The organism is Massilia sp. IC2-477 (genome assembly GCF_020707265.1).
Lineage (GTDB): Bacteria > Pseudomonadota > Gammaproteobacteria > Burkholderiales > Burkholderiaceae_D > Telluria.
The window spans coordinates 1-56,480 of record NZ_JAJFEQ010000013.1 but is presented as its reverse complement, the minus strand read 5'-3'; the positions used below and the strand labels follow the sequence as shown (position 1 = coordinate 56,480).

52 protein-coding genes and 5 tRNA genes (1 of these 57 running past the window's edge) are annotated in these 56,480 nt (G+C 65.5%); 27 read left to right on the top strand and 30 right to left on the bottom strand.

Features of this window, described 5'->3' with window-relative positions:
- Positions 1–917, top strand: the 3' end of a protein-coding gene (locus tag LK542_RS21795) for a S8 family peptidase (RefSeq protein WP_227813559.1). 973 nt of this gene lie to the left of the window's left edge; only the last 917 of its 1,890 coding nucleotides appear in the window; its start codon lies beyond the left edge, outside the window; its stop codon occupies positions 915–917.
- A gap of 251 nt (positions 918–1,168) precedes the next feature.
- Here the strand turns inward: LK542_RS21795 and LK542_RS21790 are convergent.
- From LK542_RS21790 to LK542_RS21755, 8 genes are all read right to left on the bottom strand, one after another.
- Positions 1,169–1,244 (bottom strand) — tRNA-Glu (locus tag LK542_RS21790).
- A gap of 72 nt (positions 1,245–1,316) precedes the next feature.
- Positions 1,317–1,392: transfer RNA gene (locus LK542_RS21785), tRNA-Glu, on the bottom strand.
- A 32-nt stretch (positions 1,393–1,424) separates the two neighbouring features.
- Positions 1,425–1,500 (bottom strand) — tRNA-Ala (locus tag LK542_RS21780).
- Between the two features lie 94 nt (positions 1,501–1,594).
- A tRNA-Glu gene (locus tag LK542_RS21775) sits at positions 1,595–1,670 on the bottom strand.
- Positions 1,671–1,715: 45 nt separating this feature from the next.
- A tRNA-Ala gene (locus LK542_RS21770) sits at positions 1,716–1,791 on the bottom strand.
- Positions 1,792–1,916: 125 nt separating this feature from the next.
- Positions 1,917–3,308, bottom strand: coding sequence for a glutamate--tRNA ligase (gene gltX / locus LK542_RS21765; RefSeq protein WP_227813558.1), 1,392 nt, complete (start codon positions 3,306–3,308; stop codon positions 1,917–1,919).
- 90 nt (positions 3,309–3,398) lie between these two features.
- Positions 3,399–4,754, bottom strand: a complete 1,356-nt coding sequence (locus tag LK542_RS21760; RefSeq protein WP_227813557.1) for an aminotransferase class I/II-fold pyridoxal phosphate-dependent enzyme — start codon at positions 4,752–4,754, stop codon at positions 3,399–3,401.
- Positions 4,755–4,790: 36 nt separating this feature from the next.
- Positions 4,791–7,328: a diguanylate cyclase gene (locus LK542_RS21755; protein WP_227813556.1), complete on the bottom strand. Its 2,538-nt coding sequence runs from the start codon at positions 7,326–7,328 to the stop codon at positions 4,791–4,793.
- Positions 7,329–7,505: 177 nt separating this feature from the next.
- Here LK542_RS21755 and LK542_RS21750 point away from each other — a divergent pair, with 177 nt between their 5' ends.
- Positions 7,506–8,675, top strand: a complete 1,170-nt coding sequence (locus LK542_RS21750; protein ID WP_227813555.1) for an EAL domain-containing protein — start codon at positions 7,506–7,508, stop codon at positions 8,673–8,675.
- 1 nt (position 8,676) lies between these two features.
- Here the strand turns inward: LK542_RS21750 and LK542_RS21745 are convergent, their stop codons facing one another.
- On the bottom strand, positions 8,677–9,453 hold the full coding sequence (locus LK542_RS21745; protein ID WP_227813554.1) for a hypothetical protein: 777 nt from the start codon (positions 9,451–9,453) through the stop codon (positions 8,677–8,679).
- A gap of 33 nt (positions 9,454–9,486) precedes the next feature.
- The gene (apbC, locus tag LK542_RS21740) at positions 9,487–10,575 is read right to left on the bottom strand and encodes an iron-sulfur cluster carrier protein ApbC (protein WP_227813553.1); all 1,089 of its coding nucleotides are present in this window, start codon (positions 10,573–10,575) and stop codon (positions 9,487–9,489) included.
- Between the two features lie 148 nt (positions 10,576–10,723).
- On the opposite strand from apbC, the gene metG reads away from it, so the two are divergent.
- The 6 genes from metG to LK542_RS21710 all read left to right on the top strand — a co-directional run bounded on the left by metG (position 10,724) and on the right by LK542_RS21710 (position 17,334).
- Complete coding sequence (gene metG, locus LK542_RS21735; protein ID WP_229521349.1) at positions 10,724–12,883, top strand: methionine--tRNA ligase; 2,160 nt, start codon at positions 10,724–10,726, stop codon at positions 12,881–12,883.
- Positions 12,884–13,050: 167 nt separating this feature from the next.
- Complete coding sequence (locus LK542_RS21730; RefSeq protein ID WP_227813552.1) at positions 13,051–14,367, top strand: hypothetical protein; 1,317 nt, start codon at positions 13,051–13,053, stop codon at positions 14,365–14,367.
- A gap of 66 nt (positions 14,368–14,433) precedes the next feature.
- A complete protein-coding gene (locus LK542_RS21725) occupies positions 14,434–14,643 on the top strand; it encodes a DUF3460 family protein (RefSeq protein ID WP_227802140.1) in 210 nt (69 codons plus the stop codon).
- A 19-nt stretch (positions 14,644–14,662) separates the two neighbouring features.
- Positions 14,663–15,574, top strand: a complete 912-nt coding sequence (locus tag LK542_RS21720; protein WP_227813551.1) for a ScpA family protein — start codon at positions 14,663–14,665, stop codon at positions 15,572–15,574.
- A 32-nt stretch (positions 15,575–15,606) separates the two neighbouring features.
- Positions 15,607–16,446, top strand: coding sequence for a pantoate--beta-alanine ligase (gene panC, locus LK542_RS21715; protein ID WP_227813550.1), 840 nt, complete (start codon positions 15,607–15,609; stop codon positions 16,444–16,446).
- 114 nt (positions 16,447–16,560) lie between these two features.
- Positions 16,561–17,334: a PilZ domain-containing protein gene (locus tag LK542_RS21710; RefSeq protein ID WP_227802137.1), complete on the top strand. Its 774-nt coding sequence runs from the start codon at positions 16,561–16,563 to the stop codon at positions 17,332–17,334.
- 170 nt (positions 17,335–17,504) lie between these two features.
- Here LK542_RS21710 and LK542_RS21705 read toward each other — a convergent pair whose 3' ends face one another.
- From LK542_RS21705 to flhD, 15 genes are all read right to left on the bottom strand, one after another.
- Positions 17,505–18,710 (bottom strand): EAL and HDOD domain-containing protein, encoded by a 1,206-nt coding sequence (locus LK542_RS21705; protein WP_227813549.1) that lies wholly within the window; start codon positions 18,708–18,710, stop codon positions 17,505–17,507.
- A gap of 45 nt (positions 18,711–18,755) precedes the next feature.
- On the bottom strand, positions 18,756–19,394 hold the full coding sequence (gene cheZ / locus LK542_RS21700; protein WP_227802135.1) for a protein phosphatase CheZ: 639 nt from the start codon (positions 19,392–19,394) through the stop codon (positions 18,756–18,758).
- 1 nt (position 19,395) lies between these two features.
- Positions 19,396–19,788, bottom strand: coding sequence for a chemotaxis response regulator CheY (gene cheY / locus LK542_RS21695; protein WP_159697806.1), 393 nt, complete (start codon positions 19,786–19,788; stop codon positions 19,396–19,398).
- 119 nt (positions 19,789–19,907) lie between these two features.
- On the bottom strand, positions 19,908–20,969 hold the full coding sequence (locus LK542_RS21690) for a chemotaxis response regulator protein-glutamate methylesterase (protein WP_227802134.1): 1,062 nt from the start codon (positions 20,967–20,969) through the stop codon (positions 19,908–19,910).
- Positions 20,970–21,019: 50 nt separating this feature from the next.
- Positions 21,020–21,613 (bottom strand): chemoreceptor glutamine deamidase CheD, encoded by a 594-nt coding sequence (cheD, locus tag LK542_RS21685; RefSeq protein ID WP_227813548.1) that lies wholly within the window; start codon positions 21,611–21,613, stop codon positions 21,020–21,022.
- Positions 21,614–21,620: 7 nt separating this feature from the next.
- Positions 21,621–22,478: a CheR family methyltransferase gene (locus tag LK542_RS21680; protein ID WP_227802132.1), complete on the bottom strand. Its 858-nt coding sequence runs from the start codon at positions 22,476–22,478 to the stop codon at positions 21,621–21,623.
- 85 nt (positions 22,479–22,563) lie between these two features.
- Positions 22,564–23,064 carry a chemotaxis protein CheW gene (locus LK542_RS21675; RefSeq protein ID WP_227802131.1) on the bottom strand — a complete coding sequence of 167 codons (501 nt, stop codon included), beginning with the start codon at positions 23,062–23,064 and terminating at the stop codon, positions 22,564–22,566.
- Positions 23,065–23,088: 24 nt separating this feature from the next.
- Positions 23,089–25,248, bottom strand: a complete 2,160-nt coding sequence (cheA, locus tag LK542_RS21670) for a chemotaxis protein CheA (RefSeq protein ID WP_227813547.1) — start codon at positions 25,246–25,248, stop codon at positions 23,089–23,091.
- A 49-nt stretch (positions 25,249–25,297) separates the two neighbouring features.
- The gene (locus LK542_RS21665; protein ID WP_227802129.1) at positions 25,298–25,663 is read right to left on the bottom strand and encodes a response regulator; all 366 of its coding nucleotides are present in this window, start codon (positions 25,661–25,663) and stop codon (positions 25,298–25,300) included.
- Between the two features lie 75 nt (positions 25,664–25,738).
- Positions 25,739–26,287, bottom strand: coding sequence for a chemotaxis protein (locus LK542_RS21660; RefSeq protein WP_227802128.1), 549 nt, complete (start codon positions 26,285–26,287; stop codon positions 25,739–25,741).
- 19 nt (positions 26,288–26,306) lie between these two features.
- Entirely contained in the window at positions 26,307–27,269 is a 963-nt protein-coding gene (motB, locus tag LK542_RS21655) for a flagellar motor protein MotB (protein WP_227813546.1), read from the bottom strand.
- A gap of 46 nt (positions 27,270–27,315) precedes the next feature.
- Entirely contained in the window at positions 27,316–28,170 is an 855-nt protein-coding gene (motA, locus tag LK542_RS21650; RefSeq protein ID WP_227802126.1) for a flagellar motor stator protein MotA, read from the bottom strand.
- Positions 28,171–28,309: 139 nt separating this feature from the next.
- The gene (locus tag LK542_RS21645) at positions 28,310–29,047 is read right to left on the bottom strand and encodes a methyltransferase domain-containing protein (RefSeq protein WP_227813545.1); all 738 of its coding nucleotides are present in this window, start codon (positions 29,045–29,047) and stop codon (positions 28,310–28,312) included.
- A complete protein-coding gene (flhC, locus tag LK542_RS21640) occupies positions 29,044–29,592 on the bottom strand; it encodes a flagellar transcriptional regulator FlhC (protein ID WP_227802124.1) in 549 nt (182 codons plus the stop codon). The genes LK542_RS21645 and flhC overlap by 4 nt, the downstream gene beginning before the upstream one ends.
- Before the next feature lie 64 nt (positions 29,593–29,656).
- Positions 29,657–29,974 carry a flagellar transcriptional regulator FlhD gene (gene flhD / locus LK542_RS21635; RefSeq protein WP_027863769.1) on the bottom strand — a complete coding sequence of 106 codons (318 nt, stop codon included), beginning with the start codon at positions 29,972–29,974 and terminating at the stop codon, positions 29,657–29,659.
- A gap of 636 nt (positions 29,975–30,610) precedes the next feature.
- Between flhD and kynU the strand changes: the two genes are divergently transcribed.
- Genes kynU through LK542_RS21605 form a run of 6 tightly spaced genes read left to right on the top strand, consistent with a single transcriptional unit; the run spans position 30,611 to position 35,426 of the window.
- Complete coding sequence (gene kynU / locus LK542_RS21630) at positions 30,611–31,867, top strand: kynureninase (protein WP_227813544.1); 1,257 nt, start codon at positions 30,611–30,613, stop codon at positions 31,865–31,867.
- Positions 31,868–31,876: 9 nt separating this feature from the next.
- Entirely contained in the window at positions 31,877–32,719 is an 843-nt protein-coding gene (gene kynA, locus LK542_RS21625) for a tryptophan 2,3-dioxygenase (RefSeq protein WP_227813543.1), read from the top strand.
- A gap of 54 nt (positions 32,720–32,773) precedes the next feature.
- Positions 32,774–33,886: an acyltransferase gene (locus tag LK542_RS21620; protein WP_227813542.1), complete on the top strand. Its 1,113-nt coding sequence runs from the start codon at positions 32,774–32,776 to the stop codon at positions 33,884–33,886.
- A gap of 57 nt (positions 33,887–33,943) precedes the next feature.
- Positions 33,944–34,495 carry an alpha/beta hydrolase gene (locus LK542_RS21615; RefSeq protein WP_227813541.1) on the top strand — a complete coding sequence of 184 codons (552 nt, stop codon included), beginning with the start codon at positions 33,944–33,946 and terminating at the stop codon, positions 34,493–34,495.
- Positions 34,492–35,031, top strand: coding sequence for a GNAT family N-acetyltransferase (locus LK542_RS21610; RefSeq protein ID WP_227813540.1), 540 nt, complete (start codon positions 34,492–34,494; stop codon positions 35,029–35,031). Before LK542_RS21615 ends, LK542_RS21610 begins: the two co-directional genes overlap by 4 nt.
- A complete protein-coding gene (locus tag LK542_RS21605) occupies positions 35,028–35,426 on the top strand; it encodes a GFA family protein (RefSeq protein WP_227813539.1) in 399 nt (132 codons plus the stop codon). Before LK542_RS21610 ends, LK542_RS21605 begins: the two co-directional genes overlap by 4 nt.
- A 99-nt stretch (positions 35,427–35,525) precedes the next feature.
- On the opposite strand, the gene htpG is transcribed toward LK542_RS21605, so the two are convergent.
- Positions 35,526–37,445 (bottom strand): molecular chaperone HtpG, encoded by a 1,920-nt coding sequence (htpG, locus tag LK542_RS21600; protein WP_227813538.1) that lies wholly within the window; start codon positions 37,443–37,445, stop codon positions 35,526–35,528.
- A gap of 105 nt (positions 37,446–37,550) precedes the next feature.
- Entirely contained in the window at positions 37,551–38,390 is an 840-nt protein-coding gene (locus LK542_RS21595) for a DUF1080 domain-containing protein (RefSeq protein WP_227813537.1), read from the bottom strand.
- Between the two features lie 262 nt (positions 38,391–38,652).
- On the opposite strand from LK542_RS21595, the gene LK542_RS21590 reads away from it, so the two are divergent.
- From LK542_RS21590 to LK542_RS21550, 9 genes are read left to right on the top strand one after another with little or no spacing between them, the layout of a single operon-like run.
- Positions 38,653–39,555 (top strand): AraC family transcriptional regulator, encoded by a 903-nt coding sequence (locus LK542_RS21590; RefSeq protein WP_227802115.1) that lies wholly within the window; start codon positions 38,653–38,655, stop codon positions 39,553–39,555.
- Between the two features lie 40 nt (positions 39,556–39,595).
- On the top strand, positions 39,596–40,195 hold the full coding sequence (locus LK542_RS21585) for a gluconate 2-dehydrogenase subunit 3 family protein (protein WP_227813536.1): 600 nt from the start codon (positions 39,596–39,598) through the stop codon (positions 40,193–40,195).
- A 30-nt stretch (positions 40,196–40,225) separates the two neighbouring features.
- On the top strand, positions 40,226–41,965 hold the full coding sequence (locus tag LK542_RS21580; protein WP_227813535.1) for a GMC oxidoreductase: 1,740 nt from the start codon (positions 40,226–40,228) through the stop codon (positions 41,963–41,965).
- A 20-nt stretch (positions 41,966–41,985) separates the two neighbouring features.
- On the top strand, positions 41,986–42,831 hold the full coding sequence (locus tag LK542_RS21575; RefSeq protein WP_227813534.1) for a sugar phosphate isomerase/epimerase: 846 nt from the start codon (positions 41,986–41,988) through the stop codon (positions 42,829–42,831).
- Positions 42,828–44,327, top strand: coding sequence for a sugar ABC transporter ATP-binding protein (locus tag LK542_RS21570; RefSeq protein WP_227813533.1), 1,500 nt, complete (start codon positions 42,828–42,830; stop codon positions 44,325–44,327). Before LK542_RS21575 ends, LK542_RS21570 begins: the two co-directional genes overlap by 4 nt.
- Entirely contained in the window at positions 44,296–45,303 is a 1,008-nt protein-coding gene (locus LK542_RS21565; RefSeq protein ID WP_227813532.1) for an ABC transporter permease, read from the top strand. The genes LK542_RS21570 and LK542_RS21565 overlap by 32 nt, the downstream gene beginning before the upstream one ends.
- Positions 45,304–45,332: 29 nt before the next feature.
- Complete coding sequence (locus tag LK542_RS21560; RefSeq protein WP_227813531.1) at positions 45,333–46,298, top strand: substrate-binding domain-containing protein; 966 nt, start codon at positions 45,333–45,335, stop codon at positions 46,296–46,298.
- A gap of 13 nt (positions 46,299–46,311) precedes the next feature.
- On the top strand, positions 46,312–47,367 hold the full coding sequence (locus tag LK542_RS21555; protein ID WP_227813530.1) for a sugar phosphate isomerase/epimerase: 1,056 nt from the start codon (positions 46,312–46,314) through the stop codon (positions 47,365–47,367).
- Positions 47,364–48,554, top strand: coding sequence for a Gfo/Idh/MocA family protein (locus LK542_RS21550; protein WP_227813529.1), 1,191 nt, complete (start codon positions 47,364–47,366; stop codon positions 48,552–48,554). The genes LK542_RS21555 and LK542_RS21550 overlap by 4 nt, the downstream gene beginning before the upstream one ends.
- A 10-nt stretch (positions 48,555–48,564) precedes the next feature.
- Here the strand turns inward: LK542_RS21550 and LK542_RS21545 are convergent, their stop codons facing one another.
- Positions 48,565–51,396, bottom strand: coding sequence for an MASE4 domain-containing protein (locus LK542_RS21545; RefSeq protein WP_227813528.1), 2,832 nt, complete (start codon positions 51,394–51,396; stop codon positions 48,565–48,567).
- Positions 51,397–51,552: 156 nt separating this feature from the next.
- Here LK542_RS21545 and LK542_RS21540 point away from each other — a divergent pair, with 156 nt between their 5' ends.
- Positions 51,553–52,041, top strand: coding sequence for a VOC family protein (locus tag LK542_RS21540; protein WP_227813527.1), 489 nt, complete (start codon positions 51,553–51,555; stop codon positions 52,039–52,041).
- 1 nt (position 52,042) lies between these two features.
- On the opposite strand, the gene LK542_RS21535 is transcribed toward LK542_RS21540, so the two are convergent.
- Positions 52,043–53,461: a PLP-dependent aminotransferase family protein gene (locus LK542_RS21535; RefSeq protein ID WP_227813526.1), complete on the bottom strand. Its 1,419-nt coding sequence runs from the start codon at positions 53,459–53,461 to the stop codon at positions 52,043–52,045.
- A gap of 113 nt (positions 53,462–53,574) precedes the next feature.
- Here LK542_RS21535 and LK542_RS21530 point away from each other — a divergent pair, with 113 nt between their 5' ends.
- From LK542_RS21530 to LK542_RS21520, 3 genes are all read left to right on the top strand, one after another.
- Positions 53,575–54,480, top strand: a complete 906-nt coding sequence (locus LK542_RS21530; RefSeq protein WP_227802104.1) for a DMT family transporter — start codon at positions 53,575–53,577, stop codon at positions 54,478–54,480.
- A gap of 65 nt (positions 54,481–54,545) precedes the next feature.
- Positions 54,546–55,007, top strand: a complete 462-nt coding sequence (locus LK542_RS21525; RefSeq protein WP_227813525.1) for a RidA family protein — start codon at positions 54,546–54,548, stop codon at positions 55,005–55,007.
- A 115-nt stretch (positions 55,008–55,122) separates the two neighbouring features.
- Positions 55,123–56,316: a PLP-dependent aminotransferase family protein gene (locus LK542_RS21520; RefSeq protein ID WP_227813524.1), complete on the top strand. Its 1,194-nt coding sequence runs from the start codon at positions 55,123–55,125 to the stop codon at positions 56,314–56,316.
- A gap of 71 nt (positions 56,317–56,387) precedes the next feature.
- On the opposite strand, the gene LK542_RS21515 is transcribed toward LK542_RS21520, so the two are convergent.
- The coding region (locus LK542_RS21515) for an IS3 family transposase (protein WP_227801150.1) at positions 56,388–56,480 on the bottom strand (93 nt) is incomplete at its 5' end.

Genomic DNA, 56,480 nt, shown 5'->3' with positions numbered 1-56,480 from the left:
CCGACACGCTCGGCCACGGTTCCCACTGCGCCGGCGTGATCGGCGCCGCCGATCCGGCCTGGGGTATACGCGGCTTCGCGCCGGAAGCGGAGATCCACGTCTGCAAGCTGTTCCCGGGCGGGCAGATCAGCCAGCTGATCGATGCGCTGGAATACTGCATCGACAACCAGATCGACGTCGTCAACCTGAGCCTGGGCGGCAGCGGCCCGTCCGAGGCCCTCGAGCGCCAGATCCAGCGCGCCAGGCAGGCCGGCGTCGCCTGCATCGCAGCTGCCGGCAATTCCGGCGGGCCGGTGCAGTATCCCGCAGCCTCGCCCCACGTACTGGCCGTCGCCGCCATCGGCAAGATCGACGAATTCCCGCCCGACAGCTATCACATCGAAACCGTCGGCCAGGACATCGATCCACAGGGCTTCTTCACGGCGCGCTTCAGTTGCGCCGGGCCGCAGGTGGACGTGTGCGCACCGGGTGTCGCCATCGTCTCGTCGGTGCCACCGAATAATTTTGCCGCCTGGGACGGCACCTCGATGGCGGCGCCCCACGTGACCGGCCTGGCGGCGCTGGTGCTGGCTCACCGGCCCGAGTTCCAGGGACTGTTGCGCGCACGGTCGGCGGAACGGGTCGAGCGCCTGTTCCAGGTGCTGCGGCTGAGCGCACGGCCGGTGACGCTGGGCGATCCGACACGCATCGGCTACGGCATGCCGGATGCGCTGGTGGCCCTCGGCCTGTCGATGATGCCCGGCCAGCAGGCGGGACAGTGGCAGATACCGGGGATGGGTGTCGCGATGGCGCCGGGAATGATGGCCGGTGACAATGGCGTACGCTACCCGGCCGGCTTTGCGGCACAGCAGGCGGTCGGCATGCCGGGCTTCCCGTTCGGACTCGGACCGGGCGGGCTGCACCCTTCCGGCTGGTAAGCGGGTAAGTCAGGAGGCGGGACGGATGGGCGCAGCGGCAGCTGCAAAGCGCATCCGTCCGCACTTGTCCGCCTCAACAGCGCAGGGTGCCGGAGGGCGGCAAGCGTGACATGGCGCCGTGCGCCTTGCTGTGTGATCGAGGGGAAATGCAGCGCCTGCGAGGCGTGAGGGAGGCGCATCGAAACCGACGCGCCAAAAGAAAAACCGGAGCACCTCTCCGCGCATGCGCGTTGGTCTACTCCGGTCTTGACTGGCGTCCCCACGGGGATTCGAACCCCGGTACTCACCGTGAAAGGGTGATGTCCTAGGCCTCTAGACGATGGGGACCTAAAACTGTCTGCTGCTTTACTACTATCCGCTGCACCGCACCGCGGCATCAACGTACTATTACCAAATTCTTGGCGTCCCCACGGGGATTCGAACCCCGGTACTCACCGTGAAAGGGTGATGTCCTAGGCCTCTAGACGATGGGGACCCTGGACTGTCAGAACTGTTGTTTTTCCTACGTGGTGGAGGTAAGCGGGATCGAACCGCTGACCTCTTGCATGCCATGCAAGCGCTCTCCCAGCTGAGCTATACCCCCTACGGGAAAACAACATTCTAACATACTGCTACAACTTCTTACTACCGCGTGCCGCTGGTTGCACGCCGCCGGAATTCAGTCTGGACCAAATCCCTGGCGTCCCCACGGGGATTCGAACCCCGGTACTCACCGTGAAAGGGTGATGTCCTAGGCCTCTAGACGATGGGGACCTTGGAACTACCGTACTGCCATGCTACTTACTGCACTTCAGAGTTTGGTGGAGGTAAGCGGGATCGAACCGCTGACCTCTTGCATGCCATGCAAGCGCTCTCCCAGCTGAGCTATACCCCCTCTTTTCACACTGTAGCTGCTGCTTCTTTGCTACCGTGTGCTGCTGAAGTGCGAGCATTATAGCGGAGCGCCTTGCATTTCGCAAATACCTGTTTTCAGAAAATGCGCGCTCCACGAATAAAGCATTAGAGGTACTTTGCCACGCGGGCCAAAACAACGTCGCGCCCGAACAATTCGAGCACCGCATCGATGGCCGGCGTCTGCAGCTGGCCGGTGACGATCAGGCGCAGCGGCATCGCGATCTGCGGCATCTTGAGGCCGTGTGCGGCGAGCACTTCCTTGAACATGGCGGCGATGGCAGCCTTGTTCCATTCCACGTCCTTGCAGCGCTCGGCGAAAGTCGCCAGGGCCGGGCGCACCGCATCCGTCAGGTGCTGGGCTAGCAGCGCCGCGTCCGGCTTCGGTTCGCGATAGAAAAGCATGGCGGTATCGGCCAGCTCGTTGATGGTGTTGGCGCGGTCCTTCACCAGCGCAATCACGGTCGGCAATGCCGGCGCACCCTCGAACTGCGCGCCTTCGCGCTCGAGCACCGGCTTGGCCAGGCCCGCCAGGCGCTCGTTGTCGGCCTGCTTGATATAGTGGTTGTTCAGCCAGGCCAGCTTTTCTGGATTGAACTGGGCCGCCGAGGCGGTCAGGTGTTCCAGGTTGAACCACTCGACGAACTGGTCCATCGAGAAGATCTCGTCGTCGCCGTGGCTCCAGCCCAGGCGCGCCAGGTAGTTCAGCATCGCTTCCGGCAGGTAGCCCTGCTCCGGGTACTGCATGACGCTGACCGCGCCGTGGCGCTTGGACAGCTTCTGGCCATCCGCGCCCAGGATCATCGGCAGGTGGCCGTACTGCGGCAGCTCGGCGCCGAGCGCGCGCAGGATGTTGATCTGGCGCGGCGTGTTGTTCACGTGGTCGTCGCCGCGCAGCACGTGGGTGATCTTCATGTCCCAGTCGTCGACCGACACGCAGAAGTTGTAGGTCGGGGTGCCATCCGGGCGCGCGATGATCAGGTCGTCGAGCTCTTTGTTGGCGATGGTGATCGGGCCCTTGACCACATCGTTCCAGGTGACCTCGCCATCAAGCGGGTTTTTGAAGCGAACCACCGGCTTGACGCCTTCGGGTACCGGCGGCAGGGTCTTGCCCGGTTCCGGGCGCCAGGTGCCGTCATAGCGCGGCTTTTCGCCAGCGGCGCGCATGCGTTCGCGCATCGCCTCGACTTCTTCCGGCGAGCAGTAGCACAGGTAAGCCGTGCCCTGCTCCAGCATCGAGGCCACCACCTCGCGGTAGCGGTCCATGCGCTGCATCTGGTAGAACGGGCCTTCGTCGTGCGACAGGCCAAGCCACTGCATGCCGTCCAGGATCGCCTGCACGGCTTCCGGCGTCGAGCGTTCGAGGTCGGTGTCTTCGATGCGCAGGATGAAGGTGCCGCCGAAGTGGCGTGCATAGGCCCAGGAATACAGCGCGGTGCGGGCGCCGCCCAGGTGGAGGTAGCCGGTCGGGCTCGGGGCGAAACGGGTGCGGACGGTCATGACTGAATGCAAAAAAGGGAAAGGCGTTATTCTACTCCCTCGCCATCGGCGCGCGCACCCCGCACCGCCCCACCCGCCGCCCTCTTGCGTTCAGGCCGCCGCGCCGCGACGCAGCAGCGGCCGCGGGGCGGCCAGCGCACGCCGCGCCGCCGTGCCCAGCAACGTTGCTGCGCGCCGGATCTGAGCCGGCGTATGGCGCGCCATCAGCTGCAGGCGCAGGCGCGCCGCGCCCAGCGGCACGCCGGGGAACTCCATCGGATTCACAAAAACCTGTTCGCGTGCCAGCAGCATGCCGGCGATGCGCGTGGCCGCTTCGGAACCGAGCAGCAGCGGGACGATCGGCGACGCCTCGCCGAGGCAGCGCAGGCCTTCCTCCTGCAGCAGCGCGCGCAGCTCGACCGCGTTACGCATCAGGTCCGCGCGCAGCTGTTCTCCTTCAGGGGCGGTCACGATTCTCAAGCATTCCAGCACCGTGGCCGCCTGCACCGGCGACAGCGCATTCGAGAACATGTGGGGACCTGCAAACAGCTGCAACTGGCGCCGCACGCTGCGCTCATTGCAGGCGACGAAACCGCCGTTCGAGGCAAAGGTCTTGGAAAAGGCGCCCATCACGATGTCGATCTTGCCCAGCATGCCCTGGGCCCCGATCACGCCGGCGCCGCCCGGACCCATGGCGCCCAGGTCGTGGGCCACGTCCACCAGCAGCGTGGCGCCGTACTCGCGGCACAGGTACTGCATCAAGGGCAGGTCGGGGCTGTCGGCATCCATGCTGAACAGGCCTTCGGTGACCACCAGGATCGCGCCGTTGGCGTCGACCGCACGGATCCCCGCCAGCAGCTCGCGCAGGTGGTCGCAGTCCAGGTGCCGGAACGCCGCCACGTTGCGCGTCGCCGCCGCCGCACCCTGGCGCAGCGAAGCATGGGCCAGGGTGTCGATCAGCACGTGGTCGGCGCTGTGCACCAGGCTTGTCACCGCCCCGAAGGCGGCGCCCCAGCCGGTCGGGAACAGCACCGCGTGCTGGCAACGCAGCAGCGTGGCCAGTTCCTGCTCCAGCGCGGCGGAATAGCGGCTGTTCCCGAGCAGGATGGCCGAGCCGGCGCTGTGCGGTCCGCATTCGGCCAGCACGCGCATGGCGGCGTCAAGCACCCGCGGGTGCGCGGCCAGCGACAGATAGTCCTGCGAAGCGAAGTTGATCCCCTGGGCCGCCGCCAGCCCGTCGCCCTCGACCGTGGCCAGCGGGCCGGGTGGACCCGACAGCAGGCGCGCATAGGGCCAGACCCCGTGGCGCATGCGCAGCGCGCACCAGTCCTCGAGCGGCGCGGCGCGGCGCAGCAGGTCGGGGCCGCGCGGCTGGCGGTACAGGGCGACGTTGCCGCCCAGGGCGCCCGAGGCGGCCAGCGCATCCAGGTCGTGGGCGGGGTCAAACGGAATCGGTTCGTTCAGCAAGGTAGGCCTCCGGCACAAGAATGGGTGATTCGGTGTTCACGCAGGGATGAGCGGCGCGGCCTCGACCTGGCCCGCGAGCATGGCGGCGACCTCGCCGGGCGGCAGCGGCCGGGCGAACAGGTAGCCCTGGGCCGCATCGCAGCCCATCGCGCACAGGTCGGCGAGCTGTTCGGGCGTCTCGACCGCTTCCGCGATCACGTCCATGCCCAGCCGGTGCGCCATCGCGACGATGGCTTCGGCGATCGCGAACGAGCGCCCGCACTTGCCGGCGGCGGCGCCGGCGCCGAGCCGGCGCACGAACAAGCCATCCATCTTGAGGATGTCCACCGGCAGCTCGGACAGGTAGTTCAGGCTGGAATAGCCGGTGCCGAAATCGTCGATCGACACCACCACGCCGGCCTGGCGCAGCCCGTTCATGACGGTGCAGTTGCCCGCCAGGTCTTCGATCAGCATGCCCTCGGTGATCTCGAGGTCGAGGCAGTGCGCCGGCATCCCGGTCTCGCCGAGGATGGCCAGCACCCGCGCCGGCAGGCCGGGCTCCTTCAGCTGGCGCGCCGACAGGTTCACCGCGGTCTTGATCTCCGGCAGGCCGGCCGCGCGCCAGGCGCGGTTCTGCAGGCAGGCGGTGCGCAGCGCCCAGTCGCCAATCGGCACGATCATGCCGGTCTCCTCGGCCAGAGGAATGAAGCGGCTGGGCGCGACCCGGCCGTACACCGGATGTTGCCAGCGCAGCAGCGCCTCGACGCCCACCACGCGGCGCGTCACCAGGTCGATCTGCGGCTGGTATTCGAGGAACAGCTGGCCCTGGACCAGGGCCTCGCGCAGGCCGTTCTTCAGCGCCAGCCGCTCGCTCTGCGGCTGCACGGTGTCGCCCGAGTACACCTGCACGCTGTTCTCGCCCCAGCGCTTGGCCCCGCGCATGGCAATGTCGGCGCGCTTGAGCAGCGCATCGAGGTCGCAGTCGGCCGCCGGGTACAGGGCCACGCCCACCGCCCCCGTTACGAAGCACTCGCGTCCCGCCACGTTCAGCGGCAGGCCGAAGCGGTCGAGGATCTTCTCGGCCACCACCTGGGCGTCGGATTCGAAACTCAGGTCTTCCAGCAGCGCGATGAATTCGTCGCCACCCCAGCGCGCCACGGTGTCGGAATCGCGCAGGCAGCGCCGGACCGCCGCCCCCGCCTGGTTCAGCAGGTCATCGCCCGCCTCGTAGCCCAGTTCGTCGTTGATCTCCTTGAAGCCGTTGATATTCAGGAGCAGCAGCGCCACCAGGCGGCGGTTGCGGTTGGCCCGGTCCATCGCATGGCGCAGGCGGTCGCGCAGCAGGTTGCGGTTGAGCAGCCCAGTGAGCTGGTCGCACTGGGCGCCGTCGATCAGGCGCGCGGCACTGGCAGCCGACCGCTGTCCGCTCCCCTGCCCCGCCGGCCTGGCCACCACCGGCAGGTGCTCATCGTCGTCATGGCAGTGCACTCGGTTGCGCCCCAGCGACTTGGCCACGTACAGCGCCTCGTCGGCGCGCCCGATGGCCTGGGCCACGGCTTCGCCCAGCCGGTATTCGGCCACGCCGACCGACACCGTGAGCGTGATTTCGCTGCCGTTGTCGTGGCAGCGCAGGCCGGCGATCACGCGCCGCACGCGCTCGGCCAGCACCACCGCGTCCGGCGCCGGCGTCTCGGGCAGCATCAACAGGAACTCCTCGCCGCCGTAGCGCCCGAAGGCATCGGTACCGCGCACCTGGCCCTGCACCGCGTCGGCGAAGCTGCGCAGCACCAGGTCGCCGGCGGCGTGGCCATAGTTGTCGTTGATGCGCTTGAAGAAGTCGATGTCGAACAGGCACAGGCAGAACGGCCGGCCGTTGCGGTCGCTGCGCTCCTTCTCGCGGTCGATCAGGCCAAGCAGGAAGCGGCGGTTATGGCTGCCCGTGAGCTCGTCGCGGATCGCCAGCTCGTTGATGGTGGACAGGGCGCGCTGCAGCTTGACGAAGCCTTCGGTCTTGGTCAGTTCGAACAGCAGCACGAACACCAGCACCACCACGTACAGGCCGAGGTTGCAGATCAGGTGCAGCAGCGGCATGTCGAGATTCGGCGCCGGCGGCACGGCGCGGCCAAAGGCCGGCAGACCCCAGATGGCGGCGGCCGCGGCGCAGCTCATCGCCAGCCAGGACACCCCGCTGGCCACCCCGCCCAGGAACATGGCGACCACCGGCGCCGTGATTAGCCAGCTGGCGGTGGGCGCGTGGATGCCGCCCAGGTGCCAGGTCAGCCAGGTGAAATTGAAAAACAGCGCGCACAGGAACAGTTCGCGCGCCAGCGCGATGCTGCCGCTCAGGCGCAGGACCAGGGGGGCCATCAACATCACCACGCAGCAGGCCAGGATCTCGACCGCCGCCAGCTCGAGGCCGAGCAGCCAGTAGGCCAATGCGTACAAGGGTCCCGCGGTGGCCGCCATCAGGGCCGCGTTGACCACGTTCTCGGCGCGGGCCAGCACGCTGGCGTCCTGCCGCAGCCTGACAGGGACGAACAGGTGGGCCGCGTCCAGGTAACGCCCGCCCCACCGCCGCTCTCTGATGTCGCTCATCCGGGATTCCCATGCGCCACAGTCCAACAATGAGTGTAAGTAGGATATTTCCCGGAGGCTTTATTCTCGGACAGAAAGTCGCTGGAAACATCCGGGATGGATAGACTGCGGCGCAGGTATTTACGGGCCGGACCATGCGCCATACAATGTTACTAAGACAACTCCGGGGCAGTCTCAATGCCAACCCAGCAGTCTCCAGCACCCCTGCATGACATCATCGAGTCCGCCGTGGACCTGGCCAGGATCTGCCTGCGGATGGACGTGGCCTTCATCTCCGAATTCAAGAACGGCCTGCGCATCTTCCGCCACATCGCCGCCGACGGCGAGCTGCCGGTCCAGCCCGGCCATGCCGATCCTCTATCAGAAAGCTATTGCCAGCACATCATCGACGGATCGATCCCCTCGATTGTCGACGACAGCCATATCTATCCCATCCTCAAGCGCCTGGATTGCACCGAGGCCATGCGCATCCGCGCCCACCTGGGCGTACCGATCCGGCTATCGGACGGCTCGGTGTTCGGGACCTTCTGCTGCTACAGCCGCAGGCCGAGCGCGAGCCTGCGCGAGGTCGACGTCGAGGGCATGGCGCGCTTCGCCCGTTTGATCGCGGACATGCTGGAGCAACGGGTCCTGAGCGAGCGGGCGCGCGAAGAGGCCAGCCTGCGGCTGTCGGAGGTCATCGCCCGCCGTGCCCTCGCCATCGCCTACCAGCCGATCGTCGCACTGGCCGACGGCGCCATTCTCGGTTACGAGGCGCTGTCGCGCTTTCCGGCTGCTGCGGACAAGGGGCCGGCGCAGTGGTTCGATGACGCCCACCGGGTCGACAAGGGCAGCGAGCTGGAACTGCTGGCGATCGAGCTTGCCCTGGGCAGCCTGGCGCAGCTGCCGCCGAGTGCCTACCTGTCGCTGAACGTATCGCCGCGGACCATCCTCGACGGTTCGCTGGCAATGCGCCTCGGCGCGGCGCCGCTGGACCGCCTGGTGCTGGAAGTGACGGAGCACGCGCCGGTGGAGGAGTATGCGGCGATCGCGGCCAGCCTGGATGGCCTGCGCCGGGGCGGCCTGCGCCTGGCCATCGACGACGCCGGATCGGGCTATGCGAGCTTTCGCCACATCCTGCAGCTGCGGCCCGACATCATCAAGCTCGACCAGAGCCTGATCCGCCAGGTCGACCTCGATCCGGGACGGCGCGCACTCGCTGCGGCGCTGACCATGTTTGCCCGCGATACCGGCTGCGATGTGGTCGCGGAAGGGGTGGAAACGGATGCAGAGCTCGGCGTGCTGCGCGGGCTCGGCATCAAGGCAGGACAGGGTTACCTGTTCGGACGGCCGGCGCTGCAGAACTGAATCAGCCGCTCGCCTCGTCCAATGCTGCCTGGCGCTTGGCGTGGATGCCGTAGATGGTGCCCGGGGCATCCAGTTCGCGTTCGGCCATCGCGCGCAGTTCGTCATTGGCAAGGCCATCCAGCAGCGCACGACGGAGGGCATGGGCTTCGGTCTCGCGCTGCAGCCCACACAGTACGGCGATGGCGATGCGGACATCCTTGGTCAGGTTCGACAGCTCGGCGGCCAGCCTTGGCGCCTGCCGGCCAGGCGGAAACAGCGGCATCGACTGGGCATTCACATTCACGTCGCGCAGCAGTGCGAGCGGGTCGCCGCGGTAGCGCTCCCCGAGCGCGAAATCGCCTGCCTCGACAATTGCTTCCAGCATCCGGTACGCGTCGCGGCGCGCCAGGGCCGGATCCTTGGCTTCGAGTTGCAGGAACACCGCCCGGGTAGCGCCAGGATCCCCGAGCGTGCGGTTCATCTCGACCATCAGCGCTACACGATCGGCGCGCTGGAAGTGCATGGGGTCGTGAGGAGCGCTACCCACATGGTATTCACCTGCCAGCAGGCGCCGCGCCTGTTCGTCACGCGCCCGGGCCAGGGCCTCGGCCGCCGGCGGGTACTTCTCGATCAGCATCTTCCATTGGAACAGCGTCATGAAGTAGTCCGTGCGCGCCGGCGCAGGCAGCGCCTCGGTCGCGGCGTACAGCTCCTGCAGGTAAGCCAGCAGTTCGCCGTAGCGCTCTTCGGCGTCCAGCGTCTGCATGCGCTGCATCTGCGCCTGGATCTGTTCATCCATGTTTCAAGCCCGTTTGCTCAAACGCACGCGAAATCAGTCGTTCTTGACGACGATGCTCGGGAACTTGCTGGTCATGTCCTTGGCCTTTTCGGCCACCTTGACGGCGACCTTGCGCGCGATCTGTTTATAGATGCTGGCCACCGGACCTTCGGGATCGGCGACCACGGTCGGGCGGCCCGAATCGGTCTGCTCGCGGATCGACAGGGTCAGGGGCAGCTTGCCGAGGAAGTCGACACCGAAGTCCTGGCACATCTTCTCGCCGCCGCCTTCGCCGAAGATCGACTCGTGGTGGCCGCAGTTCGAGCAGATGTGGGTGCTCATGTTCTCGACCACGCCAATGATCGGAATGCCGACCTTCTCGAACATCTTGAGGCCCTTGCGCGCATCCAGCAGCGCGATGTCCTGCGGGGTGGTGACGATCACCGCGCCCGTGACCGGCACTTTCTGCGACAGCGTCAGCTGGATGTCGCCGGTGCCCGGCGGCATGTCGACGATCAGGAAATCGAGCTCGTTCCAGTTGGTCTGCTCGAGCAGCTGCTGCAGCGCTCCGGTGACCATCGGGCCACGCCAGACCATCGGCTCGTCCGGGTCGATCATGAAGCCGATCGAGGACACCTGCACGCCGTGGTTTTCGAGCGGTTCCATGGTCTTGCCGTCGCGGCTTTCAGGGCGCGCGTTAATCCCCAACATCATCGGCTGCGAGGGGCCGTAGATGTCGGCGTCCAGGATGCCGACGCTGGCGCCTTCCGCTGCCAGGGCCAGCGCCAGGTTGACGGCCGTGGTCGACTTGCCCACGCCGCCCTTGCCCGAGGCGACCGCAATGATGTTCTTCACGTTCGGCATGACCTTCAGGCCACGCTGGACCGCGTGCGACAGGATCTTGCTGTATACCTTCACGGTCACGTTGCCGATACCCGGCAGCGCGCGCACGCCGGCGACCACGCTGTCGCGGATAGACGCGACCTGGCTGGCTGCCGGATAGCCCAGCTCGACGTCGAGCGCGACGTCGTTTCCGCTGAGCTTGATGTTCTTGATGGATTTGGAAGAAACGAAATCCTTCCCGGTGTTAGGATCGATGACCGCCGACAATGCCGCCTTGACGTCGTTCTCTGTGATGCTCATGTGTTTCTCCAAGGTGATTGGGGCGAAGTGTAGCGCAAAATGCCGCGCACTTCTTGTTGCTTTGGCAAACCTCCGCATTACCCCCTGCGCATGTAGGGCCTTCGGCTGTTAAAATGCTTCTTTTCATATAACCACACACGCTTCGACCATGACCCGCAAGCTGTTCGTCACCACCGCCCTGCCCTACGCCAACGCTGCCTTCCATATCGGCCACATGATGGAGTACATCCAGGCCGACATCTGGGTCCGCTTCCAGCGAATGCAACGCGATAATGGTGTCCAGCGCCAGGTGCACTTCGTCTGCGCCGACGACACCCACGGCACCCCGATCATGATCGCCGCCGAAAAAGAAGGCATCACACCCCAGGAATTCGTGGCCAAGATCGCTGCCGGCCGCCCGCAGTACCTGAACGGCTTCCACATCGCCTTCGACAACTGGTATTCCACCGATTCGCCGGAAAACGTCGAACTGTCGCAGGGCATCTACCGTCAACTGCGCGACGCCGGCCTGATCGTCACCAAGACCGTCGACCGCTTCTACGATCCGGTCAAGGGCATGTTCCTGGCCGACCGCAATATCAAGGGCGAGTGCCCGGTCTGCCACGCCAAGGACCAGTACGGCGATAACTGCGAAGTCTGCGGCGCCGCCTACCAGCCAACCGAACTGATCAATCCGTTCTCGGTGTTTACCGGCTCGACCCCGATCCTGAAACCGTCGGAACAGTATTTCTTCAAGCTGTCCGACCCGCGCTGCTTCGCTTTTCTCAAAGAGTGGCTGAACACCCCGGGCCGCCTTCAGCCGGAAATGGTCAACAAGGTGTCGGAATGGCTGGGCGAATCCGGCGAAAAGCTGGCCGACTGGGACATTTCGCGCGACGCGCCCTATTTCGGCATCCCGATTCCCGATGCGCCGGGCAAGTTCTTCTACGTGTGGCTGGACGCGCCGGTCGGCTACCTGGCTTCGCTGAAGAACTACTTTTCAAAGAAGGGCATCGATTACGAGGGCTTCCTGAACGACCCGGCCGCCGAGCAGGTCCACTTCATCGGCAAGGACATCGTCTCCTTCCACCTGCTGTTTTGGCCGGCGATGCTGAATTTCTCGCACCACCCGATCATCGACAAGCTGAAGGTCGCGGTGCACGGCCACCTGACCGTCAACAACGAAAAGATGTCGAAATCGCGCGGCACCGGCATCTCGCCGCTGCGCTACCTCGAGCTGGGCATGAACCCGGAATGGCTGCGCTACTACCTGGCATTCAAGCTGAACGCGAAAGTCGAAGACCTGGACTTCAACGGCGAAGACTTCGTGGCCCGCGTCAATAGCGACCTGATCGGCAAGTACATCAACATCGCCAGCCGCTGCGCCGGTTTCATCGCCAAGAAATTCGACGGCAAGCTGGCCGACACGCTCTCTAGCAACGCCAAGGGCTGGATTTGCAAGGCCCTGATGAACGAGGGCGCCGAACGCCAGGCCAGCATCGCGGCCGCTTTCGAAGCGCGCGAGTACGGCCGTGCGATGCGCGAGATCATGGAGATCACCGACATCGTCAACCAGTACGTGGACGAGAACAAGCCCTGGCTGCTGGCCAAGGACGAATCGAAAACCGCCGAACTGCACGACGTCTGCACCACGGCGCTGATCCTGTTCCGCCAGCTGAGCATCATGCTGTCCCCGGTGCTGCCGCAAGTCGCTGCACGCGTCACCGAGTTCCTGGGCGATGGCGAACTGAGCTGGGCCGACACCCACGGCGCCGCCGTCTACGAGACCATGCTGGGCCGCACGATCGGCGCCTACAGCCACCTGATGCAGCGCGTGGATGCGAAGATGGTCGAGAACCTGTTCGACAAGCCTGCCGCACCGGCTGCCCCTGCCGTCGTGTCTGATGCCAGTCTCGCGGTGGCGGCGCTTTCCCCGGCGGAAGACGATGCGGCCGCACCGGCAGCCGGCGATATCGAAGCCTTGGCCCCGGAAATCTCGATCGACGACTTTACGAAGATCGACCTGCGCGTGGCCCGTATCGTCAATTGCGAACACGTGGAAGGCGCCGGCAAGCTGCTGCGCCTGACCCTGGACGTAGGCGAAGGCCGCTACCGCAACGTGTTCTCGGGCATCAAATCGGCCTACAAGCCGGAAGAGCTGGTCGGCAAGCTGACCGTCATGGTCGCCAACCTGGCGCCGCGCAAGATGAAGTTCGGCGTGTCGGAAGGCATGGTGCTGTGTGCCTCGGCAGCCGACGAGAAGGCCAATCCGGGCCTGTACCTGCTCGATCCGATGCCGGGCGCCACCCCGGGCATGCGCATTCGCTAAGCAATGCCAGCGGGCTTGCCCCTTGCGCAAGCCCGTCCCTGCCAGCCGCCAAAATCAAACTCGCGCTGATTCCCAGCGTTATAATGGCGTGTTTTTTCTGAAACTAGCGCCGCTGCGTTCACGCCGGCATGCCCTCTTCAGACCATACAAGATAGGTAGATAATAAGATGACCGAATTCACCCCTCTCCGCCATATCCCGGACGCCAATGTGTTCCGCAAAGGCGACGTCTTCGTCCTGTTCGGCGAACTGTTCGGCCGCGGCTATGTGAATGGCCTGATCGACGAGGCGCGCAAGGCGGGCATGACCATCGTCGGCATCACCGTCGGTCGCCGTGACGAGAGCGGCGCGCTGCGCGCCCTGACCGCGGAAGAACACGCGGAGGCGGAAGAGAAGCTGGGCGGAACGATCATCAATGTGCCCCTGATGGCAGGCTTCGACATGGACGCCCCGGAAGGCGAGCAGAATCCGACTGAACTGCTGGCGGACGTGAAGCTGAAGACCTGGCAGGACGACAAGCTGGACTGGGCAAAGATCGAGCGCTGCCGCGAAGCAGGCGTGCGCCGCTTCACCACTTCCGCCGCCCAGGCGATGGCTGAGATCGACAAGCTGATCCCGGAAGGCGCCAACGTCTTCTTCGCCCACACCATGGCCGGCGGCATCCCGAAGATCAAGGCCTTCCTGGCCATCGCCAACCGCATCTACAAAGGCCGCGGCGAGCGCTTCGAATCCTCGCGCGCCCTGCTCGACAGCGACCTGGGCAAGCTGATCCTGATGAACTTCGACGAAGTCACCGCCAATACCCTCAAGTACCTGATCGATGCGTCAAGCGCGATCCGCGAGCGCGTGAGCAAAGCCGGCGGCGAAGTCCGCTATACCGCCTACGGCTACCACGGCACCGAGATCCTGATCGGCGGCGAATACGTCTGGCAGACCTACACCAACTACACCCAGGGCTATGCCAAGATGCGCCTGGAGTCGATCGCCGAAGCGGCCTGGAAAGCTGGCGTCTACGCCACCGTGTTCAACTGCCCGGAAATCCGCACCAACTCCTCCGACATCTTCGTCGGCGTCGAGCTGTCGCTGTTCCCGCTCCTGACCGCCCTGAAGAAGGAAGGCGGCGGCGCCTGGGCCGAGCAGCAGTGGCAGATCTGCCAGGACCTGCTGGGCGAAGGCACCTCGCTGCAATCGCTGCTCGACAAGATCGAACAGTACAATAACGACGCGACCAGCGCCCACTTCCGCAACTTCGAGGCCTGGCCGATGGACAACACGCCGGCGCTGGCCGACGTCATGATCGGCACCTCGGAAGAGATCACCGGCCTGCACAAGGACAAGAAGGCCCTGATCACCGACCACCTGTCGAGCCTGGTGCTGGAAGGCGCGGGTCCCTTGATGTTCCACGGCGCGTCGGAAAAGATCGCCCCGGTGCTGTGGCTCAGCCACGACATCATCGCGCGCCAGCTGAACGAACTGCACAAGTAAACTTGACGTGAACGCTGCCGGGAACAAGAATCTGCCCGGCACCTTCCTTACCTCATTCTGGAAATCATGTTTTTCAAGAAACAACACTCGCTGTACGAATCCGAGCACACCAAGTTCATCAATGAACTGAAATCCAAGACCCCTGGCATGGAAGAGCGCCAGGTCGAAGGCCGCTCCCTGCTGTGGGACAAGGCCCCGCTGTCGCTGGACGAGCAGGAGCGCATCAAGCAGTCGCGCCTGCGCCAGCAGGCCTACCCGTACCAGACCAAGGTCTGAACCCGAGGGACCCGTCCTGATGCTGCCCGAGCAGGCGGCGCCGCAGTCGGAAGACGCGACGCCGGCCGATCCCCCGCAGGATGGGACGCCCCTGCCCCCTGACGACGCCCAGCTGGCCGACGCCCAGCTGAATGCTGCGGCCGATGCGGCCGAGGCTGCCATCGCACGCCTGTACGGCGAGCCGCTGACGCGCCTGCCGAACGACCTGTACATTCCGCCGGATGCGCTCGAGGTCTTCCTCGACGCCTTCGAAGGTCCGCTCGACCTGCTGCTGTACCTGATCCGCAAGCAGAACTTCAACATCCTCGACATCCCGATGGCGCAGGTGACCCTGCAATACCTGGAATACGTCGAGCAGATCCGCCAGCGCAACCTGGAACTGGCCGCCGAGTATTTACTCATGGCGGCGATGCTGATTGAGATCAAGTCGCGCATGCTGCTGCCCAAGCGCCAGGACGACGTGGTCGAGGACGTCGGCGACCCGCGCGCGGAACTGGTGCGGCGCCTGCTCGACTACGAGCAGATCAAGTCGGCCGCCGTGGCGCTGGGCGCCCTGCCGCAGGAAGGCCGCGACTTCGTGCGTCCCCAGCTGTTCGTCGAGCAGTCGCTCCAGCCCGCCCTGCCCGACGTCGATCCCTGGGACCTGCAGCGCGCCTGGCTCGATGTGCTGCGCCGCGCCAAGCTGACCCAGCATCACCGGATCAGCCGCCAGGAACTGTCGGTGCGCGAGCACATGTCGGCCATCCTGCGCACCCTGCAGTCGCAGCGCTTCGTCGAATTTTCCGAATTGTTCGCAGGCCAGCACACGATTCCGATCGTGGTTGTACACTTTGTCGCCATGCTCGAACTAGCGAAGGAAACCTTGATCGAGATCACGCAGGCCGAACCCTTCGCGCCGATCTATGTGCGCCTGGCCTATTCCCCGGCTTGATTGGCCGGTTACCTTATTAGCTTCTATTACCCATGAAAATCATTTCCTCCATCGACGACCTGCGCGACCAGCTGCACGGGCAACTGCGCACCGCCTTCGTGCCGACGATGGGCAACCTGCACGAGGGGCATCTCTCGCTGATGCGCCTGGCGCGCAGGCATGGCGACCCGGTGGTCGCCTCCATCTTCGTGAACCGCCTGCAGTTCGGCCCGAACGAGGATTTCGACAAATACCCGCGCACCTTCCAGGCCGACGTCGAGAAACTGGAAAAGGAAGGCGTCTACGTGCTGTTCGCTCCGACCGAGAAGGACATGTATCCGGAACCCCAGGAATACCGCGTGCGCCCGCCGGACGGGCTGGGCAACACCCTGGAAGGCGAGTTCCGCCCCGGCTTCTTCGAGGGCGTGTGCACCGTCGTGACCAAGCTGTTCTCCTGCGTGCAGCCGCGCGTGGCCGTGTTCGGCAAGAAGGATTACCAGCAGCTGATGATCGTCCGTAACATGGCGCGCCAGCTGGGCCTGCCCACCGAGATCATCGGCGCCGAGACCTACCGCGCCGACGACGGCCTGGCCCTGTCCTCGCGCAACGGCTACCTCTCCAGCGAAGAACGGGCGGAAGCGCCGGTGCTGTACCAGCAACTGAACGGCGTGGCGGAAGCGATGCGCGCCGGCGAGCGCGATCCGCTGGCCGTCGAGCGCCGCGCGATGGAGCACCTGGCCGCACGCGGCTGGAAACCGGACTATGTCTCGATCCGCAAGCGCATCGACCTGCAGGCGCCGAGCGCGGCCGACCTGGAAGCCGGCACGCCGCTGGTGGTACTGGCTGCGGCCAAGCTGGGCAATACGCGCCTGATCGATAACCTGGAGATTTGAGGTAGCACTTAGCAAACTTTGCTTGCGAAATTGCAATACCGGTAAGACTGGCTTTATACTTGACGCGCGCGGCAACTGCTCACTGCATAGCCGCGCCTAACCAAGGACTCCGCCGTGAACGAAACCGCCGCTCCCCTCAACCGCAAGGGCCCGCCGAAGCAGTCGGATGCGCTCAGCCGCATCGGCAGCACCGCCGAGCCGCATGAAATGCGCGACCCGTTCGACATCGGCGAAGCGCTGACCGCCCTGTCGCTGTCCGGCGAACCGGTCACCGTGTTCCCGGCCGGCTGGATCGAACCGCTGATGGCGCGCATCGAGTCGGTCGATCCGGAACTGCCCCATTTCGTGCTCGATTTCTCGGGCAGCGAGCGCCCGCCGGCCGGCAAGGCCACCCTGGTAGCTTCGCTCGGCGGCAACGCCAAGCTGCAGTTCGACCTCGACCAGTCCTGGAAGCCGACCCCGGACAACCGGATGCACGTGGCGGCCGAATTCCCGCCGTCCTGCCTGGTGCTGAACCGCCGCGCCGCACGCCGCGTCGAGACCCCGGTGGGCGTGCACTACATGGCGAGTTTCCGCGTCAAGGGCACCCAGGTCGAGCTGCCCCTGTACGACTTCTCCCAGGGCGGCGTCGGCCTGCGCGCCACGCCGGAACAGTGCTTCGGCCTGCATGTGGGGAAAAAGCTGGAAGGCGTGCGCCTGGAGCTGGGGCCGAACCTGGTGGTCATGGCCGACCTCGAAGTGCGCCTGCTGCGACCCTTCCGCACCTTCCTGCTGGGCGAGCAGGTGCAGGTGGGCTGCAGTTTTGCGAGTATTTCGATGGAGCTGCAGCAGACGCTGGAGAAGTTTGTGACGACGGGGGCGGTGGAGCGGCGCGCTACGGCGCGGTGATGCGCTAGCGGTTACGGAACGAACTTGGGCGGAACAATGCCAGTGGCATTGTTCCGGCCTTCGCCGGAACGACGGTTTTCAGTCAACGGTGTAGAAACCGCTGCCTCTGCTTAACCGAAACGGAATCGACGTCATCCCGGCGCAGGCCGGGATCCAAGGTGCTTTAACCTCTACGCCGCCACGCTCTGCGCCCACGCCAGCGCCGACAAATGCGCCTTGTTCACATCCAGCGGACTGATATCGAGCGACTCCGCCAGCGACGCCACCAGATTGGAATTGAGCTCGCAGGCCTCGGCCAGCGCCAGGTAGGGCCCGTACTTGCCCTCGCGCCCGATCAGCGCCCTGACCACCTCTTCCGGCAGCGGCACCGTCTCCAGCACTTCCATCATCGGCAGGCCCAATAGACGGTCGAGCAGCGAGAACATGCCGGCCACGAACAGGTTCTCGGCCTCTCCGCGCAGCGCCTTCATGCCGAGCAGCTCGGCCAGGCGGCCGCGCACCACCGCGGTTTCCATCAGCACCGGCGAGAAGCCGCTGGTGCTGGCGGTGGCCAGCAGCAGCACCAGCCAGCGGTACAGGGGCGCGTAGCCCATCAGGGCGATGGCCTGGCGCAGCGACTCTACCCGCCGCGCCGCGCCGAAGCCGGCCGAGTTGATGTAGCTGAGCAGCTTGTAGGTCAGCGCCGGATCGCGCTTCAGGACGTTCTCGATCTTCGGCACGTCCTCGTTGTTCTGCACCATCTGCATCAGCTGCAGGATCGTGCTCTGAGTCGGGTTCATGCCCTTGACCGGATTGCCCGGACGCGGGGTCAGGTGCAGCTTGCCGACAAAGGAATCGAGGCCGAGCGCGGCGCAGGCGTCGAAGTCGGCCCAGGTCGCAACCGGACGGCCCACCATGCGCACCGCGGCGTTCTTGGCGGCGGCATAGGTGCGTGCCTGGGTGGAGACGTCGGCGCCGGCGAACTGCACCTCGACATAGGAGGCATAGGGCGACAGGTTGCGGCCCAGCAGGTTCAGGTCAGCCCCGCGAATCGACACCCCGACGCCGCCCACGCGCACCGCCTGCACGGCAGCGCGCACATCGGGATCGGTCAGGCGGCGGATGTTGAGGGTGAGGACGGTCTTTTCCGGCGGCAGCGCATGCAGCGCATCCAGCGAGAGCATCTCCGGGACGGCATCAAGGAACAGGAGCTTGTCGCGCAGCAGCCAGCCATGCTCGGCATGGTTGACATGCTCGGCGACGAAGCCGACCAGGTCTTCCAGCTCCTTGTCGGTTGCCACCTTGCCGTCGTGGTGCTGCCACGACAGCTCGTAGCCGATGACGCGCTGCTTGGGATCAAGCAGCGGTTCACGAACGATGAAATTGGTTTGGTGCATGTGGGCGCGGAGTAGAAACTGGACGAGCACGCGGCCCGGCGTGCATCAAAAACCGAGACTGTCGAGCAGGTCGTCGACCTGGCCCTGGTCGGCTACCACTTCGCTCTTGCCTTCCGGGTTGATCTGCGGACCGTTCAGCAAGCCGTTGTCCAGCTCGCGCTTGATCTCGCTCGGGGCGAAATCGATCAGCACCTGCACCAGCTGCTTCTCGAGGTTCTGGGCAATGCCCGTGATGCGGCCGATCACCTGGCCGGTCAGATCCTGGAAGTCCTGGGCCATCATGATGTCCATCAGCTGGCTGCGGGTGGCAGCGGCGCCGATGCGCGACTCGTTCAGGCCGGCGATCGTACGCTGCGCCAGCGCACGCCACTCGGCGTCCGACGCACCCTTGTCCAGCAGCGCCTGCCAGGAGCCGGCCAGCTCGCTCGACCGGGTCTCGATCGCGTCCTGCACGGGACCGGCGGTGTCGGTGGCGTCCAGCACGCGCTTGGCGGCCTGTTCCGACAGGCGGGCAACATAGTCGAGGCGGTCGCGCGCATCGGGGATGTCGCTCGCCGCTTTCTCGATCAGCTTGTCGAGGCCCAGACCGCGCAGGTTTTCGTGCAATGCGCGGGTCATGTGGCCGATCCGGCTCAGGACCTCCTCGTGGGAGCCTTCCACCTGGACAGCAGTCTGCTCCATCATGTCAGCCCTTGTCCATCTTTTCGAAGATCTTGTTGAGCTTCTCGTCCAGGGTGGCGGCCGTGAACGGCTTGACCACGTAGCCGCTGGCGCCTGCCTGTGCGGCCGCGATGATGTTTTCCTTCTTGGCTTCGGCGGTCACCATCAGCACCGGCAGCTTGGCCAGCGCGGGATCGGCACGAATATTCTGCAGCATGGTCAGGCCGTCCATGTTCGGCATGTTCCAGTCCGAGACCACGAAGTCGAACTGCTCGCTGCGCAGCTTGGCCAGGCCCATCACGCCGTCTTCCGCTTCGTCGACATTGGCATAACCCAGTTCTTTCAACAGATTCCGGACGATGCGACGCATCGTCGAGAAATCGTCAACAACCAGAAAACGCATCTTTGGATCAGCCATGAATTACTCCGTTTTGAAACTTGTACTTTGGTTTAGTGGATGGAGACTGCAACAGCCTCCAGAATAGCATTTTTGTTGCCGTACGGCGATAAAATGGCAGCAATACAACCGCATCCGGATCAAACACGCAACGCTCGGCTGCCTTGCAGGGCCAGGTGCTCGAGCACCATGCGCGGCAAAGCCTGCAAACTGCCCGTTTCGTGAGCAGCGCCGATGGCAATCGCTTCGCGCGGCATGCCGAACACGACACAGCTCGCCTCGTCCTGCGCGAAATTGTGCGCTCCGGCATTGCGCATGTCCAGCATGCCCGCGGCGCCGTCCTTGCCCATGCCGGTCAGGATAACACCAACGGCGTTCTTGCCCGCCGCCTCGGCCGCGCTGCGAAACAGCACGTCCACCGAGGGCCGGTGCCGGTTGACCGGCGGGCTTTGTTCGATCTTCGTCATGTAGTTGGCGCCCGAACGCGTAAGCAGCAGGTGCGAATGCCCGGGGGCGATATAGGCGTGGCCCGGCAGTACCCGCTCGTTGCCCTGCGACTCGCTGACACTGATCTTGCACAGCGAATCGAGGCGCTTGGCGAAGGAGCTGGTGAAGCCTTCCGGCATGTGCTGGGCGATCAGGATGCCCGGGCAGTCCGAGGGCATCTGCATCAGGAATTCGCGGATCGCCTCGGTGCCGCCGGTGGAGGCGCCGATGATGATCAGCTTTTCCGAGGAGATGAGCGGGCTGCGCAGCGCCGACAGCTGCGCCGTGGGCACCGCGCCCGGCACCGCGCGCTTGATGCGCGCGCGCGAGGCTGCGCGGATCTTGTCGGCGATGAGTTCCGTGTATTCGCGCATCCCGGTCTGGATCGAGATCTTCGGCTTGGTCACGAAGTCGACGGCGCCCAGTTCCAGCGCCCGCATCGTGATTTCCGAGCCGCGCTCGGTCAGCGAGGACACCATCAGCACCGGCATCGGGCGCAGGCGCATCAGCTTTTCCAGGAAGTCCAGGCCGTCCATCTTCGGCATCTCGACGTCGAGCGTGAGCACGTCGGGGTTGTGGCGCTTGATCAGGTCGCGCGCGACCAGCGGATCGGGGGCCGTGGCCACCACTTCCATGTCCGGTTGCGAGTTGACGATTTCGCTCATCACGCTGCGGATCAGCGCAGAGTCGTCGACGATCAGTACCTTGATTGTCATGAGTCGTCCCTTTCAGGTCTTTATTGTTATTTAGAACTGGGGCAAACGCGTCAGAACAGGTCGATGTCGCCGCCGACCGGCTCGACCTTGAGCCGCTTGGCGTAATCGAGTTCGCGTTTTGCCAGCGTGTCGTTCTGGGTCTGCATCAGCTTCTTCACCAGCACCTTGCCGGTCTTCGGGAAGAAGTACACCTTGCGCGGATAGATGTCGTTCAGGTCCGAGGCCAGCACCGGGATGCGCTCGGTCTTCAGGAAATCCATCACGAAGGCCGCGTTGCGCTCGCCCACGTTCATCGCCGTGAAGCCGCGCAGCACCGCGCCGCCGCCGAATACCTTGGCTTCCAGGTGCTCGCGCCGCGCGCCGGCCTTGAGCAGGTCGTTGATCAGGATCTCCATGGCGAAGCTCCCGTAGCGCATCGAGGCCGACACCGGGCTGCTGCCGTCGCCGCCGTCGGGCAGCATGAAGTGGTTCATGCCGCCCAGGCCCGTGATGCGGTCGCGGATGCAGGCCGACACGCAGGAGCCGAGCACCGTCACGATCAGCATGTTCTTGCCGGTGTAGTAGTACTCGCCCGGCAGGATCTTGGCCGCGTCGCAGTCGAAGGTGCGGTCGTAGTAGACGTTGGTGGCGAACTGGTTGTTCATGTCGGTATCAGCGGCGCGCGGCCTGGTCGAGCTCGTACACCGTCTTGCCGCGCAGGCGCAGCGCATCCGACACGTACAGGAAGTTTTCGGAGTGCCCGGCAAACAGCAGGGCGTGCGGCTTCATCAGGGGCACGAAGCGCGCCAGGATGCGGCGCTGGGTGTCCTTGTCGAAGTAGATCATCACGTTGCGGCAGAAGATCGCGTCGAACTGTCCCTGTACCGGCCACTCGCCCGCCAGCAGGTTGAGCTGGCGGAAGCTGACCAGCTGGCGCAGCTCCGGCCGCACCCGCGCCATGCCAGCGTTGGCGCCCTTCCCTTTCTGGAAGAAGCGCTTGAGGCGCTCTGCGCCCACCTTGTCGACGCGGTCCATCGGATACACGCCGTTCTCGCCGGTGGCGAGCACGTTGGTGTCGATGTCGGTGGCCACGATCTGCACTGGCGGGGTGAGCGTGTTGAAGGCTTCGCAGGCCGTCATCGCGATCGAGTACGGCTCTTCGCCGGTGGACGCGGCCGAGCACCAGATGGTGAGCGGCGCGCCGTCACGGCGGCGCAGGGCCTGCAGGTGCTCCGCCAGCAGCGGGAAGTGGTGGGCCTCGCGGAAGAACGAGGTCAGGTTGGTGGTCAGCGCATTGGTGAAGGACTCCCACTCGCTCGCCATGCGGCCGGCCTCGAGGTCGTCGAGGTAGCGCGCGAAGGACTGGATCCCGGTCGCGCGCAGGCGCCGCGCCAGGCGCGAGTAGACCATCTCCTGCTTGCTGTCGGCCAGCGAGATGCCGGCGCGCTGGTAGATCAGCGCGCGGACCCGTTCGAAATCACTGCGTGTGAAGTCGAATTCCTTGACCGTATCGGTTCTTTGCTGCGGCACTTGCTTGCCTCTTTCTTGCTGTGCGCCCGGTCGCCCGGGCTTTCCCATTTCCTGATGCTCGTGCCGGAACCGGTGGAGCGGTGGCTTACGCCGCCAGCTTGTCCATCAGGCCCATCTCGCTCGACGACATCAGCTTGTCGATGTCGACCAGGATCAGCATGCGCTCGTCCACGGTGCCCAGGCCGATCATGTAGTTGGTGTCGAAGGCGGTGCCCATTTCCGGGGCCGGCTTGATCTGGTCCGGGGTGAGCGTGGTCACGTCCGACACGCTGTCAACCACCATGCCCATGATGCGGCCCGCGATGTTCAGGATGATCACGACGGTGAACTGGTCGTACACCGGAGTGCCCAGCTTGAACTTGATGCGCATGTCCACCACCGGGATGATGATGCCACGCAGGTTGATCACGCCCTTGATGAATTCCGGTGCATTGGCGATGCGGGTCACCGCTTCGTAGCCGCGGATTTCCTGCACCTTGAGGATGTCGATGCCGTATTCCTCGGAGCCGAGGGTGAAGGCCAGGAATTCGCTGCCCGCGCCTTCGTTTGCGCCTTCCAGCGGCTTGTTGTTCTGTACAGTAGACATGTTCACGTCCTTGGTTGGTAATGATTAAACGGTTGCGTCGTCGAGCAGCTGGCGCGAGGATCGCACCAGCGCAGCCACGTCCAGGATCAGGGCGACGCCGCCGTCGCCCAGGATGGTGGCGCCCGAGATGCCGGCCACCTTGCGGTAGTTCGCTTCCAGATTCTTGACCACCACCTGCTGCTGCCCCACCAGTTCGTCGACGAACAGCGCGGCCTTCTTGCCTTCGGTCTCGAGGATCACCACGATGCCTTCGCTCGGGTCGGTGATGCGCGGCGTGATGTCGAACATCTGGTACAGCGGGATCAGCGGCAGGTATTCGCCGCGCACCTTCAGCACACGCCCACGGCCGGCGATGTCGCGGATATCTTCCGCAGTCGGCTGCAGCGACTCGACCACGAAAGACAGCGGCAGGATGTAGATCTCGTCGCCGCTCCTGATCGACATGCCGTCCAGGATGGCGAGCGTCAAGGGCAGCGAGATCGAGATGGTGGTGCCGAAGCCGCGTGCGGAGCGGATGTCCACGGTCCCGCCCATCGAGGCGATGTTGCGCTTGACCACGTCCATGCCCACGCCGCGGCCGGACACGTCGGTCACCTGCTCGGCGGTCGAGAAGCCCGGCGCGAAGATCAGCTGCCAGACTTCTTCGTCCGTCATGTTCGGCGATACCGCCAGGCCGTTCTCGCTGGCCTTGGCCAGGATGCGGTCGCGGTTCAGGCCACCGCCGTCGTCCGACACTTCGATCACGATGTTGCCGCCCTGGTGGCCGGCCGACAGGAACAAGCGCCCTGCTTCCGACTTGCCGGCAGCCACACGCGCGGCCGGCATCTCAATGCCATGGTCGATCGAGTTGCGCACCAGGTGGGTGAGCGGATCGACGATGCGCTCGATCAGGCCCTTGTCCAGTTCCGTGGCGGCGCCGTTGGTGATGAAGTCGACCTTCTTGCCGAGCTTCGACGCCAGGTCGCGCACCATGCGCGGGAAGCGCGAGAACACGAAGTCCATCGGCATCATGCGGATCGACATCACCGCTTCCTGCAGCTCGCGGGTATTGCGGCCCAGCTGGCTGATCGAATTGAGCAGGCGCTCGTGCGCCATCGGGTCGAGGTTGCCGCTGCGCTGCTCGAGCATGGCGTTGGTGATCACCAGTTCGCCGATCAGGTTGATCAGCTGGTCGACCTTCTCCACCGAGACCCGGATCGAGGACGATTCGGCATGCGGATCCTTCTTGGCTGCGGCCTTCTTCTCGGCGGCCAGCTCGGACAGTTCGATCGGGTCCGGGCGCGTTTCTTTCACCGGCGGCGGCGCGGCTTCGCTGCCGATGCCGGCCGCGGCGCGGATCTGTTCGATCGGCTGGAAGAAGCCGTAGCCGCGCTCGTCGTCCGACAGTTCGTCTTCCCTGGCCGCGCCCGCCTCGCCCTCGTCGTCGAAGTCGAAGAAGCCGTAGCCCTGCTGCTCTTCGATGCGCTTGCGTTCGGCCGCCTCGATGGCGCGCTGCTCCGGCGTCAATGCCGGGGCCTCGAAGATCTTCAGGTCTTCCGGGTCGAGCACGAAGGAGCAGATCGCGATGATGTCGTCCAGGCTCTCGTGGGTAGTAATGATGATGGCGCTGCGCCCGCCCTCGAGCGGCGTGACCTTCACGCGGCCCATCAGGCCGAGTTCATCGACCAGGGCGCTGATGTCGCGCTGCTCCACCGGCGGCAGTTCGATCTTGTAGCGGTGCGCGCCCTCGGTGGGGTGATGGTTCTTGGCGTCCGCCGTGAGGTAGGACGGCGCCACCACCGGCGCCTGCGGCACCAGGCCCTCGGCCAGGTCGTGCAGCACCATGCGCACGTTGGCGACCGCTTCCTGGTCGACACTGGCGCCGTGGCGGTGGCCGTCGAGCTGCATCTTGAGGCTGTCCTTGGCCGCCAGGAAGGCGTCCACGTGGTTCGAGGTCAGCGCCATCTCGCCCTTGCGGATGCGGTCCAGCAGCGACTCGAGCACGTGCGTGACTTCGCTCATGTCGGTGAGGCCGAAGGTCGATGCCCCGCCCTTGACGGAATGGGCGGTGCGGAAGATGGCGTTCAGGTCTTCCGGGTCCGGCGCTGCCACGTCGACGCCCAGCAGCAGCCGCTCCATTTCGGCGAGCAGTTCCTCTGCCTCGTCGAAAAAGACCTGGTAAAACTGGCTGATGTCGATCGTCATGATGAAATCCGTGTAATGTCCTGATGCGTCACCGCGATTGGCACGCCAATCAGCCGATGACTTTCTTGACGACCTCGATCAGGCGCTGCGGATCGAAAGGCTTGACCAGCCAGCCGTTGGCGCCGGCGGCGCGGCCCTTGGCCTTCATCTCGTCGGACGACTCGGTGGTCAGCATCAGGATCGGGGTCTTGGCGTAGGTCGGCAGCGTGCGCAGGGTCTTGATCAAGGACAGGCCGTCCATGCGCGGCATGTTCTGGTCGGTCAGCACCAGGTCCACGCCCTGCAGCTTCGCCTTCTCGAGGCCATCCATGCCGTCGACCGCCTCCACGACGTTGTAGCCGGCGGCCTTCAGGCTGAAGGCCACCATCTGGCGCAGCGAACTGGAATCGTCGACCGCGAGAATCGTTTTTGCCATGTTTTGCTCCTGCTGTTTTAATCCCGGACTGTTCCGGTTGAATGTTGAGTGGCTAAATAGTTGTGGCCAGCGGACTCAGAAGAGCTCGATGTCCCCGCTTTCGAGATGATGCTGGTCCACCGACTTGCGCAGCATGCTGCGCAGCTCGAGCGACTGGATCGCCAGCGCCATGCTGACCTTTCCCAGGCGTTCGACGATTTCCTCGCTGTCGGTCTCGGGCGCGATTTCCGCGCCGTGTTCGCTGAGCGTGCCGAGGAATTCGCGCAGCCCGGCCACGCGGCGCAGGGTGCGGTCGATCAGCTGGCTGGTCATGTCCTGGAACTGCATGCTGGTGATCGCCGTGTTCACGTGCTGGCCGATCTCGCCCGACATGTCTGCCAGGTTCGCACTGTCTTCCGCGCTCGGCGTCTCGCCCGCCAGAAGGCGGTTGATCGCTTCCTGGCGCGCGCCGACGGCGGTGTGGATCGCCATGAAGCTGCTGGTCAGCTTGTCGATGGCTTCTTCCAGCAGCAGTTCGGTCTGCAGCAGATCGGTCTCGACTTCATTCAGGTGGCGCCGCCCGTGGATCGCCACCCCGGACAGGAGGCGCTTCACGTGCGAGCCCAGTATCTTTTTTCTTTTCATTCGGGTCCTCCTGTCCTGGCTACTTCGTGCCGGCCGGCGTACCGGCGGGCGGCGTACCGCCGGCGGCGGCGACCGCCTCGGCCGCTGCCGCGGGTTGCTGCGCCGGCACCTCGAGGTTCGCGGCGTCGCGCTGGACGGCTTCCTCGGTGCGCTTGTTCATCACGATGATGCTGATGCGCCGGTTGATCGGGTTGAACGGATCGGTGCGGTCGAGCGGCGCGGCCGAGGCCAGGCCCACCACGCGCAGCACCTTGTCGTCGCCCAGGCCGCCGCGCACCAGTTCGCGGCGCGAGGCGTTGGCGCGGTCGGCCGACAGTTCCCAGTTGCTGTAGCCGGCATCGCTCGGATACGGCGTCGAGTCGGTATGCCCCGACAGGCCGATCTTGTTCGGTACTTCGTTCAGGACCATGCCGATCACGTTCAGGATGTCCTTGGTGTACGGCTGCAGATCGGCCCTGGCCAGGGCGAACATCGGGCGGTTCTGCTCGTCCACGATCTGGATGCGCAGGCCTTCGCTGGTGATGTCGAGCAGCAGCTGGTTCTTGTATTTCTTCAGCAGCGGGTTGACCTCGATGACCGATTCGATCTTCGATTTCAGCGACTGCAGGCGGTCGGCTTCGGCTTTTGCCACCTGCGCCTTGGCCGCTTCCAGGTTGTAGGTCTTCGAAGTCGGGTCGATATCGCCTTTCTTGACCTGGCCGTTGCGGCGGGTCAGGTCGGTGCCGCCGCCCTTGATCACGGACGAGGCATCGCCCGCGCCCGAGCCGCCGGACATCGCCACCTTCAGCGGCGTCTTGAAGTATTCCGAGATGCCTTCCAGGTCACCCTTGGCGGTCGAGCCGAGCAGCCACATGAGCAGGAAGAAGGCCATCATTGCGGTCACGAAGTCGGCGTACGCGATCTTCCAGGCGCCGCCGTGGTGGCCACCGGCCACCTTCTTGATGCGCTTGACGACGATGGGACGCATGTTGTCGTCAGCCATGGTCCCCTCGTCTGTGCTGGTTGATCGGATGAAGCGGCATCACGGCTTACTTCTTCTTCTTGATGTGCTCTTCGAGCTCGGCGAAGCTCGGGCGCTCGGTCGAGTACAGCACCTTGCGGCCGAATTCGACGGCCAGCGCCGGCGCGTAGCCGTTCAGGCTCGCCAGCAGGGTCACCTTCACGCACTGGAACATCTTGGTCGATTCTTCCAGCTTCTGTTCCAGCACGTTACCCAGCGGGGAGACGAACGCATAGGCCAGCAGGATGCCGAGGAAGGTACCGACCAGCGCCTTCGCGATCAGGATGCCCAGTTCGGCCGGCGGCAGGCCCACCGACTCCATGGTGTGGACCACGCCCATCACGGCCGCCACGATACCGAAGGCCGGCAGGCCGTCGCCCACTTTGGCGATCACGTGGGCCGGGATCGCGCCTTCGTGGTGGTGGGTCTCGATCTCGTTGTCCATCAGGTTTTCGATCTGCATCGCGTCCATGTTCCCCGACACCATCAGGCGCAGGTAATCGGTCATGAATTCGATGATGTGGTGGTCGGCCAGCACCGCCGGATACTTGGAGAACAGCGGCGAGGCTTCCGGCGCTTCGATGTCGCCTTCGATCGACATCAGGCCTTCCTTGCGCACTTTCGACAGCACGTCGAACTGCAGCGCCATCAGCTCCATGTACATGTCCTTGGTGTACTGCGAGCCCTTGAAGATGCTCGGCAGGGCTTTCATAGTCGCCTTCACCGACTTCATCGTGTTACCGACGAAGAAGGCGCCCGCGGCCGCACCGCCGATCATCAGGAGCTCGAGCGGCTGCCACAGCGACGCGATGTGGCCGCCGGACCAGACGAAGCCGCCGAACACGCAGGCGCAGACGACGATGTAACCAATAATGACTAACAAGGGAATTCCGCTCCAGATAAGCCGGGAATGGACCGTCCGGCTGGCTCTATCAAAATAGTGATTTCAAGCAAAGTTGACGCAAGGAACCACTCTAGCCGGAGAACGGCCCAGCGGCAAGCAAAAAGGCCGGTTTTGTCGCCTAAAAGTGCCAGATATGGAGGGCGGGGCCGCCCTCTGTGGGATAGACGGTACGGTTCGGTAAACGATCGTCAATGCCGAATTCGTAACTGACAAGCAGCGCGCCCGGCCGCATTTCACCTTTGGCCTTGCGCCACAGGGCGTCCATGGCGGCCGGCGACAGGTAGGCGAACACCAGGTCGTAGTCGGCAAAATCGAGGCGGTGATAGTCGCCGCGGATGAAACGCGCCCGGCTTCCGCTCAGGCGTGCGCGCAGGCTGCTTACCAGCCAGGGCAGCGGCGCCAGCTCGATCCCCGTCGCTTCGACGCCGGGGCGGCGCGCCATGTCCAGCACCAGCCCGCCCAGGCCGCTGCCGATATCGATCACCCGCGCCTTCCCCTCCGGCAGCAGGCGCGCCACCTCCTCCCACACGCGCCGGTTGGACGGGTAGTACGGCACCTGGGTCCGGTAGGTCGACCAATAGAGGAGAAGCAGGAACAGGAACACGGCCAGGAAGACCGGCGGCGGGATGTCCAGGCGGGAGGCGCCGACGAGCGCCAGCGGGAACAGGAAGCCAATCGGGCGCCACCAGGCGGCCAGGCCGCGCCACCACGTCAATACAAGCGCGAAGACGCCCTGCAGCAGCGCGACGCCGGCATAGGACATCGGGATGCCGCTGCTGGCCAGCAGCCAGGTCGCGCTCAATGTCAGCGGAACGGCGGCGACCTGCAGCAGCAGGGCCGCGACGGCAGGCTTCACTCGCCGCCGTTGGCCGCAGCTTCTTTGGCCTTGCGGGTCTTGCCGGCGCGCGAAGGCATGTGGCACAGGCCGCACAGGTAGCCGGCGTTCAGATCGAGGGAGTTGACGACGAACTTGCCCTGGCATTTCTGGCAGGAGGCCAGCACCAGCATATTGCTCTGGAAGAAACGTACCAGGGTCCAGGCGCGCGTGAGCGAGAGCAGCGGCTCTTCGCCCGGCTCGGGTGGCATCTGTTCGAGGTAGAGTTTGTACGCCTTCATCACCGCCTGAATGCCGGTAGCGCCGGCATGCTCGACCAGGAAGTTATGGATATTGATGAAGAGCGAGGAATGGATATTCGGCTGCCAGGTCAGGAACCAGTCGGTCGAGAACGGCAACATGCCCTTGGGCGGAGAGACGCCCTTGAGTTCCTTGTACAGCTTGAGCAGGCGCTCGCGCGACAGCGAGACTTCGGTTTCGAGCAGCTGGAGGCGCGCCCCCAGGTTGATCAGTTCGATCGCAAGCTGGATTTCCTGGGCTTCCGAAACGACGCTTTTCTTGCTCATGTGCTGCTCCCGCCTGTGTTACTTCTTGATGGGCGATCCCGACGGGACCGCGTCTGGCAGGATTTTATACGATCTCTTCCACAGGCTGGCCGGCCATCAGGATGGCGGCGTGCGACTGGGCCAGGCTGCGTTCCTTGGTGTGGCTGGTCAGCATCGACAGGATGGCGGTGTCGTCGAAGCGGAAGCGGGCCAGCATCATGTTGCCACTTGCCAGTTTCAGGATCTGGGCGTTGCTCATGCCTTCGATCAGCTCGGCGATGTCGGCGGAGATGCCGAGACGGAAGATAGCGGTGACTTTGTCGGCGCGGATCATTTGCTGGGCCAGCATCAGGTAGCTCAGGTTCGCGTCGCGGATTTCAGCCATCATGTCGTTCATCGTCATTTTCTATCTCCGGGTTCCGTTGGTTCGGCGACTTGCGTGTTGCCGATGAGATAGATTCTGACCGTGGGGCAACTTTTGAGGAATTGGACAAAGTCTGTATTTTTCGTCCGGGAACGACTGACGTGACCCGTAGGAGTTTGTCTGACAAACCCGCTTGGATCACTCTGGCGCCCCTATGAAGAAGGGGCTTGGGAAGGTGCCGGGAAACCGGCCAAATTGTGGTGCGCGACGCTGCTTCTGTCGTGCGCTTGATACGGTTTACGTCAAGCTTTTGGAGAACTTTAGGGTTTTCGCAAAATATTTTTTCAATCTTTTGCTGCCCTCTCCACTCTCTTAACGGAGCGTCCGGTAGGAACTTTAGGGTTTTTTGAAAATATTTTTCAAGACCCTTTACCGCGCTTCTGGAAAGGGTAACGGCAGGGGGTTGGGGAACTTTAGGGTTCTTGAGAAAAAATTTTGAATTTTTTTTGCGCTCGCCAAAACTTATCGTAAAGTCAACAAAAGAGGACGGCGGCTACTGGAACTTGCTACACTGCGAGACTGACAAAAGCTTCAAGCTTCGACTGATCCAAGGCGCTGCATGGATGCCAGCCCGGTCCTGGCCATCCTGCGCGCGCTGCCCCACAAGGAAATTTAATGAGTACCCAGATTACCCGCGCCGACTGCGTCGCGCGCGACCAGCAGGATCCCCTGCGCATGCTGCGCGAGCGCTTCGATTTGCCCGACGGCGTCATCTACCTGGACGGCAATTCGCTCGGCGCCCGCCCGAAAGCCGCATCGAGCCGTGTCCACGAGGTGGTGGCGCGCGAATGGGGCCAGGACCTGATCAAGAGCTGGAACACGGCTGGCTGGTTCGAGCTGCCCAAGCGCCTGGGCGACCGCCTGGCGCCGCTGATCGGCGCGAAGGCAGGCGAGGTGGTGGTCACCGACACCACCTCGCTCAACCTGTTCAAGGCCCTGGCTGCGGCCCTGCAGATCCAGGCGTCCGGCCCGAACGCGGCCCGCCGCACCATCGTCACCGAACGTAGCAACTTCCCGACCGATATCTATATGGCGGAAGGCCTGGCCCAATGGCTGGACCGCGGCTACCAGGTGCGCCTGGTCGACTCGGTGGACGAGATCCCGGCCGCGGTGGACGCCGACTGCGCCGTGCTGATGCTCACCCACGTCAACTACCGCACCGGCTACCAGCACGACATGGCCGCCCTCACCCGCCATGCCCACGCCAGGGGCGCGCTGGCGGTGTGGGACCTGGCCCATTCGGCCGGCGCGGTGCCGGTCGACCTGCACGCGGCGGAAGCCGACTTCGCGGTCGGCTGCACCTATAAATACCTGAATGGCGGCCCGGGCGCCCCGGCCTTCATCTGGGTGCCGCAGCGCCACCAGGCGGCGTTTGCCCATCCGCTCACGGGCTGGTGGAGCCACGCCAAACCCTTCGCCATGTCGCACGGCTTCGCCCCCTGCGAGGGGATCGGGCGCGCCCTGTGCGGCACCCAGCCGGTGGTCTCGCTGGCCCTGGTCGAGTGCGGGCTGGAGGTGTTCGAGGAAACCACGATGGACGCGATCCGCAGAAAATCGCTGGCGCTCACCGACTTGTTCATCGAGCTGGTCGAAGCCACCTGTTCCGCGCATCCGCTGGGCCTCGTTACGCCGCGCGAGCATGCCCGGCGCGGCAGCCAGGCCAGCTTCACCCACCCGCATGGCTACGCGGTGATGGCGGCCCTGATCGGGCGCGGCGTGATCGGCGACTACCGCGAACCGGAGATCATGCGCTTCGGCTTCACCCCGCTCTACACCAGCTTCGCCGACGTGTGGGACGCGGTGGCGATCCTGAAGGACATCCTCGACAACCAAGCCTACGACGTCGCGCTCGAGCGCAGCGCAGTCACCTGAGGAAGCGCGATGAACGACAAAGCAAGCACCCGCGCCGAGTGGCACGGCGCCAAGCTGGACTTCAAGGAGTCGATGAGCTATGGCGACTACCTGGGCCTGGACCAGATCCTGTCGGCCCAGCACCCGCTCTCGCCCAACCACAACGAGATGCTGTTCATCATCCAGCACCAGACCAGCGAGCTGTGGATCAAGCTGATGCTGCACGAGATGCAGGCCGTGCGCCAGAACATCCGCGAGGGCAACCTGGCCCCCGCCTTCAAGATGCTGGCGCGGGTGGCGCGCATCATGGACCAGCTGGTGCACGCCTGGGATGTGCTGGCCACCATGACGCCGCCCGAATACACGGCGATCCGCCCCTATCTGGGCGCCTCGTCCGGCTTCCAGTCCTTCCAGTACCGCCAGCTCGAATTCATCCTCGGGAACAAGAATCCGAACCTGCTGGCGGTGCACGAGAAGTCGCCCGAGGCGCACGCGATCCTCGAGCGCGAGCTGCACGCGCCTTCGGTCTACGACGAGGCGGTGATGCTCCTGCATCGCAGCGGGTTTGCCATCGCGCCCGAGCGCCTGGCCCTTGATCCGACCCGGCCGACCCAGCTGGACGAGAGCGTGAAGGCGGCCTGGCTCGGGGTCTACCAGGATACCGAGCACCACTGGGCGCTGTACGAGCTGGCCGAAAAGCTGGTGGACCTCGAGACCGCCTTCCGCTTCTGGCGCTTCCGCCACGTCACCACGGTCGAACGCATCATCGGCTTCAAGCAGGGCACCGGCGGCACCTCGGGCGCCAGCTACCTGCGCAAGATGCTCGACGTGGTGCTGTTCCCGGAATTGTTCGCGCTGCGAACCGCACTCTAATCCACGGCGCGCGGGCGGTGTATCATCGCATTGTTTTCATGATTACAAGAAACAATGCAAGCCGCCCCGCCCGCCCTCGGGCAGCCCTTCTCACTCTACCTCGACCTGACCCGCTTTGCCGCCGCGGTCGTGGTCGTGCTCGCGCACATCAGCTACTTCGGCGTCATTCCTGAAGGGGCCTGGGGCCTGCTGCCGCACATGGGGCGCGAAGCGGTGATGGTGTTCTTCGTGCTGTCCGGCTACGTGATCGCCTCCAGCACCGCCCAGCGCCGTCCCTCGGCGCGCGCCTACGCGGCGGCGCGCCTGTCGCGCGTGTATTCGGTGGCGCTGCCGATCCTGCTGCTGGCGCTGGCCGCCGCCGCCGCCGTGCGCAGCTTCACGGACGTGGTCCCGCCGAATGCCTACGTGCTCGACAAGCTGTATGTGTACCTGCCATTGCACCTGCTGTTCCTCGGCGGGCACTGGACCCTGGCGGAAACCCCGCCCTACATGTTGCCCTACTGGTCGCTCGGCTACGAGGCCTGGTACTACCTGCTGTTCGGCCTGGCCTGCTACCTGCGCGGCCGGCGCCGCATCCTGATGCTGGCGCTGGCGCTGAGCTTCATGGGCTACAAACTGTGGCTGCTGCTGCCGGTCTGGCTGGCCGGCGCCTGGCTGTGCCGCAGCTACCGCGCTCCCTGGCTGGGGGTGCACGCAGCGCGGATCGGCTGGCTGGCCAGCGTGCTGCTGTTTGGCGCCTGGGTCGGCCTGCACCTGGAAGAGCAGCTGCGCGCGCTCGGCAACGCCATCTGGCCCTATGCCGCGCTGCCGCTGGGCAGCGCCGACCGCTACCTCGGCGACTGGCTGCTGTGCCTCATCGTGCTGGCCAACTTCGCCTGCGCGCGCGACGCCGGCTTCACGGCCCTGCTGCGCGTGGCGCGCCCAGTGCGCAATCTAGCCTCGCACACCTTCACGCTCTACCTCTCGCATGCGCTGGTGATCGGGTTGTGGCAGCTGTTCTATCCGGGCCGGAGCACGGCTGGCGGCATCCTGGTACTGCTTGCTGCGATCGCCGCCACCGCCATCGTGCTGGGCGCCGTGACGGAAGGACGCCGCCCGGCCTGGCGCGCCTGCTTCGAGCGCCTGCTGGCGCCGCGCGGCGTCGCGGCCGACCGCTCCGCCGCCTGATGCGCGTCGCGCTTTCGACGTACAATCGACCTTGATCTTCTTTCAAGGGAGCAGGCGATGAAGTGCGATGTACTGATCCTGTCCGGCTTGTGGAATTCCGGACCCGAACACTGGCAGACCCTGTGGCAGGCCCGCTATCCGGCCTGGACCAAGGCCGAACACCGTGACTGGAACTCCCCGGACCGTGAAGAATGGGTCGCCGAGCTCGACGCCGCCATCGCTGCCTGCAAGGGCGCGCCTATCCTGGTCGCGCACAGCCTCGGCTGCATGCTGGCGGTGCACTGGGCGGCCAGCCGTTCGCCTTTGAAAGTCAGTGGCGCCTTCCTGGTGGCGCCGAGCGACGTCGAGGCGTCCAGCTATCCGGTACCGGTCAACGGCTTCGCCCCGATCCCGCTCGCGCCCCTGCCCTTTCCCAGCGTCGTCGTCAGCAGCACGAATGACGAATACGTGACGAACGAGCGCGCCGACGTCTTTGCCCGCGCCTGGGGCAGCCGCCTGGTACGCATCGGCGACGCCGGCCACATCAACGGCGCCTCGGGCCACGGCCCGTGGCCGGTAGGCGAACGCCTGCTGCAGGAATTCTGCGACCAGATCGGGCACAGCACATGACGGTCCTGCATACGGCGCGCCTGCGCCTGGAACCGATCGCCCCGGAGCACTACGAGGGCCTGCGCGTGCTGAACGCCGACCCGGTGGTGCAGCGCTACATCAGCGGCCGACCCGAGACGCCGGACGAAACGGCGGCCATGATCGAACGCGTGCAGGGCCGCTGGAAGCAGTTCGGCCATTCCTGGTGGAGTTTCATCGAACAGGAGACGGGAGAACTGGTCGGCGCCGGCTGCATCCAGCACCTCGGCCACGATCCCGCCAACGAGCACGAGATCGGCTGGCGCCTGCGTCCGGACCGCTGGGGGCGCGGTTACGCCAGCGAGGCGGCGCGCCGCATGGCCGCCTTTGCTTTTGATGACTTGCGGGCGCCCTCGCTGGCGGCGATCTGCCATCCGGACAACGCCGATTCGGCGAAGGTGATGGCGCGCCTCGGCATGCGCTACCGCGGCGACGAGGTCTGGCACGGCCAAACGGTGGCGGTGTACGACATCGGCGCATCGGCGTTTGCCGCGACGCGCGATATGGAGCAGCGATGAAGACCTACCACGGCAGCTGCCACTGCGGCAGCGTCGGGTTCGAGGCCGAGCTGGACATCCAGTCCGGCACCATCAAGTGCAACTGCACCATCTGCAGCAAGATGCGCTTCTGGGCGGCGCAGGTGCCGTCCAGCGCCTTCCGCCTGACCCGCGGCGCGGAGGCCTTGCGCGAATACCGCTACCACACGCGGCGCGACGCCCATTACTTTTGCGGGAACTGCGGCATCAATACCTTCTCGACGGGAGAATCGCCGGCGCTGGGCGCCTTCCATGCGGTGGTGCTGGCCTGCCTCGACGACCTGCCGGTAGAAGACCTGGTGGCGGCGCCGGTGCGCTATCTCGACGGGCGCAACGACAATTGGGTAACGCCGCCCGCCGAAGTCCGGCATCTTTGATCCATCAAAAGCGGTAGGGTGGTCGGCTCCGCCGACCACCCTACGAGAAACCGCGTGCGGACACAATGAAAAACCGGGGCTCGCGGCCCCGGTTCGTTCTTACTTGGCAGTCGCCAGCAGCATCTCGTTCAGGCGCTTCACGAAGGAAGCCGGATCGCTCAGGCTGCCGCCTTCGGCCAGCAGGGCCTGGTCGAACAGGATGTGCGACCAGTCGGTGAAGCGGGTACCGCCCGCATCCTCGTACTTCAGGCGCGTCACCAGCGGGTGGTTCGGGTTGATCTCGAGGATAGGCTTCGATTCCGGCGCGTTCTGGCCGGCCGCCTTCAGCATGCGCAGCAGGTTACCCGACAGCTCGTTCTCGTCCGCGACCAGGCAGGCCGGCGAATCGGTCAGGCGGAAGCTCACGCGCACGTCCTTGGCCTTGTCGCCCAGCGAGCCCTTCATCTTCTCGAGCAGCTCCTTGTAGCCGGCTTCGACTTCCGCGTGTTCCTTCTTCTCGGCCTCGTCCTCGAGCGCGCCCAGGTCCAGGCCGCCCTTGGCGACCGACACCAGTTCCTTGCCCTCGAACTCGGTCAGGAAGGACAGCATCCATTCGTCGACACGGTCGGTGAGCAGGAGCACTTCGACGCCCTTCTTGCGGAAGATCTCCAGGTGCGGGCTGTTCTTCGCGGCGGTGTAGCTGTCGGCGGTGACGTAGTAGATCTTGTCCTGGCCTTCCTTCATGCGCCCGATGTAGTCGCCGAAGGAGACGTTCTGCACATCCGAGTCGTTGGTGGTGGAGGCAAAGCGCAGCAGCTTGGCAATGCGGTCCTTGTTGGTCGCGTCCTCGCCGATGCCCTCTTTCAGGACCTGGCCGAACTCCTTCCAGAAGGTGACGTACTTGTCCTTGCCAGCCTGCTCTTCCGAGTTGGCCATCTCTTCCAGCATGCCCAGCACGCGCTTGGTCGAGCCTTCGCGGATCACGCGCACGTCGCGCGACTCCTGCAGGATCTCGCGCGAGACGTTCAGCGGCAGGTCTGCTGAATCGATCACGCCCTTGATGAAGCGAAGGTAGGTCGGCATCAGCTGCTCGGCGTCGTCCATGATGAACACGCGCTTGACGTACAGCTTGATGCCGGCACGCTTGTTGCGGTCCCACAGGTCGAACGGGGCGTGGCTCGGCACGAACAGCAGCTGGGTGTATTCGCTGCGGCCCTCGACGCGGTTGTGGGTGTAGGCCAGCGGGTCCTGGAAGTCGTGCGAGACGTGCTTGTAGAACTCGTTGTACTGTTCTTCGGTGACGTCCGACTTCGAGCGGGCCCACAGCGCGCTGGCCTGGTTCACGGTCTCGAGTTCGTCCTTCAGCAAGGTCTGCTTCTTCTCTTCGTCCCACTCTTCCTTCTGCATCACGATCGGCAGCGAGATGTGGTCGGAGTACTTGCGGATGATCGACTTCAGCTTCCAGCTCGAGAGCAGCTCTTCCTCGCCGGCGCGCAGATGCAGGATCACGTCGGTGCCGCGGCCCTGCTTCTCGATCTGCTCGATGCTGTAGTCGCCCTCGCCGGTCGATTCCCAGCGCACGCCTTCCGAGGCGAAGGCGCCGGCGCGGCGGGTGTTGACGATGACCTTCTCGGCCACGATGAAGGCCGAGTAGAAACCGACGCCGAACTGGCCGATCAGGGCCGCGTCCTGCTGCTGGTCACCCGACAGCTTGCTGAAGAATTCCTTGGTGCCCGACTTGGCGATGGTGCCCAGGTGGGAGATGACTTCGTCGCGGCTCATGCCGATGCCGTTGTCCGAAATCGTGATCGTGCGCGCATCCTTGTCGAAAGCGACCTTGATCTTGAGCTCGTGGTCGTTGCCGTACAGGGCGTCGTTGTTGATCGCCTCGAAGCGCAGCTTGTCGGCCGCGTCGGACGCGTTCGAGATCAGTTCGCGCAGGAAGATCTCCTTGTTCGAGTACAAGGAGTGAATCATGAGCTGCAACAGCTGTTTTACTTCTGCCTGGAAGCCAAGGGTTTCTTTTTCGGCGACTGCCATCTTGTTCCTCGTGGTGGGTCTGGGTTAAAAAAATACGGATTGCAGCCATATAGGGACAGCAACGAGGATTTCAAGCCCCTCCTGTTCATAGCTGCAATATTGCAATTATTTTAACCCAAGCGACCTTACCTCGATGTTGCGGAAGAAGGTCTCCGCACCTTCCGACTGCAGCGAGAACTTGCCGCGTGTGTGCGGGACCATCTGGCCACCCACTTCCTGGCGCGGACGCTCGGCGCGCAGCACCTCCTGGCCGTTGACGATGTGGATCAGCGTCTTGCCGTCGGCGATGACTTCCATCGTGTTCCATTCCCCGGTCGGCTTCTCGAAGTTGCCGCGCTTGAGGATGCGCGCCTTCAAGCCGGTGCGCAGCGGCAGCGAGGGGTCGTAGCGGAAGAACTTCCAGTCGCCCTGGTTGGCGTCGCCCACGTGCGCATCGACCGTTACGCCGTCCAGGCTGTGGTAATCGCCGCAATCGCCTTCCTGGATCTGGAACTCGTGGCTGCGCATCCAGTGCCCGCTCTCGGCGCCCTCGGGACCGACCGCGTAATACAGCAGCCCGCTGTCGCGCGGCGCATCCAGGCGCGGCGCCCACTTCCTGGCCCCCCACTTGACCTCGAACCTGAGGTGGAAATTCTCGTAGTCGCCCACCGTAGTGATGGCGCCCCACTCCTCGCCGGAGACGCGCAGCATGCCGTCGACCACCGAGAACACCTTGCGCGGATCCTTGTTCAAGCCGCGCACCGAGGTCGGCACCTTCATGTTCGGGGAAGTCGGCTGCATGCTGACCCAGGTCGTCCAGCCGGACAGGTCCCGGCCATTGAACAGCGAGGTCCATCCGGCCTCGGCGGCATGCAGCGGCGCGCACAGGAGCATCGCGCCGGCCAGGATGCCGGCCAGGGCAAGACGGGGGACGGCAGCCCTGCGGGCCGGGGAAAAACGGGTCATCGGGAGTCTCCTTCTCTTATAAATACGTGTTCGCCGAAAAATGTCGCCGCGGTGGCGCGAGCAGCCCGTCCGTACGGGCGATGTCAATCTAGCACGGGCAATGTTGATAGCGCTACCACTCCGAGTCAGCTTGCCGAATTCGTTATAAATTTTTCCGATTTATTGACACTCTTAAACTTTTCAGAATGCTACTATTTCCCCATAAGGAATCCGGCATCGGCAACGAGCACGCGGTTCCGCCACAAGATCGGAGACAGGCAGGATGAGCACAATCGTCGTTGGCATGGGCATGGTCATTGCCATGGGCTCGCCCGCCGAGCACGCCGAACGCAAGGAGCGCAGCGAGCGCAAGCGCGCCGGGCGTGCGCCATCCCTTGGCTCCTCCTCGGCGACGCGCGAGGAATGCGCTAATTTCTTCGCCGCGCAGGGCATCTCGACCCCGAGCATCCTGTTCGACACGCTCTCCGACACCTATTACTTTGCCAAGAACAAGGCCGGCCAGTTCGTCTGGGGCAACCGCCTGCTGCAGGAGCAGCATGCGCTGGCGGGCGTCAAGGACATCCTCGGCAAGACCGACCACGACTTCTTCCGGCGCGACATCGCCGACCGCATCCGCGCCGACGACCTGGCCGTGATGGAGACTGGCGTCAGCGTCAAGAACAAGCTGGAAGTGATCGACGGCGGCAAGGGCGAACTGACCTGGCTGTTCACCACCAAGGTCCCGATCCGCAACCGCGAGGGGGCGATCGTCGGCATCGAAGGCTTCTCGCGCGACGCCCGCCGTTCGCAGGACACGATCGCGCCCTTCCATGAATTCAAGGCCTGCGTCGAGTACGTGCAGGAACACCTGACGGAAAACATCAGCATCGACCACCTCGCCCGGCTGTCCTGCATGTCGCTGTCGACCTTCGAGCGCAAGTTCAAGGAGCACTTCTCGCTCACGCCCAAGCAGTACGTGCTGCACATGAAGGTGCACGAAGCCTGCCGCCTGCTCCCCGGCGCCAGCAGCATCGCCCGGGTCGCGCTGGCCACCGGTTTCGGCGGACAGAGCTACTTCACCAAGCAGTTCCGCAGCATCGTCGGGATCACGCCCAAGCAGTACCAGTTGTCGCTGGCCGCCGGACGCGCCCTGGGCGCACGCCCCGCCGCCGCGCCGTCGGCTTGATCAGCGCACCGCCATGACCTTTGCACAGAAAGAAGAAGCCATGCCGAACCCTCCCGCTACCGCCGCCCAGCCACGTCGTTCGGCCCTGCTGCGCCTGGGCGCCCTGTGCGGCCTGGCCGGATTGTCCGGACTGGCCTCCAGCGGCGAGGTGCTCGCCGCCGTGGCGGCAGCCAGGAGCGGCGCCGCCTACCAGCCCGCGCTCCTCACCCGCGACGAACTGCAGCTGACCGGCGTGCTGGCCGAACTGATCATCCCCCGCACCGACACCCCCGGCGCCCTGGAAGTCGGCGCGCACCAGGTCATCGACCACCTGCTCAAGGTGTGCTCCCTGGAGGCCGAACAGGCGCGCTTCAAGGCCGGGCTGGCCCGCATCGAGGCGGCTGCGCAGGCGCAGGGCGGGCGGCGCTTCGGCGCCCTGCCGGCAGCGCGCCAGGTCGCCCTGCTGCAAGCCATGGACAGGGGCCGCGCCCCCTTCGACGCCGATGGCCAGGCATTCTTCCGCCAGCTGAAGGGCTATGTCGCCTTTGCCTACTACACCTCGGAGGCCGGCGCCACGCGCGAGCTGGCTTACCTGCCCATTCCCGGCGGCTTCCAGGGCAACTACAAGCTCACCCGCTCGACCCGCAACTGGGCAATCTGACACCAGCCAACCCTCTACCTGCCGCCGCCCATGGAACCAGTCTCCTCGTTTTACATCAAGAGCAGTCCCGAACAGTTCGACGCGATCGTCGTCGGCTCGGGCATCACTGGCGGCTGGGCCGCCAAGGAATTGACCGAGCGGGGACTCAAGACCCTGATGATCGAGCGCGGCCGGCCGGTCGAGCATGGCATCGATTACATCGGCGAGAACAAGGACCCGTGGGCCATGCCCAACCGCGGCCGGGTCGACGCCACGGTGGCCGAGGAACAGTACCCGGTCCAGCGCCAGTGCTACGCCTTCGACGAGCACACCAAGCAGTTCTTCAACAACGACCGCGACATGCCCTATTCGACGCCGGCGGACCGTCCGTTCAGCTGGATCCGTGGCAACCAGCTGGGCGGCAAGTCGCTGATGTGGGCGCGCCAGTCCTACCGCTGGAGCGACCTGGACTTCGAAGCCAACCTGAAGGACGGCCACGGCACCGACTGGCCGATCCGCTATGCCGACCTGGCGCCCTGGTACAGCCACGTGGAGCGCTTCGTCGGCATCAGCGGCAGCAAGGAAGGCCTGGCCGTGCTGCCGGACGGCGAATTCCTGCCGCCCTTCGAGATGAATACCGTCGAACTGGCGCTGAAAAAGCAGTTCGACCTCAAATACGCACCGGCGCGCATGATCATCGGCCGTACCGCCAACCTGAACAAGGCCGGCGACGCGCACCTGGCGCAGGGCCGCGCGCCCTGCCAGGCGCGCAACCAGTGCCACCGGGGCTGCTCCTTCGGCGCCTATTTCTCGACCCAGAGCTCGACCCTGCCGGCGGCGCTCAAGACTGGACGCCTGCGCATCGCCACCGACAGCATCGTGCACAGCGTGATCTACGACCCCAAGACCAACCGCGCCACCGGGGTGCGGGTGATCGATGCCGAGACCATGGAGACGCGCGAATTCCACGCCAGGGTCGTGCTGCTGTGCGCCTCGACCCTGGCCTCGACCGCGATCCTGCTGAACTCGACCTCGAGCGCCTTCCCCAACGGCCTGGCCAATTCCTCCGGTGTGCTCGGCCACTACCTGATGGACCACCTGTGGGCCGCCGGCGCCAGCGGCCGCGTCGAGGGATTCGAGAACGATTATTACCGCGGCCGCCGTCCGACCGCGACCTACATCCCGCGCTTTCGCAACGTGGTCGACCGCCACCCGGCCTTCCTGCGCGGCTATGCGCTGGCGGGCAGCGCATCGCGCGAGGGCTGGCAGTCGGCAACCTGGAAACCCGGCTTCGGCAAGGACTTCAAGGCCATGCTGAGAAAGCCCGGCCCCTGGCACTTCCACCTGTACGGGCAGGGAGAAATGCTGCCGCGCTTCGAGAACAAGGTCAGCCTGCACCCGAGCAAAAAGGACAAGTGGGGCATGCCGCAGCTGCACGTCGATATTACTCACGGCGAGAACGACCGCAAGATGCGCGAGGACATGGCCGATACTGCCGGCAACATCCTCGAAGACCTCGGCCTCAAGGATGTACGCAAGGGGAAGCAGAGCGAAACCGAATTCCCGCCCGGCCTGGCGATCCACGAGGTGGGAACCGCGCGCATGGGACGCGACCCCAGGACCTCGGTGCTCAATGGCTTCAACCAGGCCCACGATGTGCCCAACCTGTTCGTCACCGACGGTTCCTCGCTGGCGTCGAGCGCCTGGCAAAACCCCTCGCTGACCTTCATGGCGCTGACCGCGCGCGCCTGCGCCTACGCGGTGGACCAGCTCAAGGCCGGGAAGATCTGATCACACACAACGGAGACAAGATGAACAAGCAAGCGATGCTGTGCGCCGTATTGGGCACCTTACTCGGCGCTTCCCCGGCCATGGCGGCCGAGCCGCGTCTCGGCGTGCAGCTGTGGTCCGTCAAGGACGAGATCAAGCAGGATTTCGAGGGCACGCTCACCAGGATTTCCAGGCTCGGTTTCCAGGGCGTGGAATTCGCCGGCGAGTTCGGGCCCTACAAGGACAATCCGGCGGCCTTGCGCGCCTTCCTGGACAAGAACAGGCTGCAATGCGCCGGCGCACACGTGCATTTCGACCAGCTGACGGACGCGCGCTTCGAGGCCACCACCGCCTTCTACAAAACCCTCGGCTGCAGCAACCTGGTGATTCCAATGGACGCGCGCGGCGCCAGCGTCGATGGCAGCACCGCGATGAGCCGTGAACTGAGCGCCTTGTCAAGCAAGCTGGTCCCCAAGGGCATGCGCATCGGCTACCACAACCACGCCCAGGAAATGGCGGGTGCCGTCGGCAGCACGCCCTGGGACGTCATCGCCCGCAGCACGCCGAAGGAATCGATCCTGCAGCAGGACGTGGGCTGGACGACCTTCGCCGGCAAGGATCCGGTGGCCTACGTCTACAAGTACCCGGGCCGCACCGTGAGCACCCACTACAAGGCCAAGTTCGCGCCCGGCACCAGCGGCACTCCGATCATCGGCCAGGACAAGACCGACTGGGCGGGCCTGACGCGCGCTATGCGCCAGGCCGGCGGCACCGAATGGATCATCGTCGAGCAGGAGGAATACCCGAACGGGATGGGCCAGCTCGACACCGTAGCGGCTTCCCTGGCCGGCCTGAAGGCCGTGCTCGCGAAGATGCCGGCGCAATGAGCCTGTCGGTCCGCTTCCACCACATCGTCAAGGAGTTCGGCCCTGTGCGCGTGCTGCACGGGGTCGACTTCGCGCTCGAACCGGGGCGCGTGGTCGGCCTGCTGGGCGAGAACGGCGCCGGCAAGTCGACCCTGATGAAGATCCTGGCTGGCTACGAGCGTCCGACCTCCGGCCAGCTGGTGATCGACGGCGCCGAGCGCCGGTTCGAGAGCGCACGCGAGGCGGAAGCGCTCGGCATTGCCCTGATCCACCAGGAATTCAACCTGGCCGAGCACCTGAGCATCGCCCAGAACATCTTCCTCGGCCACGAAAAGACCCGCGGCGGACTATTGGAGCGCCGCGCCATGGCGCGCGAGGCTGCCGTCTACCTCGAGCAGGTGGGCCTGGCGCGCGACCCGGATACCCCGGTCGCCGACCTGATCGTCGCCGAAAAACAGCTGGTCGAGATCGCCAAGGCCCTGGCGCGCAAGGCGCGCCTCCTGATCATGGACGAGCCGACCGCCAGCCTGTCGGCGGGCGAGACCCGCAAGCTGTTTGCCCTGATGGCGCGCCTGAAACAGGAGGGCGTGACCATCGTCTACATCTCGCACAAGCTCGACGAGATGGAAGCTCACACCGACGAAGTGGTCGTCATGCGCGACGGGAAGTTCGTCACCCGCGCGCTCACCGCGGAGGTCAACCGCCGCCAGATGGCCAACCTGATGGTCGGGCGCGACGTGTCGGACATGTTCCCGCCCAAGCAAGCGGCGCTGGAAGGTGCGCAGGTGCTGCTGCGCGTGTCCGGCCTGAGTGTGCCGGGCTGGGTCGACAAGCTCAGTTTCGAGGTGCGTGCCGGCGAGATCCTCGGCTTCGCCGGCCTGGTCGGCGCCGGCCGCACCGAAGCCTTCGAGGCCGTCCTCGGCCTGCGTCCAAGACAGAGCGGCAGGATCGAGATCGCGGGCCAACTGGTCGACATCCGCAGCCCGCGCGACGCCATGCGCCATGGCCTGACCTACCTGAGCGAAGACCGCAAGGGCAAGGGCCTGCACCTCGACCTTGGCCTGCGCGAAAACCTCACCATGATGACCCTGGAGCGCGACGCCCGCCCCTGGGTCGACCTGAAGGCCGGACGCGCCGCGCTCGAACGGGCGATCGCGGGCTTCGGCATCCGCCTGCGCGACCCCGACTGCCTCGCGCGCTCGCTCTCGGGCGGCAACCAGCAAAAGCTGGCGCTGGCCAAGTACCTGCACTCCGATCCGCGCGTGGTCGTGCTCGACGAGCCGACCCGCGGCGTGGACGTCGGCGCCAAGCGCGACATCTATGCCCTGATCCACCGCTTAGCAAGCGAAGGACGCGCGGTCATCGTCATCTCGTCCGAACTGATCGAGCTGATCGGCCTGTCGCACCGGGTCGCGGTGCTGCACGGCGGGCGCCTGCAGGCCGTGCTCGGCCCGGATCAACTCAGTGAAGAAAACATCATTTCCCATGCAACCGACACCCAACACGCCGGCCACTAGGCCATCCTTCTTCCCTGCCCTGCCGCGCCTGAAAGGCGCCGGCCCGGTGCTCGCCCTGATCCTGCTGTGCATCGCGGGCGGCCTGCTCAATCCCGATTTCGCCACCGTCGACAACCTGATGAACGTGCTCACCCGCACCGCCTTCATCGGCATCATCGCGGTCGGCATGACCTTCGTGGTCGTCTCCGGCGGCATCGACCTCTCGGTCGGCTCGATGGCGGCCCTGATTGCCGGCGTGATGATCGTGGCGATGAACAGCCTGGCTGCCGGGGCCAATCCCCCCGGTCCGGTGAGCATTGTGCTGCTCGGGATCGGGCTGGCGCTCGCCTTCGGCGCGGTGTTCGGCATCCTGCACGGTTTCCTGATCGCGCGCGGACGCATCGAAGCCTTCATCGTCACGCTCGGCACCCTTGGGGTGTTCCGCGCCGTGCTGACCTGGCTCTCGGACGGCGGCGCCCTGACCCTCGACTTCACGCTGTCCGAAGCCTACAGCCCGGTCTACTACGGGAGCCTGCTGGGAATACCGATCCCGGTGTGGGTGTTCGCCCTGGTGGCGCTGCTGGGCGCCGTGATCCTGAACCGCACCGCTTATGGCCAGCACGTGCAGGCGATCGGCTCCAGCGAACAGGTGGCGCGCTATGCCGCGATCCGCGTCGACCGCGTCAAGGTGATCACTTACCTGCTGCTGGGCGTGTGCGTGGCGATCGCCACCATCCTGTACGTGCCGCGCCTGGGCTCGGCCACGCCGACTACCGGCATCCTGTGGGAGCTGGAGGCGATCGCCGCCGTGGTCGTTGGCGGCACCTCGCTGAGGGGCGGCTCCGGGCGCGTTATGGGCACCGTGATCGGCGCAATCCTGCTGTCCGTGATCGGCAACATCCTGAACCTCACCAGCATCATCAGCGTGCACCTGAACCCTGCCGTGCAGGGCGTGGTGATCATTGCCGTGGCTTACCTGCAGCGCGGCCGCCGCTGAACCCCTATTTGTACAAAAAAGGAAACCTCATGCGTTCATCCACCCGCTCGATCCTGAAACTCGGCGCCGCCGCCTGCCTGCTGGCGCTCGGCACCGGCCACGCCCTCGCCGCCACCAGTCTGACCCTCGGCGTGGCGATCCCCACCGCCACCCACGGCTTCACCGGCGGCATCGTCTGGTGGGCCAACCAGGCCAAGCGCGAACTGGAAGCGGCCAACCCGGGCCTGAAGATCATCATCAAGACCGCCGGCAGCACGCCGGAGCAGGCCAACCAGGTGCAGGACCTGCTGGTCGTGAACAAGATGAATGCGCTGGTGATCCTGCCGCTCGAGTCGGCCTCGCTGACCCAGCCGGTGGCCCAGGTCAAGAACAAGGGTGTGTATGTGACCGTGGTGGACCGTGGGCTCACCAACCCGGCGGCCCAGCATGCCTATGTCGCCGGCGACAACACTGCCTTCGGCCGGCTGCCGGCCGAGTACCTGGCGAAGCGCATGAACGGCAAGGGCAATATCGTGGTCCTGCGCGGCATGCCCAGCACCATCGACAACGAGCGCGTGAACGCCTTCAAGGCCGAGATCGCGAAGCATCCGGGCATCAAGGTGCTGGATGCCAAGTACGGCAACTGGAACCGCGACGACGCCTTCAAGGTCATGCAGGACTACCTGACCCGCTTCAAGCAGATCGACGCCGTCTGGGCCTCGGACGACGACATGGCGATCGGCGTCTTGAAGGCGATCGAGCAGGCCAGGCGCAGCGATATCAAGGAAGTCTTCGGCGGCGCCGGCGCCAAGTTCGCGGTCAAGAAGGTGATGGACGGCGACAAACTGGTGCAGGCCGACGTGTCCTATTCGCCCAAGTTCATCTACGACGCCATCAAGATGACGGCCGAGGCGCGCTTGAAGGGCCAGGCGCTGCCCGCCAGGACCATCATCCCCTCGGTACTGATCACGCGCGCAAACGCCAAGCAGTTCTATTTCCCCGACTCGCCCTACTGACACAGGAACAGGCATGAAAACCATCAAGGGACCGGCGATCTTCCTCGCCCAGTTCATGGGCGACCAGGCGCCCTTCGACACCCTCGGCAACCTGGCCGCCTGGGCCAGCTCGCTGGGCTACGAAGGCGTCCAGCTGCCGACCGACAAGCGCCTGTTCGACCTCGACATCGCCGCCGGGAGCCAGACCTACTGCGACGAGATCAAGGGCGTCCTTGGCGCGCACGGGCTGGCGATCACCGAGCTGTCGACCCACCTGCAGGGCCAGCTGGTGGCCGTGCATCCGGCCTACGACACGCTGTTCGACGGCTTCGCCGCGCCCCACGTGCGCGGCAACCCGCAGGCGCGCCAGGAATGGGCGGTCGGCCAGATGAAGAACGCCGCGCGCGCCTCCCAGCGCCTCGGCCTCACGACGCACGCGAGCTTCTCGGGCGCGCTGGCCTGGCCCTACCTGTATCCGTGGCCGCAGCGGCCCGCCGGCCTGGTCGAGGAAGCCTTCGATGAACTGGCGCGGCGCTGGCTGCCGATCCTGGACGCCTTCGAGGATGCCGGCGTCGACGTCTGCTACGAGCTGCACCCGGGCGAAGACCTGCACGACGGCGTCAGCTTCGAGCGCTTCCTGGAGGGCGTCAAGGGCCACCGGCGCGCCAACATCCTGTACGACCCGAGCCACTTCGTGCTGCAGCAGCTCGACTACCTGGCTTTCATCGACATCTACCACGAGCGCATCAGGGCCTTCCACGTCAAGGACGCCGAGTTCCGCCCGAACGGACGCCAGGGCGTCTACGGCGGCTACAGCGGCTGGCTGGAACGCGCCGGGCGTTTCCGCTCGCTGGGCGATGGCCAGGTCGATTTCTCGGCCATCTTCTCGAAGATGGCGCAGTACGACTATGCCGGCTGGGCGGTCCTCGAATGGGAGTGCTGCCTCAAGCACCCAGAAGACGGCGCGCGCGAAGGCGCCGACTTCATCCGCCGCCACATCATCCGGGTGGCGGAGAGGGCTTTCGACGATTTCGCGGGCAGCGGCGCCGACCAGGCCGCCCTGCGCCGGCTGATGGGGATCCAGGCATGACGGCGATCGGACGCAAAGACAATCAGGATGGCGGCCAGGTCGCGCGCCGCCTGCGCCTCGGCATGGTGGGCGGCGGCGACGGCGCCTTCATCGGCGCCGTGCACCGCATCGCGGCGCGGCTGGACGACTGCTACGAGCTGGTGGCCGGCGCCCTGTCGAGCGACGCGCAACGGGCATTGGCGAGCGGCGCGGCGATCCGGCTCGACCCGGCGCGCAGCTATGCGGACTACCGCGACATGGCGCGCCGCGAGGCGGAGCGCCCGGACGGCATCGACGTGGTAGCGATCGTCACGCCCAATCACCTGCACGCCCCGGTCGCCCGCGCCTTCCTGGAAGCCGGCATCCACGTCATCTGCGACAAGCCGCTCGGCATCTCTCTGGCCGAAGGCGAGGAACTGGCCGCGCTGGCACGCGCGAACCAGCGCATATTCGCCCTCACCCATACCTACAGCGGCTATCCCATGGTGCGCCACGCGCGCGAACTGGTGGCATCCGGGGCGATCGGCGACGTGCGCCTGGTGCATGTCGAATATGCGCAGGACTGGATGGCAGAAAGCGCCAACCAGTCGGCCGAATTCCAGGCGACCAACTGGCATAACGATCCGCAGCGCGCCGGCCCGACCGGGTGCACCGGCGACATCGGCACCCATGCCTTCCACCTCGCCGCTTTTGTCACCGGCATCCAGCCGAGCGAACTGCTGGCCGAACTGCATTCCTTCACGCCCGATCGTATCCTGGACGACCACGTGCAGGTGATGCTGCGCTACCCGAACGGCGCGCGCGGCATGCTGTGGTCGAGCCAGATGGCGACCGGCTGCGAGAACGCGCTCAAGCTGCGCGTGTTCGGCAGCAAGGCCAGCCTCGCTTTTGACCAGGAAAACCCGAACGAGCTGCTGCTCACGCCCCAGGGCGGCTGCGCGCAGCGGCTCACACGCGGCCGGGTAAGGGGTGCCGCCGCCGGGCACGCCACCCGCATCCCGTCCGGCCATCCGGAAGGTTACCTGGAAGCGTTCGCGCAGCTGTACCGCGACGCGGCGGCGCAGATCCATGCCGTCGAGGCGGGCCAGCCCCTGCCCGAGGCAACGGCCGGCCTGCCGACGGTCGACGACGGCGTGGACGGCCTGCGCTTCATCGACGCCGTGCTGGCCAGCCACGCGGCGGGTTCGGCCTGGGTGAAGATCGCCTGAAGGTCCCGCGTCAATGCCGAACCGGCGCCGCCTGTCCCGCGGGCGGCATGTCCATCGACAGCAGCACATCCAGTTCCGTATGATTGACCGGCTTGGTGAGATGGAAGTCGAAGCCGGCCTCGCGCGTCAGGCGGCGGTCGCTTTCCTGGCCCCATCCGGTCACGGCGATGATGCGCGGCGGCGCCTGGGCGGTCCGTCCCCGCAGCTCGCGCGCCACGTCGAAGCCCGACATGCCGGGCATGCCCAGGTCGAGCAGCACAACCTCCGGCTCGAATTCGAAGGCGAGCCGCAGCCCCTCTTCTCCGTCATGGGCCTCGCGCACCTGGTGGCCGGCGGCCTGCAGCAGCGCGACCATGCTGGTGGCGGCATCGCGGTTGTCGTCGACCACAAGGACGCGGCGCGGCTGCTGCCGTGCTTCACGGCTGCTGCGCGCCACATCCGCGGGCGCCAGCGGCGGCTGCTCGAGCAGCGGCAGCCATACCGTGAAGGTGCTGCCGCTGCCGGCGCCTTCGCTCGCCGCCTCGACAGTACCGCCATGCAGCTCGACGAAGCCCTTCACCAGCGATAAGCCGATCCCGAGCCCGCCCTGGCTGCGCTCGAGCGCGGGGGTGACTTGCGAGAACAGCCCGAAGATGTCCTCGAGGTGTTCCGGCGGAATCCCGATGCCGCTGTCGGAGACCGCAATCTTCGCCTTTCCGCGCAGGCGCTCGGCCGACACGCTGATCACGCCGCCCTGTGGCGTAAACTTGATTGCGTTATTCAGCAGGTTGAGGAAGCATTGGACCATGCGGGTGGAGTCCGCATGCGCATACAAGGGGTCGTCGGGCAGGTGTACCAGTACCTCGTGCCCGGCAGCCTTGAGCGCGCCTTCGACCGCATGCAAGGCATCGGACAGACAGTCGACCAGCGACACGTCCGCCTTGCGCAGGGCAATCTTCCCCTGGGTGATCCGCGACACTTCCAGCAGGTCGTCGACCAGGCGCGCGAGGTGACGCGACTGGCGGTCGATGACTGCCAGCGCCCGTTCGACGTTGCCCGGCAGGCCGGGCATCCGCAGCAGCAGTGCAGCGGCATTACGGATCGGCGCCAGCGGATTGCGCAGCTCATGGGCAAGCGTGGCCAGGAACTCGTCCTTGCGCTGATCCGCCAGCTTGAGCACCTGCTCCGCCTCGGTCTGGGCGGTGATGTCGGCATTGACCCCGAACCAGTGGATGATCTGCCCGTCCTTGTTGCGCAGTGCTACAGCCCGGCTCAGGAACTGGCGCCAGCGGCCATCCGTGCCCAGCAGGGGTACCACCATTTCATACGGTTCGCCGGTGGCGACCGAATGGCGCCACCGGTCGACGATGGTCGGCACCAGCGCCGGGTCGTTCACCTTCCGCCAGCCCCAGCCTTCGGCCTCGTCCTGCGAGAGCCCGGTGTACTCGTGCCAGCGCCGGTTGAACCAGTAGATCCAGCCGTCCGGCCGCGCCATCCATGCAATCTCCGGCAATTCGTCCGCCAGTGCGTGGAAATGCATCTCCATCTCAGCCGCCGCCGCCTCGCCGCGCTTGCGCTCCGTGATGTCGGCGAGGACGCCGAATACCACCGTCGCCTTGCCATGCTCGTCGTAGCCGGCTTTCCCGCGCGCGGACGCCCAGCGCGCCTGTCCCTGCGCGTCGCGCAGGCGGAACTCGAGGTCGCAGCCGCGCCTGTTGGCGATGCAGTCGCGAATCTGCGCACGCAGGCGCTCACGATCCTCGGCAAACACGTAGTGCGTCAAAGCGCCGGGCTCGCAAGCCAGTTGCCCGGGCTGCAAGCCGAGGATGTCGTGCTCCACTTCCGGGCTCCACCAGGCGCGATTGCCGACCAGGTCCCAGCTGAACACGCCCATTTTGCCGGCTTCCAGTGCCAGGCCCAGCACCTGCTGGGTCTCCTGGAGCCGGGCAGCCGTGCGCGCCGTGGCCTGGGCGTCGGCCAGGTCGCGGTGCATGCGCCCGTGCTCGACCAGCAGCATGATGAGGACGAAGCTCGAGGCAACCAGGCCGTAGACCCGGCCGGCATAGAAGCCGAGATCCCAGCGGCCGGCATTGAACACGCTGACGAGCCCGATTTCGAAGAACCATGCGGACAGCACCACCACCAGCCACATGTCCATCGAGGAAGCCGAGCGGCGGGTGAACAGGATCGCCAGCGCCAGCCCGGTGATGATCCATTGGCCGTAGCGCCCGATGTTGAACACGGACGAGTAGCGGTTATCCACCAGCATCTGCGGCAGCCAGTCGCTCCCCACCGTTGCCAGCGTCGCCAGCACGGCAGCGCCGGCCAGCGTCACGAGCACCGCCTTCGTCGTCGTCCGCCCCGCGCGGTCGGCGCGCCGGTCGGTTTCCTTGAAAAAGGAATAGGCAATCACCGCCAAGGGAAAGCCGAGGTGCCAGAAGACGTGCAGGTAGCCGGTCGTCTGGGGGCCGGCGCCCAGCAGGCCGGTGGGCGTGAACACGCCGGGAAAAGACAACAGGTGCACAGTCGCCATGACGGCCGAGTACAGGTAGCCGCAGGCGAGAATGAGGATGCTCTGTTTGCGGGTGAGGTGGAAATAGCCGAGCAGCAAGGTCGTCGTGATGAGGTCATTGATCACGAGAACCGGCTGGTGCAGGGGGATGAACCATGGCGCGGCTGCCAGCGGCGTGCGCGCGAACGGGATGAGCGTGACAAACATCCCAAGCGATACTGCAACGATGATGAGCGCTAGGCGCACCGAAGCCGGTCCGGCCTGGTACTCGAACAGGGTTTTTGCTGCCTGGCTGTCAGCGGAAGCTGCGCGATCGCGCGCGATGCCTGGTAACTCGGACGTGTAGTTCATGGGCAATGGGCGTCACCCAAGTTTTCGCGGTATTCATCGTATGTCAGCTGGAGAACAAGTGGAGCACGGTATCTTTTTTGGCGCCATGTCGATTTCGGTATACCGTGTTCGTCGTCGGTAGAGCAACACCCCGACATCCAAAACAGGAGATCCGACATGAAACAGGCAACCCGAGCCATCCCCGAAGGTTTTCATAGCGTTACCCCGCACCTGGTCTGCGAAGGCGCAGCCAAGGCGCTGGACTTTTACCGCGAGTGCTTCGGCGCCGTCGAAGTGTCCCGCATGCCCGGGCCAGACGGCAGGCTGATGCACGCCGAGATGCGCATCGGCGATTCGATCGTCATGCTGTGCGACGATTTCCCCGACTACGGCAGCCCGGGTCCGATCGCGCTGAAGGGCTCGCCGGTGGTGATCCACCTGTACGTGCGCGACGCCGACGCCGTGTGGGAACGTGCGATGGCCGCCGGGGCCACGCCCATCATGCCGCTGGGCGACGCCTTCTGGGGCGACCGCTACGGCCAGTTCGTCGATCCCTTCGGCCACCGCTGGGCGGTCGCCACCCACCAGCGCGACCTCACGCCGCAAGAGATCCAGGAAGCGATGGCCAAAGAGATGCCGTCCAACTGCGGCGGCGAGCAAGGCTGATTTACACCGCCAGGGCACGCGCCAAGAGCCGGATCGTGCCCGCGTCCTGCAGCGCCGCCACGTTCAGGCGCATATGGGTCGAGGCCAGCTGCTGCGGCGAGAACAGGCTGCCGGGCGCCAGCAGCAGCTCGTCGCGCATGGCGCGCGCGGCGATGGCATTGGTGTCGCGGCCGGCATCGACCCAGACGAACATGCCGCTACCCGGCGCCGGGTCCGGGCGCAGGCCCAGGCTCTCCAGCTGGCGCAGCGCTTTGGGACGCGCCGCATCGAGCCGGGCGCGCACCCGGTCCAGGTGCTTGCGGTACAGGCCTTCGGACAGGATCTTGTAGACCACGCGCTCGCCGAGGTCCGAGGTCGACAGCGTGGACAGCATCTTGCGGTCGGCCAGGCGCTGGGCCCGCTCATGCGAGGTGGCGATGAAGCCGACCCGCAGATTCGGCGCCATCGATTTCGAAAAGCCGCCCAGGTAGATTACCCGCTTCAAGCCGTCCAGCGCGGCCAGGCGCGTTGCGCCTCCCGGATGCAGGTCGGCATAGATATCGTCTTCCACCACCGTGAAATCGAACTGCTCGGCCAGGCGCAGCAAGCCGTAGGCCTTGGCCGCCGACAGCGAGCTCGAGGTCGGGTTGTGCAGCACCGAGTTGACGATGAACAGGCTGGGCCGGTGGCGCGCCGCCAGCTCGGCCAGCTGCTCCAGGTCGGGCCCGTCGGCCAGGCGCCACACGCCTACCACTGTCAAGCCCAGCGCGGCAAAGGATCCGAACATCAGGAACCAGGCGGGATCGTCGACCAGCACGGTGTCGCCCGGGCGGCAGAACTCGCGCGCCACCAGGTCGAGCGCCTGGGTCACGCCGAGGGTCGTCACGATGTGTTCGGGCGGCGCCTCGATCTCGACTTCCAGCAGCTTGTGCTGGAGCTGCTGGCGCAAGGGCAGGAAACCCTGAGGCGCGCCATAGCCGAGCAGGCCGGCGCTGTTCTGGCGGCTCAGGCCGGCCAGGGCCTTGGCCACGGCTGCGCCATCGAGCCAGTCCGCCGGCAGGACGCCCGCCCCCGGCGACAGTTGGAGCGGCGCCTGGCGGAACAGGTTGCGCACCAGCCAGGCGATGTCGAGCGTCGCCGCGGGCTCCCGCGCGGGCGCCGCCGCATGCCGGGCCGGCTGGGGACGCTCGCGCACGAAGAAGCCGGCCCCGCGCCGCGAATCGAGGTAGCCCTGGGCCACCAGGCGGTCGTAGCTGGCCACCACGGTAAATGGCGAAACCCCGTGCGCCTGCGCGAACTGGCGGATCGAAGGCATGCGCGCCCCGGGACGCAGCAGGCGCTCCTCGATGCGGCCGGCGACGCCGCGCACGATCTGGTCGGCCAGCGGCTCACCCGATTCACGTGACAGGTTCAGGCCGCTTGCGGCAGGTGTATTGGTCATTTCGCCATCACAGTGAACAAATTAAGTGCAGAAGTGTACTGGGACTGTATTGGCCCCAATCGCTAGCATAGAAGCATCGCCGTGACCGTGCAACGCCCTTTCGAAGGATCTTCATGAGTATTGCTTTCTGCTCCCGCCCCGCTCCTCCCGGCCACCAGGGACGCGCCATGCTGCTTGGCCTGATTGGCGTCGCCATGTTCAGCCTCACCATGCCGCTAACCCGGATCGCCGTGGCCGAGCTCGATCCCCTGTTCGTGACCTTTGGACGGGCGCTGGGCGCGGCGCTGCTGGCAGGCGCCTGGCTGGCCTGGAAGCGCGCGGCGCCGCCGCCGCGCGCCGCGCTGCTGCCCCTGGCGCTGGTGGCGGCGGGCTGCATCATCGGCTTCCCCCTGTTCACCTCGGTGGCGCTGCGCACCCTGCCCGCGTCGCACGGCGCCCTGCTGGTCGGCGTGCTGCCGCTGGTGACGGCCCTGTACTCGGCGCTGCGCGGCTACGAGCGGCCCTCGCGCGGTTTCTGGGGCATGGCCTTGCTCGGATCAAGCCTGGTGATCGCCTTCGCGCTGTTCCAGGGCGGCGGCGCCCTGCACCGGGCCGACCTCCTGGTTTTCGCCGCGGTGGCGTCGGCCGCCGTCGGTTATGCCGAAGGCGGGCGCCTGTCGCGCAGCCTGGGTGGGCCGGAAGTCATCTGCTGGGCGCTGCTGCTGGCCGCGCCGGCGGTCGCGCCCATCGTGCTCTGGCAGGGCGTGCCGCAGGCAAGCGAGGTCGGGCTGGCCGCCTGGCTGTCCTTCGGCTACGTCACCGCGATCTCGATGTTTGTCGGCTTTTTCTTCTGGTATCGGGGCCTGGCGCTGGGTGGCGTGGCCCGGGTCGGCCAGGTGCAACTGCTGCAACCCTTCCTCAGTCTGGTCGGGGCCGCCCTGCTGCTGGGCGAAGCGCTGAGCTTCGCCAACTGTGCATTCGCGCTGGCGGTAGCCGCCGTCGTGTTCGCGGGACGCCGGATGGCGGTACGTCAGCAGTAAAACATCTGAAATGGACCGAGGTTGGACGTACAATACCGGCTTCTTTCAACGTCATTGCATACATCATGTCCGTCTACGACAAACTCAAAGAACTGAACATCACCCTGGCCGCGCCGGCCACCCCGGCCGCCGCCTACGTCATGTACGTGCAAACCGGCAACCTCGTGTTCATCTCGGGCCACATCGCCAAGAACGCGGACGGCTCGCCAAACGCCGGCATCCTGGGCCGCGACAAGACCACTGCCGACGGCCAGGCCGCCGCGCGCTCGGTCGCCATCGACCTGATCGGCACCCTGCAGGAAGCCGTCGGCGGCGACCTGAGGCGCGTCAAGCGCATCGTCAAGGTGATGAGCCTGGTCGCCTCGACCCCGGAATACAACGAGCAGCACCTGGTTACCAACGGCTGCTCGGAACTGATCGGCGAAGTGTTCGGCGATGCCGGCAAGCACGCCCGCTCGGCCTTCGGCGTCGCTTCGCTGCCGCGCGGCACCTGCGTCGAAATCGAAATGATTGTCGAAGTGGAATAAGCATCATTGTCCCGGACCCGGTTTACCCAGCCGGGTTCGTTCCCGAAGCCGCTTATCCAGCGTGCTTTATAATGGCCCGGCACCACCCGTGCGGTCCGTCCCTAGAGAGCCCAGTATGAAAATCGAAAATCCAAACCCCATCCAGTGGCAGTTTTCGGAGCGCGCGCAGCAGCTGCAAAGCTCGTTCATCCGCGAAATCCTGAAGATCACCCAGCGTCCGGAGATCATCTCCTTCGCCGGTGGCCTGCCGTCGCCAGCCACTTTCCCGGTCGAGCGCATGAAAGAAGCGTACGACAAGGTCCTCAGCGAGACCGGCAAGGTCGCGCTGCAGTACGGACCGACCGATGGCTATGGCCCGCTGCGGGAATGGATCGCCAACTCGCTCTCCACGGAAGGCAGCCGCATCCTGCCGGAACAGATCCTCATGACCTCGGGCTCGCAGCAGGCGCTCGACCTGCTGGGCAAGGTCCTGATCGACGAAGGCAGCCGCGTGCTGGTGGAAACCCCGAGCTACCTGGGCGCCCTGCAGGCTTTCTCGGTCTACCGTCCTGAATTCAAGTCGGTCGACACCGACGATCACGGCCTGGTGCCGTCCTCGATCGCCGGCGTGGCCGAGGGCGCACGCCTGCTGTATTCGCTGCCGAACTTCCAGAACCCGACCGGCCGTTCGCTGTCGCTGGAACGGCGTCAGGAGCTGGTGGAAACCTGCGCCCGCTTTGGCCTGCCGCTGATCGAGGACGATCCCTACGGCGCCCTGTCGTACAAGGGCGAGCCGATGCCGAAGATGGTCGCGATGAACCCGGACGGCGTCATCTACATGGGCTCCTTCTCGAAGGTGCTGACCCCGGGCATCCGCCTCGGCTACGTGTGCGCCCCGCTGCCGCTGGTGCGCCGCCTCGAGCTGGCCAAGCAGGCAGCCGACCTGCACACCGCCCAGCTGACCCAGATGGTGGTGCACGAAGTGGTCAAGGATGGCTTCCTCGACCAGCACATCCCGACCATCCGCAAGCTGTACGGCGACCAGTGCCAGGTCATGCTGGACGCGATGGCCGAGCATTTCCCGAGCGGCGTCACCTGGACCAAGCCCGAAGGCGGCATGTTCATCTGGGTCACCCTGCCGAAGAACGTCGACGCCATGAAGCTGCTCGACCAGTCGCTGGCCGCGCGGGTGGCCTTCGTGCCGGGCGCGCCGTTCTATGCCAACGAGCCGGCCACCAACACCCTGCGCCTGTCTTTCGTGACCGTGCCGCCGGAACGCATCCGCGAAGGCATTGCCATCCTCGGCAAGCTGATCAAGGACATGCTGTAAGTCCTGCCTTTCCAGGCCCCCAAAACCGCCGGCATGTTGAACTGACCCCGTAAAGTTGGACGGTTAGTTTGCTAAGCGGCCAAGGCCTGAGTCCTGTACTGAACGGGGCTCAGGCCTTTTAATTTGAGCTTGATGCGGTCGTTATTGTAATAGTGGATGTAGTC

What these genes read in the sequence shown, in the direction of transcription:
- cheY (WP_159697806.1), bottom strand. Translation starts at nt 19,788, where the DNA reads ATGGCTGATCCAAAGATGCGTTTTCTGGTTGTTGACGATTTCTCGACG.
- LK542_RS21605 (WP_227813539.1), top strand. Translation starts at nt 35,028, where the DNA reads ATGAAGACCTACCACGGCAGCTGCCACTGCGGCAGCGTCGGGTTCGAG.
- LK542_RS21540 (WP_227813527.1), top strand. Translation starts at nt 51,553, where the DNA reads ATGAAACAGGCAACCCGAGCCATCCCCGAAGGTTTTCATAGCGTTACC.
- LK542_RS21525 (WP_227813525.1), top strand. Translation starts at nt 54,546, where the DNA reads ATGTCCGTCTACGACAAACTCAAAGAACTGAACATCACCCTGGCCGCG.
- flhC (WP_227802124.1), bottom strand. Translation starts at nt 29,592, where the DNA reads ATGAGCAAGAAAAGCGTCGTTTCGGAAGCCCAGGAAATCCAGCTTGCG.
- LK542_RS21690 (WP_227802134.1), bottom strand. Translation starts at nt 20,969, where the DNA reads ATGACAATCAAGGTACTGATCGTCGACGACTCTGCGCTGATCCGCAGC.
- LK542_RS21545 (WP_227813528.1), bottom strand. Translation starts at nt 51,396, where the DNA reads ATGAACTACACGTCCGAGTTACCAGGCATCGCGCGCGATCGCGCAGCT.
- flhD (WP_027863769.1), bottom strand. Translation starts at nt 29,974, where the DNA reads ATGACGATGAACGACATGATGGCTGAAATCCGCGACGCGAACCTGAGC.
- cheD (WP_227813548.1), bottom strand. Translation starts at nt 21,613, where the DNA reads ATGAACAACCAGTTCGCCACCAACGTCTACTACGACCGCACCTTCGAC.
- LK542_RS21555 (WP_227813530.1), top strand. Translation starts at nt 46,312, where the DNA reads ATGAAAACCATCAAGGGACCGGCGATCTTCCTCGCCCAGTTCATGGGC.
- LK542_RS21720 (WP_227813551.1), top strand. Translation starts at nt 14,663, where the DNA reads ATGCTGCCCGAGCAGGCGGCGCCGCAGTCGGAAGACGCGACGCCGGCC.
- LK542_RS21570 (WP_227813533.1), top strand. Translation starts at nt 42,828, where the DNA reads ATGAGCCTGTCGGTCCGCTTCCACCACATCGTCAAGGAGTTCGGCCCT.
- LK542_RS21535 (WP_227813526.1), bottom strand. Translation starts at nt 53,461, where the DNA reads ATGACCAATACACCTGCCGCAAGCGGCCTGAACCTGTCACGTGAATCG.
- LK542_RS21750 (WP_227813555.1), top strand. Translation starts at nt 7,506, where the DNA reads ATGCCAACCCAGCAGTCTCCAGCACCCCTGCATGACATCATCGAGTCC.
- gltX (WP_227813558.1), bottom strand. Translation starts at nt 3,308, where the DNA reads ATGACCGTCCGCACCCGTTTCGCCCCGAGCCCGACCGGCTACCTCCAC.
- LK542_RS21705 (WP_227813549.1), bottom strand. Translation starts at nt 18,710, where the DNA reads ATGCACCAAACCAATTTCATCGTTCGTGAACCGCTGCTTGATCCCAAG.
- LK542_RS21615 (WP_227813541.1), top strand. Translation starts at nt 33,944, where the DNA reads ATGAAGTGCGATGTACTGATCCTGTCCGGCTTGTGGAATTCCGGACCC.
- LK542_RS21610 (WP_227813540.1), top strand. Translation starts at nt 34,492, where the DNA reads ATGACGGTCCTGCATACGGCGCGCCTGCGCCTGGAACCGATCGCCCCG.
- LK542_RS21560 (WP_227813531.1), top strand. Translation starts at nt 45,333, where the DNA reads ATGCGTTCATCCACCCGCTCGATCCTGAAACTCGGCGCCGCCGCCTGC.
- LK542_RS21590 (WP_227802115.1), top strand. Translation starts at nt 38,653, where the DNA reads ATGAGCACAATCGTCGTTGGCATGGGCATGGTCATTGCCATGGGCTCG.
- LK542_RS21730 (WP_227813552.1), top strand. Translation starts at nt 13,051, where the DNA reads ATGACCGAATTCACCCCTCTCCGCCATATCCCGGACGCCAATGTGTTC.
- LK542_RS21520 (WP_227813524.1), top strand. Translation starts at nt 55,123, where the DNA reads ATGAAAATCGAAAATCCAAACCCCATCCAGTGGCAGTTTTCGGAGCGC.
- LK542_RS21675 (WP_227802131.1), bottom strand. Translation starts at nt 23,064, where the DNA reads ATGTCTACTGTACAGAACAACAAGCCGCTGGAAGGCGCAAACGAAGGC.
- LK542_RS21745 (WP_227813554.1), bottom strand. Translation starts at nt 9,453, where the DNA reads ATGGATGAACAGATCCAGGCGCAGATGCAGCGCATGCAGACGCTGGAC.
- panC (WP_227813550.1), top strand. Translation starts at nt 15,607, where the DNA reads ATGAAAATCATTTCCTCCATCGACGACCTGCGCGACCAGCTGCACGGG.
- htpG (WP_227813538.1), bottom strand. Translation starts at nt 37,445, where the DNA reads ATGGCAGTCGCCGAAAAAGAAACCCTTGGCTTCCAGGCAGAAGTAAAA.
- LK542_RS21755 (WP_227813556.1), bottom strand. Translation starts at nt 7,328, where the DNA reads ATGAGCGACATCAGAGAGCGGCGGTGGGGCGGGCGTTACCTGGACGCG.
- LK542_RS21530 (WP_227802104.1), top strand. Translation starts at nt 53,575, where the DNA reads ATGAGTATTGCTTTCTGCTCCCGCCCCGCTCCTCCCGGCCACCAGGGA.
- cheZ (WP_227802135.1), bottom strand. Translation starts at nt 19,394, where the DNA reads ATGATGGAGCAGACTGCTGTCCAGGTGGAAGGCTCCCACGAGGAGGTC.
- LK542_RS21575 (WP_227813534.1), top strand. Translation starts at nt 41,986, where the DNA reads ATGAACAAGCAAGCGATGCTGTGCGCCGTATTGGGCACCTTACTCGGC.
- LK542_RS21595 (WP_227813537.1), bottom strand. Translation starts at nt 38,390, where the DNA reads ATGACCCGTTTTTCCCCGGCCCGCAGGGCTGCCGTCCCCCGTCTTGCC.
- LK542_RS21660 (WP_227802128.1), bottom strand. Translation starts at nt 26,287, where the DNA reads ATGAAAAGAAAAAAGATACTGGGCTCGCACGTGAAGCGCCTCCTGTCC.
- LK542_RS21585 (WP_227813536.1), top strand. Translation starts at nt 39,596, where the DNA reads ATGCCGAACCCTCCCGCTACCGCCGCCCAGCCACGTCGTTCGGCCCTG.
- LK542_RS21565 (WP_227813532.1), top strand. Translation starts at nt 44,296, where the DNA reads ATGCAACCGACACCCAACACGCCGGCCACTAGGCCATCCTTCTTCCCT.
- LK542_RS21580 (WP_227813535.1), top strand. Translation starts at nt 40,226, where the DNA reads ATGGAACCAGTCTCCTCGTTTTACATCAAGAGCAGTCCCGAACAGTTC.
- kynA (WP_227813543.1), top strand. Translation starts at nt 31,877, where the DNA reads ATGAACGACAAAGCAAGCACCCGCGCCGAGTGGCACGGCGCCAAGCTG.
- metG (WP_229521349.1), top strand. Translation starts at nt 10,724, where the DNA reads ATGACCCGCAAGCTGTTCGTCACCACCGCCCTGCCCTACGCCAACGCT.
- LK542_RS21550 (WP_227813529.1), top strand. Translation starts at nt 47,364, where the DNA reads ATGACGGCGATCGGACGCAAAGACAATCAGGATGGCGGCCAGGTCGCG.
- cheA (WP_227813547.1), bottom strand. Translation starts at nt 25,248, where the DNA reads ATGACGATCGACATCAGCCAGTTTTACCAGGTCTTTTTCGACGAGGCA.
- apbC (WP_227813553.1), bottom strand. Translation starts at nt 10,575, where the DNA reads ATGAGCATCACAGAGAACGACGTCAAGGCGGCATTGTCGGCGGTCATC.
- motB (WP_227813546.1), bottom strand. Translation starts at nt 27,269, where the DNA reads ATGGCTGACGACAACATGCGTCCCATCGTCGTCAAGCGCATCAAGAAG.
- LK542_RS21725 (WP_227802140.1), top strand. Translation starts at nt 14,434, where the DNA reads ATGTTTTTCAAGAAACAACACTCGCTGTACGAATCCGAGCACACCAAG.
- kynU (WP_227813544.1), top strand. Translation starts at nt 30,611, where the DNA reads ATGAGTACCCAGATTACCCGCGCCGACTGCGTCGCGCGCGACCAGCAG.
- LK542_RS21665 (WP_227802129.1), bottom strand. Translation starts at nt 25,663, where the DNA reads ATGGCAAAAACGATTCTCGCGGTCGACGATTCCAGTTCGCTGCGCCAG.
- LK542_RS21620 (WP_227813542.1), top strand. Translation starts at nt 32,774, where the DNA reads ATGCAAGCCGCCCCGCCCGCCCTCGGGCAGCCCTTCTCACTCTACCTC.